This window comes from Nocardioides baekrokdamisoli, from assembly GCF_003945325.1.
Lineage (GTDB): Bacteria > Actinomycetota > Actinomycetes > Propionibacteriales > Nocardioidaceae > Nocardioides > Nocardioides baekrokdamisoli.
Map to the genome: position 1 here is coordinate 1,423,890 of NZ_AP019307.1, position 55,976 is coordinate 1,479,865.

Genomic DNA, 55,976 nt, shown 5'->3' on the forward strand with positions numbered 1-55,976 from the left:
CGTAGAAGTCGCGCGGGAAGTGGATCACGTACGCCCGCTTGCGGCCTTCGTCGATGTGGATCAGCTGGATCACGTCGGCCCGACCGTTGTTGTTGAGGTCGGAGAAGTCGTGCGAGTCCGAGCCGATGAGGAGGATGTTCTCGCCGGGGCTGGTGCCGGGGTCGTACGGCAGCAGGAGCGCCTGGTGGAGGTTGTGGTGGGCCCACCAGAGGATCCAGAACAGGTATGCGATCAGCAGCAGGAACAGCGCCAGCAGGGACATGAGGATCCGCCGGCGCCATCTCGTACGCCCGCTGTTGCGCTTCGCCGCGTGTCCGCCCCCCACAAGTGCAGACTGTAAAGCCTCGAGCATCGACCGCGAGTACCGCAGCATGGCTCGGGGCTGTTGTACGCACGACTCCTCACGCATCGTCTGGCGAACCGCTATGTGATCGCGGCGGACTCCCTCTATCCTTCAACGACCATGCGGACCATCACCGACGTACGCCAGCGCGACCGACTCGAGGCGGCGCGCGAGCGGAAGCGTCTGAGGCGCTACAACCGTGAGCGGCTCGTCCGCAACGCACCTCTCCTTGCCACCTCGGGCACCGTCATCGCCATCGCCTTCTGGATGGCGCTCACTCGCTGATCAGTCGGTGAGCACCTGGGGTGCCCACCGTGGCCACTCAGGCTGCCCCACGAGCGACCCGTGGACCATGGTGGCGCAGGGCCGGTAGGGACGGCTGGCTCTGGCGTTGTCGAAGAAGTGGGCCTCGTCAGCAACCTTCGCGGCCTGAGCCACCAGGTCCCACAGGCGCTCGTATCGTTCGCGGATCTTGGTCTCGGGGACGGCATGGCCGCCGTCGATGACCCTCTCTGCGACGCGCTGTACGGTGACGTCGACCGGCAGCATGATCACGTGAAGCACGACCAGGTAACCCAGCGCCGATGCGTCCGAGACGAGGATGACTTTGGACTGGTGGGAGCACACGGTCTCGGAGATGAACGACTCCCCTGCGGCCATCATCGCCCGCCGCTGCGATTCCGCGATCCGGGCGGCCTCGTAGGCATGTTCGGCCTGCGCTTCGGGCCAGAGCTGCGCTGCGATGTTGTCGGCGTTGATGAACGGGAGCCCAGAGGCGGACAGCACGCGGTTCACGTAGGTGGTCTTGCCGGCGCCGTTGGACCCGACCAGTAGGTGCAGAACCGGCACAGGGTCAGCCGATGGCCGGGCGGATGATCAGGTTGCCATCCTCGTCGGCCTCGGAGTACGAGCGGCCGGCCGCCTTGAACTCGGCCTCAAGATCCAGGCCTTCCCGCAGGGCGGCCCACCGCTCTGCCCAGTTGCCACGGACGACCGCTTGCTCGCGCTCCCCCAGCAAATCGTAGGAACCATTGCCGGCCAGAACTTGCTGAACGGCGCGGTGGTTGACCTGAGGCGACATCTCGAGTTCGCGTCCGATCCGGGCCCAGTGCGCAATTTGCTGAGGGACGGTCCGCGAAGCGCCGGGCGCCTCGGCCGCGGCCGGCTCGTAGACGTCAGCGGGAAGACGGGTCGCGGGGGTTGTACGCACGCAACGAATGTAGCACCGTGCTACATCGATCGAAAGCTTGTTGCTCTAGTGACGGGGTTCGTACTTGGAGTGCAGGGTCCACGTCGTCCCGTCGAACGACTGCCAGACCGACTGCATGTTGTGCGTCCGGTCGGCTCGCTGCTGAGCCAGCGAACTCGCATCGGCGAGCGAACGCGTGGCCGGGGACGGCGTCGGCGGAGTCATGTTCGACGCGCATGCGGTGTAGAAGGTCATGGCTCCACCATGCGCCGACCGGGGCCGATTCTCAAGCGTCGACCATCTAGTCCGAACGGACGAAACATGTCGTCCACATGCAGTTACCTCAACGTGACCTCTATCCCCCAGAATGGGGAGGCGGCGTCAGGGATGGGCGCCGTACGTACGCTGGGGAGCGGTTCGTTCCAGGCGATGGAGGACCCTTGATCTCGGTAGCAGAGGACGCAGGCGCAGCGGTATCGGTGACGCCGAGCCGCGGGACGTCGCTGCTGCCCGCAGTCGCCCTGACGATCGATGTGGTCGTACTGACGGTGGCGATGATCGCCGCGTACATCGGTCGCAACACACCCTTCTTCGGCGCGCTGCGTCAGCAGCACCTCCCCGAGATCACGCCGATCATCGGGATCTCCTGGCTGATCCTGCTGTGGGGGTACGACCTCTACAGCCGTGAGACCTTCGAGCCCGCCAGCGACGAGCTGCGCCGGCTCTGCGAGGCGAGTTTCATCAGCGGTGGCCTGGTCGTGGTCGGGAACTACCTCGCCCACCACCAGCTCTCCCGCGCCTTCTTCATGCTCGCGTACGGCATCGGGCTGGTCGGCCTCGTCCTGGGCCGTCTGGCGCTCCGTACCTTCTTGCATGCCTCTCGCTCGCGCGGTCATTTCATGAAGCGCGTCGTGATCGCCGGCGGGTCCGATCAGGTGGACGAGGTCGCGGCCGTCTTCCGTCGCGAATCCTGGGTGGGGTACGAGGTGCTCGGCGCATTGACGCCTACCGGTGTGGGCGCGACTCGTGGCGGTGTCCGGTCGTTGGGGCGGATCGATGACCTCGTGTCGGCAGTGGTCACGTCGGGTACGGACATCCTGTGCATCGCGGGCGGCGCGGGTGTGTCGGCGACCGCGCTTCGCGAGGTGATGTGGCAGTTGGAGCCGTACGGCGTCCAGATCGCTGTGGCTCCCACGATGACGGACATCGCCGCCGACCGGGTACGGATGCGGCCGATCGGCGGACTGCCACTGGTCCTGATGGACCCCGCTCGGTGGGCGGACTCCTCCAGCGGAGCGAAGCGTGCCTTCGACGTCGTGGTCACCTCGTTGATCCTCTTTGCCATGTCCCCGGTGTTGGCGGTTGCTGCGTGGCGGATCAGACGCTTCGACGGCGGCCCGATCATGTACCGCCAGCGGCGCATCGGCCTGGGTGGTCAGCCGTTCGACTGTCTGAAGTTCCGCACGATGGTCGTCGGTGCGGAGACGATGAAGGCCGCCCTCGAGGCGGAGCACGGCTCGGACGGCATGCTCTTCAAACTCAAGGACGACCCGCGGGTCACGAAACCCGGCGCATGGCTGCGGAAGTACTCGATCGACGAACTCCCACAGTTGTTCAACGTCCTGCGCGGCGACATGAGCCTGGTCGGCCCACGTCCCCAGGTCGATGCCGAAGTCGCGATGTATGACAACGGAATGGCACGACGGCTCAACGTACGCCCCGGCATGACCGGCCTCTGGCAGGTCTCCGGGCGCTCGGATCTGTCGTACGAGGACGCGCGGCGGCTCGACATCTACTACGTCGACAACTGGTCACTGGGCCAGGATCTGTCGATCTTGCGGCGGACTGTCCGTGCCGTCTTCGCCGGTCACGGCGCTTACTAGCCGCAGATGCGAGGCCTAGCGAGCATCCGTTAAGACACTCGCGCGATCACCCATTGTCGCCAAGCGACCCAGGCGTTTCGCGAGCCGATGAGACGGTCGCTCTGCGATCCAGAAGAAGAGCTCCGCGGCGATGGGCGAGGCCAGGAGCGTTAACACCAGGTGCACCAACAGGGGTGTGGTGGATCACCGCCAGGCCCTGTAGCGCGTCAAGGACATGGTTCGACTCACGCCAGCTTCCTACCTACCGGGCCGGTGTGCTCGGTCGCAACCGCCACACAGCTTTGTCACCAACCACGAACGAGCAGAATTTCCGAGACCACCAGAAGTACGAGCGACGCGGCGACGAGTGGGCGGTTACGTAACCCAACACCGCCGACCGTCATGGTCACGGCCTGCGATATCGCAAACGCCGCTAGGTACCCGGTGAAACTTGGATGCGCAAAGAGCACGGCGACCGTACCGGCGGAAACGATCATGTCGGCCGCGGCCTTTGCCATCACAGTGCGTGCCATCCGGCGCGCGTTTACTTCCCGGAGGATCAGTGGAGCTGCCACGAGAGGACAAAGCCACCAGACGATGGCAACGCCGTACGAAGCGCCTCGAAACCCAGACGTGTGCAGAAGCAATGCAATCCCAGCTGCAACGGCTGCTGCCGACGTCAGGATCAGACTCGAGCGTCCCGTTACCCGACGCTCGGAGGCCCAGTTGTAGCGGACCAATAACACCGAGTTGACCGTGATGCCAACGAATGAGCTCCCAACCTTCGTGACAAGGAAGAGAGCTGTTGCCGCACCTGCGCGGATCCCGGAAATCGCCGTGATGTAGAGCGACGGAAAGACACTGCTCGTAATGACGCCGGCGGCCAGTGCGGTGGCTTGCAATCCCTGGCTATCCGCGTCCGGCGCGACGCCATCAGATGCGTCACGAGCACCGGACCGACTTCCGAAAGTTGCCAGCGCTCCGCACGTAGCAGCCCAGGCGATCGCGGGCGCCAAGCTCAGTCCCGATCGATCTACTCGCCAGGCGATCAGGGTCGCGATGAGCATCGACACGTTTGGAGCGATCGTGAGCGAAGCAAGCCACATTGGGCTGCCTTGACACGCCATTCGAACTGCCCCGACCCCAGCAATCGCGAGCGCGGCACCGCCCAATCCGAAGATCAACGCGACCTCGCCTCTGACGAAAAGGGAGTCAGAGGTGTGCCGCGAGACGGCGTTGGCACCGATGACTACTAGCGGCAGGGCGATCGAGAATCCGGCCGCGATGACAGCCCAGCGGCGCCACTGATCGAACCAGGGCCGGCCAACGGCCAGGAGATAGACGACTCCGATCACCACGCCCGCCAACGACGCGTTCCCGATCTGCAGACCGATTGCATACGCATCGGACGTCGAAAGCCCGAGCAACGGCGTGGCAGCTAAAGCGGCGGCCGCGGCGCCTTGCGACGCAAGAGTCGCCGCCATGACGCCGCCCAAGCGCAGGTTGACCCGTCCCAGTCTCTCCCTAAGCACGGGTCAACCAGGTGTCTGCATGTAGCCGTCCATCAATGGCGGGCAACTGGCGAAGGATGCTCGACGCCGGTTCCGTATCGGCTAAGGCAGCACGCACGGCCGCCGTCGTCGACTGGCGGTCCGGCTGACTCAAGACCACATGCCCGTGTTCCAGAAGCCACGGAGCAATGCCTGTCTCCGTGGTCGTCACGATTCGGCAGCCATGGCTCAAAGCCTCCACGATCGGCAAGCCGACCTGCTCTCGCCAGCCTCCATCTCGCTCCGACAAGAGCACTAGGACCTTTGTGTGTCGCAAGACTTCGTGAACTTCGCCTCGTGGAGGGTCAATTCTGAGCGTCACTTCGGTTCGGCTCCGAGCCCACTCCGCGACCACGGCTTCAAGCGGGCCCTTCCCGAGAATGGCCAGTTCGGCATCCGGCTCTGCGGCCAAGACCCCGGGCCAGCACGCCATCAAGTTCTGGAGACCCTTACGGCGTTCGAACGCGCCAAGGAAGGTCACACGCGGGAGCCGCTCGTCGGGCAGATCGCATGCATCACAAACGGCTGACAACGCCGGAATCAGTGTGACTTCTGCTCGCGCCAGCGCCCTTGCATTGACAGCTCGGTAGAGCGCGGCGGCCTGATCAGTCCCGAATGCGATACGAGTACCGGAGGGGATGAGCCACCGGAATGCGAGCGCCGAAACACGTCGCGCGACCCACAGCGGAAGGTGGAGCCTGACGCGCAAGAAGTCGGCGACGTCAAAATTCTCGATTGCGTAATAGAGCACCCGAACTCGGCGGCGACGCACGAGGGACGAGAGGCGTAGAACCGTCACATACAGCACGAGGGACGGCCAGTTTCGGATCGCCGCCGGCTCATTGAGTTCGACTAGCTCGTAGCCTCCTGTTGCCAAAGCCCAGGCCGTCTGGAGGCGAGTAAGCCTTCGGGCGCCGACGTCTACGGCAAGCTGTGCGTCGAAGTCATATCTGCGGAGCCTGTAGATGAACGCGCCATCGGCGCCAGACTGTAGGCGTTCTAAGTGCGCAGTGCGTGCCTCATCAAAGACTCGAACCAACCTACGACGTGAAGGCAAGGCCGCCACCCCCGTCGAACGCAACCGTGGGGGCGCGCTCTCTCGCCCGAACGGTCACCGCCATGCCGAGCAGGAACCAGATCAGGGGACCGAACTGCGTAATGAGCGCCACGGTTCCAAGAACCGGAAGCTCAGCAATGAGGATCAGGTCGAGCGTCGAGGCCCGGCGCCGAGCAACCCGCACGAGCGGCGGCCCAAAAACAAATAGCACGCCGACTGCGATTACCCATCCGTAGTTGGCGGCGATATACAAGAACGTATCGTCGATCGAGGCGGACCCGCGATAGTACGGAGCCCCATTAACGACGAGGGTGTTGTTTGCGAAGCCGAAGGCGTGGAGATCAGGTATCAGCGAGGAGAAGATGTTCGAGCGGTAGTTGGTACTCGCTTGAATATCGGCACTACTCGTAGTCGACACCTGCAACAGGGTCGGCACCAGTCCGACGACAAGTCCGGTTGTCACGAGACCCGCAACGACGCGCGCGCCAGCGCCGAGGTCAGCCTTGACGAAAAGAATGAGCACCAACGCCAGGCCCGCAGCCAGGATAGGTCCGCGGCTGAGAGTCGACGCGACCCCACAAACGACGACCACCGTCATCAACGCCCGCAAGCCAATCCTGCCCTTGCCATGCCAGATCAACGGAATCGCAGCCACCAGCGCGCCACCTAGCGCGATTGGGTGGCCCCACGTGGCGGAACTCCGAGCAGCGCCTCCGCGATAGAAGACCGTCGCCCATTGGTTTTGTGCCGGAACTGGTCCTTGCAAATTGGCAAACGGCTGCCAGCCGGCAACGTATTGGATGACAGCAAAGAGAGCCAACGCCGTGAATAGGACGCACAACAACCTCGCGACCCAATCCGTCCCCGGTACGTCAGCCATCGCGCGACCGAAGACATACGCAGGGAGCCACTGTAAGAGCATCTCCGCCCACATCGACTGCGACCCTTGTCCAAACCAAAAGACGACCGTAGCTAGGACGAACAGCCCGGCAAGTACCGCGTCCGTCCGAGCCGGCACGATCCGTCGTCGCAGGATCGACGGCGCGAAAATGATCGCGGCCAGGGTGACAGGCGGCAAATACGCACCGATCTTGAGGCCAACCCAATGAGGCACTGCTACGAAGATGACGAGCCATGCAGCACTAGCGACGCGCGGATCCAGGACAAGCAGTAACGGAACGAGCACGAGCAGGAACGGGATCGCGAGTAGAGCCGTCGTCATAGCGCGCTCCAGTCGGAGCCCGTGGAGCGCGCCTCACGCCAGCCGCGGATCGCATCGCGCACAGGACCGATTCCGTTTCCACGAAGCAGATTGCTGAGAACGTTTCGAACGATAAGCGCAGGGACACTGAAGGTTCGGCGCAGCCAACCAGCCCACCTGGAATAGAACATCTGAAGGTTGCGCGCCTGGTAATAGGCGGGCGTTCCGTTGGTCGTCTGCGAGGCAACCGCTCCGGGCACCGACAGCACCTCCCACCCTCCAGCGCGAAGACGGACGTGGAATTCCAGTTCCTCGACATACATGAAGAAGGCCTCGCTCATCCCGGCGCCATAAGCGTCAAGGCGATACATCACCGCCGCGCCGTCCAACCAGTCCCTCGCGACGACGTGCGCACCACCCAACGACTGCCGATAGTGTCTCGGGAGGCCGAGAATCCGGGTGAATCCACCCCCTGCCGACCACAAGGGACCATCCAAGGCCCCCTGCCGCAGGATCGGCCCAACTGCGGCAGCGCGCGGCCGCTCCACCAAAGTCCGCGACAACCGGTCGAGCGCCCCATCGGCAAAACGGACCTCATGCGTTGCGACGAGCGCGTACCGAAGGCCCAAGTCCATCAATAGACGTGTCCCTGTGTTGACCGCCGCTCCATACCCGCGGTTAGGAACGGTAACCAATCGGACCGCCGACGGAAGGAGTCTCCTCAGGTCGCTGGCGAGCCCCGCATCCTCGCTGTTGTCGACTAGGACCAAGTGTTCGGGAAGCACACCACTCTCCAGGATGTCCCCGACCGTGTCGAGCACATCTGGGAAATGCCGATGGTGCACGACGACCGCTCCGACCTCACGCATAGGCGCTCCACTGCGAGCGGTGGGCCTTGGCGTGCGCCAAGCCGATCGGATATCCGCACATCTTGGCAACGTCTCCAATGGCGACAACCACAGGCACGAGCGCCAGCGCCAGCATCCATCGGGCACCGAAGACGCCCCGCCGTGCAAACACCCTCGCAGCGAACTTCCGACTGTAGATCGACCCAAGGACAGCAAGCAGGAGCAACCAGTACACCGAAACGGCTACCGAAAGAGCGACGAGCGCAGCCCCGACGGCGTAAGCCGTGTAACGCGCCGCGTGTCGACGGCGCCAAAGACCGGCTTTCCCGTCACCGCGCGCATACCGAAAATACTGTTTGAAGTACGCCGAAAACGTGCCTCTGGCATCCCAACGAGCAATGGCTCCCGGAGCAAATTCGAATCGCGCGCCGACCTTCTTCAGCATGAGATCAAGCACGAGATCTTCACAGTAGTCGAGCCATTCGGGATATCCGCCGACGCTCTTCAGGATCGAGGTCCTGAAGATGACGGAGCGACTCGATGGGAGGAATGATTTTGGATCAATCTCAGCAAGCAGCGGAGTGATCGTTACCCCGATCACCGACTGCTTGAAACTCCCCGGGAGCGGCTCGAAGAAGCCCGCCACAACGTCAACGTCTGGCGCAGTACCGTTCGCTAGTTCCTTGAGCCACGTTGGATCAAGAGAATTCCCGGCGTCCGTGACCGCGACCCACGAAGCTTCGCACTCTGCCAGAGCGATGTTGCGGCCGCGGGATATCGAAGCCCCGTGGGAAACGATCACTTGGACTTCGAGATCGCTAACCTCGGCCCACTCGCGCAACGCCTCGACGGTGCCGTCGTCTGAGCCTGCGTCAACGATAACCACTTGTGAAGGGCGAAACTCCTGCGCATCGATGGAACGCAGAAAGGAATGTATCGAACCCGCTTCGTTGTAGACCGTTGTCAACAGGGCAACCCTCGGGATCTGTTCAACTGACACGGGGGCCTCCACCAACGGCTCGATCAGCCTCACGCATGGTCCGCCCCCGGGGCCCGATCGGAATCAAGCAATAGGGATGGGAGGCGTAGAATTTGACGGCACTCGAGAATTCAATCTTCCAAATCGCGGATGACCGCTCGTGGACGGTGGCCCGGCTCCAGCCGTGAGTCACCTTGACGTCGCCGAGCACCTCGGTTCGAATTCCCTTATTCAACGCTCGCAGGCAAATGTCAGAATCCTCGTAATAGATGAAGAACTGCTCGTTCCAGCCACCGATCTCGTCGAACACTTCGCGCGTAGCAAAGACCGCCGCACCCATAACCCAAACGACATTTTCGATGCCACTACTGATGACACGACTGTACTTTTGGTTGGCTCTGGACGACGGCCTGAACATGTGGGCCAACTTGCGGTGGGGATACGGCGCTCCTCGGCCGTTCTCCTGTGGTGAGCCATCAACGTTGACGAGCTGGGGGGCAACGAGGCGCCTGCCCCCAGCAGCGCGCTCAGCCAGCGCACGTACCGCAGGCTGCTGGATCGCGACGTCTGGATTGACGAAGCCCAATACTGACCCGCTAGCAGCGCGCGCCCCAACATTGTTAGCCCCAGAAAATCCGAGGTTTGTTTCGAGCCTGATCACCCGAGCACCAAGGTCGCGTGCGACCTGAGCCGAGTCGTCGGTCGACGCGTTGTCTACGACGATCCACTCTGCGCTGCCGTCCCAACCGCTCCAGTATTCGAGGAGTGCGGCGCGGCTGTTGAAGGTGACCGTAATGATGCTGACAGTCGGCTCGTCAGCGTCCGCCCAGTTCAACTTTCAGTCCTGCGCCGACGCGTCAGGGGAGTAGCCGTACCCGTAGCCGTATCCATACCCGTAGCCGCCGCCCTTGGCGGGCGCCATGTTGAGGACCACGCCGACCAATTTGCCGTCGACATGCTCAAGGCGCTCCTCCGACGAACGAACCTGATCACGGGTCGTCTTTCCGTGCCGGACGATGAGAATGGCACCGTCAGCTTGAGCGGCGATGAGCGCGGCATCAGTTACCGGAAGCAATGGCGGCGCGTCGATGAGCACTACTTCGTAGCGGTTCCGAACGGTCTCCAAGAGGTCTGCCATTGCCTGAGACTGCAACAGCTCGGCCGGGTTCGGGGGAATCGGACCTGATGCCAGGAAATCGATGCCAGTGGCCGTGTGCCTCTGGATCGCATCCTCGAGCGACACTTTCCCGACCAATGCAGTGGTCACCCCGACCGCGTTGTCCAGGCCGAGGCGGGTCGCTGCGCGAGGCCGCCGCAGGTCTCCCTCGATCAGAAGCGTGCGCACCCCCGCCTGAGCGAGGGAGAGGGCGAGATTGATAGACGTGCTGGTCTTGCCTTCTTCTGGCACTGCGGATGTCAACACGAATACCTTGTGCGCGCTGTCGACGTCGAGGAACTGAAGGTTCGTCCGCAACATCCGGAACGCCTCAGCACGCGGACTGTGGGCCGCGATGTCCGTCAGCAAGGGCTTATCCTTCGTGGCGCTGTCAAAAGCGATCACGCCAAGAACTGGCTTGTCGGCCACGCCGCGGAGGTCTTCCGTGTTGCGGATCCGGGTGTCGAGCGTCTCCCGCAGAACCGCGATGCCGTAGCCCACCAAGAGGCCAACCACGATGCCGAGCGCGACGTTGAGTTTGGTGTTTGGCGATGCCGGCGTGGTTGGAAGAGACGCGTGGTCGAAGATTGTCGCCTTGATCGGAGCACGAGTGGCGCCGGGCGGGGTCGTCAGGACGCGCACCTGATCAAGCAGCGCCTGGGCATAGCCCTCTGCCAGTGTCTGCGCGCGGCGGGGATCCGGATCCGTGACAGTGATGGTGAGATTCGACGTCTGCGGGACGACGGTGGCTTTGACCTCGCCTGCGAGCGTCTTGGCTTCCATCACGATGCCGGTTGAGGAGGTGACCTGCTTAGCGAGATCGAGGCTGTTGACCAGATTGGCGAACGACTGCGAACTCTGCAAGGAGGACTGAACACCTTGAAAGACAGCTGTGGCGTCTCCCTGCGGCGCGGACACAAACAGCCGGACGCTGGAGGCGTACTTCTTGGTCGAGACCAGTGAGTATCCGAGGGCAGCGCCGCCCACCAGCAGGCCGATCAACAAGATCGAGATCCAGCGCCGACGCAGCAGCCGCAGATAGTCCTTCAGTTCCACAATCAACCCTCTCTGAAGGCGTACTAGCAGGCAGGCGCGACGTTGGCGGCCGCGTTGCCGGGGACGATGCTCGGGGTCATTCCGACCACCGGCGAGCCGGTCTGACCATCACCAGACGTCATTGTCCATGTGATGTCGATGGTCTGCCCAGGACCGAGTCCGAGGTAGTTGGACAGCAGCGGTCGGTTGCCGAGACGACCCGTCTGGCTGAAGTCCGGCAGTGCCGTGGTGTTGCCCGGGTCCTTGGTGAGCGGAGCGCCATCGACCAGCATGTTGCTGATGGTGCCGCCGAGCGGGCCGACGATCATGTACTGGACCGACTGACTGCCCGGCTTCACGCCGTACAACCCGCCGCCGGTGATGAACAGCGGCAGGGTCTTGGCCGCGTCCGCGGGGGCCGTCGACCAGATCTTGAGGTGGGCGCTCATCCCCTGCCTGCCGGCATTGCAGCTCGTCGTCGTGATGTCGAGGCTGTAGCGCAGGTAGTAGCTCATCTTCGCGCCAGTGAAGTCGTTGAACAGGACGTTCACCCGCGGGCGGCCCTTGATGTCGGTCTGGAGGTCCCCGGCGACCGGGGTCCCCTGCAGGACGCCGCGCGCCGGCTGGTCGAAGCTCTCGACGTACAGACGGTGCTCGGAACCCGCCCGACCCAAAGCCTTGAGCAGGCTCTGCGCGCTGACGCCGCCGCGGGTGAGCCGTGCGAAGACGGCGTCCGTGGTCGCCGCGAAGACCACTTCCTGCTGCGCGACATCCGGATAGTCGATGTAGACCTGATGCTCCAGGTAGTCGACCACGTTCGCCTGGGTGAGCGTGCGCTGCGGGAAGGTGACCAATCGGCCACCGATCGGCAGCGTGACCGACGGAAGCGTGACCGGACCGGTCGCGCCGATGATGTAGCTCAAGGTCACCGGATCCACCGCGATGACGCCGTCAAGGTTGCCGCCCTCGACCTCCTGCCACCGGGCACGCCACAGGTCGGCCGCGCGCGAGAAGTCGGGAGTCAGGTTCGCGTCGCGCATGTCGACACCGGGCTGGGTCGAGAACAGCTGGGTCTCGAGAGGCGTCAGGGGCAGGACCGGTGTGGCGCGTACGCCCAGGCTGCTGGCGAGCACCTGCTTGCCGAAGGTGAGCTTGCCGTGATCGGCGGTGACCAGCGCCAGCGCGCCGGGCAGGCCTCCGCTCGCACGGAGCTCCGCGTTGTTCTGCATCACCAGCAGGTAGTTCTGCGGACCGCTCTCGCCGAGCATCTGCGGCATCACCTTCAAGGCCAGGTCGGCCGAGGTGAGGCCCGTGCAGGCAGCGTCGATCTCCTGCTGGAGCTTGAGGTACTTGCTGCGCAACGGCTCGATGAAGCCGTTCGCGTTGGTGGCGTCGATCTCGGCGCACGCCGTACTCATCGACTTCTCCGCCGACACCACTGTGGGCTGGAGAGCGCGGATGGCGGCGAGATCAAGCGTGCCGTTGTGCGGAGTGAGCGCATGCAGATTCTTGGCAACGGTCGCCAGATCCTGCACGGGACCGTCGCCGATCCGGTGCGCCACATCAGCGGCAGTGCGTACGCCCTTGGCGTCGGCGCCGATGAACGGCGCATGCGTCAGCACGCCCCAGGTGACGCCGTGGGCGGCGTCGCTCGCCTTCTTGGCGTCGGCACGGAACTGCTCCAACGGGCCTTGCAACTGGTCGAACTTGCCCTCGGCGATCAGCGCCTTGATGTGCTGCCCGTCGTCCGCCGCCTTGGAGAGCAGGCTGGCGACGTGGATCAGCGTCCAGACCAACCAGACGATGACAAGGAGGACGAGGAGCCCGATGGCGGCCAGAATCGACTGGCGACGAGTCAAGTTCTTCATGATTCCTAACGCGCGGCGAGGCCCCACCGGACTACCGGCGGGGCCTCGCTCAAGACGCAGACGACTACTTGATGGTGGTCGAGAACGACGCGCTGCACGCACCGAACCCGGCGCTACCGCTGTAACCGATCTTGACCGTCAACTTACCCTTGCCGGTCGTGACGCGGTTGACGACGGTGCCACCGGCCAACGGCAGCGAGAGCGACCCGCGAGCCGCGCCGGAGTAGGTGACGTGGACCGAACCGTTTGCGACGGCGCCCGGGGCCTTCACGAAGAACTGCGCCGGGTAGGTCTTGGTCCGGCCGAGCTTGAAGGACGAGGCGTTGTGGCCTGCGCCGAGGATCTGACAGAGCGTGGGCTTCATGCCGTACGCCTCAGCGGGCTGCGACATGGCGGTGACGCCTGCAGTCAGTCCGCCGGCGATGACAACAGCAGCAATCTTCTTCATGGGTGTGGGTCTCCCCCCAACAGCGCCGATCCGAGGTTTCGGCTGTGTCCGAGTTGTAGTCTGAGTATCCCCTGAAAGGGGGATGTAGATCACAGTATGCCCCTCATGTTTCGGGAACAAATCATTCAGTGAAATTGTGAGATACAAGATCCAGACGCCAACGCGACTCCCCCGAAAGGGCTAGTTGATCGGGTGCCGAAAGAGTGATCGGCGTCACATCTACGCCACTTGTCGACATCCAGCGGGAACGCAGAAGGGCCCCGGGTCGCCCCGGAGCCCTTCGTACGTCAATCGGAATCAGCCGACGCTGATCTGGACCTCAGCGATCGAACCGACAGCTGCGACGACCTGGCGGTCGACCGGCTCAGCCTTCGGCGCGAGCGTACGCAGCGTCCACTGGCCATCTCCCGCGAAGAAGCGGAAGTGACCGCTCGCCGAGGTCGGGACCTCGGCCGTGAACTCGCCCGACTTGTCGAGCAGGCGTACGTACGCGTTCGGAACCGGCTCACCAGCGCGGGTCACCTGACCCTGGATGATGGCCTCGATCTCGGTGTTGATGCCGTTGAGCGACAGACCGCCCTCAGTTGCGCCGCACATCAGGCGTCAGCCGAACCCGGCTCGTCGCCCAGCGCGATCGGAACACCGACGAGGGAGCCGTACTCGGTCCACGAGCCGTCGTAATTCTTCACGTTCTTCTTGCCGAGCAGCTCCTGCAGGACGAACCAGGTGAGCGAGGAGCGCTCACCGATGCGGCACAGCGCGATGGTGTCCTTGGTCTGGTCGAAACCGACCTCGGCGTACAGCGCCTCCAGGTCGGCGTCCGACTTGAACGTGCCGTCGTCGTTGGCGTTCTTGCTCCACGGGACGTTCACCGACGTCGGGATGTGGCCGGCGCGCTGCGACTGCTCCTGCGGCAGGTGAGCCGGGGCGAGCAGGCGGCCCGCGTACTCGTCAGGCGAACGCACGTCGACGAGGTTCTGGACGCCGATCGAGGCGACGACCTCCTCGCGGAACGCGCGGATGGACTTGTCCTGCTCCTGCGCCGTGTAGGTGGTCGCGGCGCGGGTCGGGATCTCCTGGGTCAGCTCGCGGCTGTCCAGCTCCCACTTCTTGCGACCGCCGTCGAGCAGCTTGACGTCCGCGTGGCCGTAGAGCGTGAAGTACCAGTACGCGTACGCGGCGAACCAGTTGTTGTTGCCGCCGTAGAGCACCACGGTGTCGTCGTTGGCGACGCCACGGCTGCTCAGGAGCGCCTCGAACTGCTGCTTGTTGACGAAGTCACGACGGACCTGGTCCTGCAGGTCGGTGGTCCAGTCGAGCTTGATCGCACCGGTGATGTGCGACTTGTCGTACGCAGTGGTGTCCTCGTCGACCTCGATGAGGACGACCTTCGGGTTGGTGAGGTTCTCCTCCACCCAGTCGGCGGAGACGAGTGCGGATTCGCGGCTCATGGTTCTTCCCTTTCTCGGAAATCTTGGTTGGTGATGGTTGTTCGTGGATGGTCGTGGTTGTCAGTGGACGGGCTGGAAGCGCTTGAGGATGACGTAGAGCTCACAACCCAGACAGAAGTTGAAGACGGCATTGAGCAGGGCAGCGACCAGGGCGAAGCCGGTCGCGATCTCGCCAGCCAGCGTCGCGCCCAGGACGTACGCCAGGAGCGCGACGGCCAGGAAGATGAAGCCGACCAGTTGGCTGAACCGCGGTCCGGCGGCGTCCTCGAGTTCCTTGGGGGCGCTCAGCCTGGGGCGGACGACCGTCTTGAACACGGTGGCGACCGGCGTGTGCTGGATGCCGGCGAAGGCACCCCACGCGAAGAGGCCGGCCTGGATGGCCGCCAGCACGATCTGGGTGGTGCCGTGGGTGGCAAGCGTGGCGATCAGCACCGCGCTCGTGACAGCCGCGTTGAACCGCGGGCCGCGCGGATCGATCTGGGTGGACATGGTGCTCCTGGTGTCGAACGGACTGGTCACTCGCGAGCCGTACAGGCTCCAACGGCGCGAACTGGCGCAACGAGCAGATGCGGCAGTCAGGCGCAAGGACGACACAGCGCCGAGCGCGTGCGGCAGTGATCCACTGCGCGGCGCTTGGTCAACATGGTCGAGAACACGTAGATGAGAGTAGGAGCGGGTCTTGCGCGATGCCAACTCGCGTCTCGTTTGCTGAGACGGCTGTCCATATTTCGGGATGCCCCACAGGGATTCCCCCCGAAACCGTCCCTCAACGGCCGGATCCGGGGTCAGCAGGTGGCTCGCGCGGAGCTACCGGCGGCGCTTCTTGGCCACGAACGCGCCCTCGAAGACGGCCGTGTCGACGCCCGGCGTGGGCAAGCCGGCTGCGTACCGGTAGATCAGCGCGCGGGCGTACGTCGAGACGGCCGCGACCACCGTGGCCAGCGCGAGGAAGCCGACGATGCTCACGGTGAGGAGCAGGATGCCAATGGTCCGGGCCGGTTCGTCGCCGGGGATGACCAGCGCGATGCCGGCGATCACGCCGACCATGAGCGCGAGCATCGCAACGACCTGGATCACGCCGAAACGCAGCGTCGTACGCAAGCTCGTCCCCCACGTGTCGCGCAGCAACTGGGCCGACCGCTTCAACGCCTGCACCGGGCCGAGGCCCTCGGCCACGAGGACCGGCACCACCAGGAACGAGGCGATCGCCCAGGCCAGACCTCCGAGGAAGCCCAGGATCCGACCGAGCCACCCCAGCCGCTCCTCGAACGCGCGGATCGCCATGCCGACCGTGGTTGTCAGCAGGGCCCAGCTCAGCACCTTGCCCTTGACCTTCCACGTCGCCGCCAGGGCCGAACCGACAGTCGGCGTACCACCGTCGGCGCGGTCGTACGCAGCGATGACCAGCGCCGCCTGGAAGTAGATCGCCACCACAGACGCACCGAACGACGCCAGCGCAGCCCCGACATAGAAGCCGAAGTGCGGGGTGCTCTCGACCTGGCGGCCGAGCAGGTAGCCCGGGATGAACAGCGCCGCTGCCGCGAGGAGCGAACCAACTGCGGAGATGACCGGCAGCCAGAACATCTGCTTGTCCTCCAGCAGCATGCTCCAACTGGCCGACAGGATCGCCTTGCCGGTGGGCGCGGCGTCCCTCGGACGCATGTTCTCAGGGGACCGGATCTCGCCGTACGACATCTGCGCAGCCTCTCTCGAGCGGTGGTGGCTACTTAACCGTAGCCTTCGCCCGAGAGGTGCCGCTCAGGATCGACTCGAACCGATCCGTGATCGTGTCGAGGTTGAACTCGCGTACGGCCAGGTCCCGCGACGCCGCACCGATCTTCGCCCCGAGCGAGCGATCAGCCAGCAGATCATGCACCCAGGCGGCCGCGGCCTCGACCGACCCGGACTCCGGAGGCAGTACGCACCCGCCGGACTCCTCGATCAGATGAGCGGCCAGGTTCTCCGCCGGCACGAAGCCCAGGATCGGACGACCAGCACACAAGTACGACAGCGTCTTCGACGGCACCGAGAACGCGCCGGCATCCGCCTCCAGCAGGACCAGCAGCACGTCCGCCGCGCCCAGAACGTCAGGCAGCCGCTCGTACGGCTGGAACGGCAACATCGTCAGGTGTACGCCCTTCGCCGCCGCATCCTCACGCAGGACGGGTTCGGTCACCGTCTCGGAGACCACGACCAGGTCGACCGGGGTGCCGAGTGCTCCGACCGCAGCCGCAAGACCGGTCAGCAGTTCCGGGTTGTGCTTGAACCCGAGCGTGCCCGAGTAGACCAGCCGCGGCCGTTCACCCAGTCCGTGCTCAGTCGACCAGGCGTTGTCCCGCTCGCGCGGAGTGATCTCACCGATCGGGGCCCAGTTCGGGATGACCGTCGTCTTCGCAGCCGTCCCCCACTGCTCGTGCACCGGGACGAACGAGTCCGCGATCACGACGACCGCAGCTGCGCGCCGCGCGCAATAACGCTCGGCCCACCAGAAGATCTTCGCGACCGCATGGAAGTGCGAGCCGAGCTTGCTGCCGGCCAGGTGCTTGAGCGCGATCGCGTACACGTCCTGATGCCAGAGCACCCACGGCCGACGCAGCACCGACATCACGAACGCGAAGATGACCATCGTGGGGATCTGCACGTTCGACAGCACCACGATGTCCGGGTTGACCTGCAGCACGTGCCGTACCAGCGCGAACCCGCGGGTGACCTCGCGGAACAACCGCTGGACGTACCGCCGCTGCTCGACCTTCTTCTCGCCGCCGATGCCGACGAAGGTGATCTGCTCCCCCGGGAGGGCCTCGAGCCGGCCCTTCCCGGAGACATAGCCCGAGACGTACGAGTGCGTGACGTCATGTCCACGGCGGGCGAGCTCCCGGCTGAGTTCAGCCTGGAACGGATGCCCACTGTGGTCGTGGACCAGAACCTTCATCAGGCGCGCGCGGCCTTCACCTGGTCATAGACCCAGGCGTACGTCTTCTCCATGCCCTCGAGCAGCGAGACCGACGGCTCCCAGCCGTAGATCTCCTTGATCAGGGTGTTGTCGGAGTTGCGACCGCGTACGCCCTGGGGCGCGTCGAGCTGGTAGTTCCGCTTGCAGGTGATGCCGGCGAAGCCCTCGACCATCGAGTACAGGTCGTTGATCGAGATCAGCTCGGAGGAGCCGAGGTTGACCGGGAGCGGCGAGTCCCCCTTGAGGAACATCTGCGAACCCTTGACGCAGTCGTCGACGTACATGAACGAACGGGTCTGCTCGCCGTCGCCCCAGATGTCGATCTCGTGCTTGCCGGAGATGACCGCCTCGGCGATCTTGCGGCAGGTCGCTGCCGGCGCCTTCTCGCGGCCACCGGTCCAGGTGCCCTCGGGGCCGTACACGTTGTGGTAGCGGGCGACGCGGGTCTGCAGGCCGTAGTCCTCGAGGAAGTGGCGGGCCATCCGCTCCGAGAAGAGCTTCTCCCAGCCGTAGCCGTCCTCCGGGTCCGCCGGGTAGGCGTCCTCTTCCTTCAGGGCGGTGATGTTCGGGTCGGTCTGCTTCGAGCCGTTGTAGACACAGGCCGAGGAGGAGTAGAAGTACCGCTCGACCTCGGCAGCCTTGGCCGCCTCGAGCATGTGCGTCGAGGTGTTGACCGTGAGCATGCACAGGGCCTTGTTGTTCTCGATGAAGCCCATGCCGCCCATGTCGGCCGCGAGCATGTAGACCTCGCCCGCACCGTCCGTCTGGGCGAACGCGTTCTCACGCAGCGAGAGGTCGGCGACGACGTTCTCCACGCCCTCGTGGACCTGGTACCACTCATCCATCGGCTTGATGTCCACCGAGCGGACCGTGAGGCCCTGCTTCAGGAGATCGGCCACCAGGTGGCCGCCGATGAAGCCGCCGCCACCGGCGACGAGTACGTCAACGTTTCGAGTCACAAGTCAGCCCTTGATCTGAGGTTTGCAGTGGCCCCCCATGCACTGTGTTGCCACAGCAGGAAGAACACTAACCCGCCGACAACAGGTTCTAGTGGCCACCCCCATTTTCGACACAGGGCACGTCGTCCGACGAGGGCCTTCTCGCACGTTTCGGACCGCATGGAAGGATCGTCCGCGGGGAGCCAAACAGGAGGAACGGCGATGAACGACCCGGACGCGGGCCTGAGCGTCATCGAGCGAATCCGGGGGAAACTCCGCTTCATCCCCGCTTGGGCATGGCTCCTCCTGACCCTTCGGGGCCGCACGCCGCGCGAGCTCTGGATCGGCGACTCACACGCCATGTCGTTCAACCAGGCGATCAGCAACGCGATGGTGATGCGCGGTCCTGAGGGAAGCATCGTGCTCCGCGCAGGTGCGCGACTGATGCACTCACTCGGGCGACGAGGTCACCCGCCGCACGTCCTGCGGCCGATCGCCTTGATCAATCGGTTCGGACGCGGGACGTACCTGCCGATCTTCGTCGCCGGAGAGATCGACGTACGGACACAGATGGTGTCGCGGCCCGACGACGACCTGAGCTGGGTCGAGGCGTACGTCCAACGCTCGGTGGGACTGCTGCGCGAAGCCCGTGCGCCCCGGGTCTGGTTCCTTGCTCCGCCACCGCCGGCAGACGTCCAGCCGGCCCAGGCATGGGTGTACGCGACCATCAACGGCACCGTCGAGCAGCGGCTGCTGCAGTTCGACCGGTTGCGGACTGCCCTGCGTACCGCCGTGGAGGCGCAGCCGCGCGCGACCTACCTCGACTTCACCGACCTGATGACGGACGAAACCGGCGCACTCGCCGCCAACCTGACCGCGGACGGCTGCCACAGCACGGTGGCCGTCGCCAGGACGATCCGCGCCCGGCTGCACGAGACCGGCGTCCTCAGCTAACTCAGCGCGGCTCGTACGGTCTGCGCCATCGCGCGCCAAGACAACGAGTCCGTGTGCGTACGCGCCGCAGCCAACTGCTCCGGGGTGCGGGCGATCGCGGCCGCGATGCTGGCCGCCAGCGGACGCGGGGCCAGGTCGGTGGCGACCTCGGCGTGACCGTCCGCCATCTCGAGGAGAGCCGCGTCGGTGGAGATGACCACGGGGATACCGAGCCGCATCGCCTCGACCGGCGGCAGGCCGTACCCCTCGAACTCCGAGGGGAAGATCACCAGGCCAGCACCGGCGAACACCTGGACGAAGGTGTCGTCGTCCAGCCACGGCATCAGTTCGACGCGATCCCCCAGGCCGAGGCGGTCGACTCGCTGCTGAGCCGCCTCCCGGTCCATGCGGCCCATGCCGATCAGGCGCAGGACCCAGCCCTCGGCCTCCGGGCGGCCGAGGAAGGCAGCCCAGGCGTCGAGGACCGCATCAACGTTCTTGTTCGCGAAGTGACCGAACGCCAACGCATACTTCGGGCGATCGGCTGGCGGAGCAGGCCAGCGATCCACGTGATCCGCCCCGAGTCGGGCCGCGATCGCGGTCTCGGCGGCCCTCGGGTGGGTCCGGACCAGGTCGTCACGGGTGCGCTCGGAGATGCAGAAGATGCCGTCAGCGGTCCGGAAGGACCAGCCGTACGAGATCCCGCGGACCAGTCGGCGCTTCTTCGAGAACTGATCGGGGCGGACCTCGTGACGCAGGTCGGTCAGGATCACCCCGCGCGGGCAGTGCGCCCCGAAGAAGGCGCTCGCGGTCACGCCGGACACCAGTGCGTCGGCCTTCAGCGTCCGGGTCAGGCGGCGGATGCCGGCGGTACGGTTCCAGAGGTTGCCGGCCGATCCCCTGAACGGCGGCTCGACGATCCGCAACTCGACACCGTCGGCGACTGCAAAAGCGGGCTCGCCGGAGGCGACCAACGTGAGTCGGTCCTCCGGGGCACACTCCCGCCACCCCCGCAGCAGCCCCTCGAGAATGACCGCGCTGCTCCCGGCGCGGACGGCGAAGGCGTCGAAGACAACGTGCACCTGTGGAGCGTATCGAGGCTGCCCATGGCCCGTTCTCGCGGTTCTGCCGTCGAACCCGACACATGTCATGGATAGGGTGACCGCCGGGGACCACGGACCGAGCAGGCAGGGACATGACCAAGCGCGCATTCATCACCGGCATCACCGGGCAGGACGGCTCGTACCTGACCGAGCTCCTTCTCGCCAAGGGATACGAGGTGCACGGGCTCGTCCGGCGCGCGTCCACCCTCAACCGCAGCCGGATCGACCACATCCAGGACTCGAACCTGCACCTGCACTACGGCGACCTGACCGACGGCGTGTCACTGGTCAACCTGATCCGCGACATCGTCCCGCACGAGGTCTACAACCTCGGCGCGCAGTCGCACGTCAAGGTCTCGTTCGAGGTGCCGGAATACACCGCTGACGCCGACGCCACCGGCACGCTGCGCCTCCTCGAGGCGATCCGCGCCGCCAAGATCGACTGCCGCTTCTACCAGGCCTCGACGTCGGAGATGTTCGGCGCGACCCCGCCGCCGCAGGATGAGACGACGGTCTTCTACCCGCGCTCCCCGTACGGCGCCGCGAAGCTCTACAGCCACTGGGTGACGGTCAACTACCGCGAGGCGTACGACCTGTTCGCGGTCTCCGGCATCCTGTTCAACCACGAGTCCCCGCGTCGCGGCGAGTCCTTCGTGACCCGCAAGATCACACTGGGCGTCGCCGCGATCAAGCTCGGCCTCACCGACACCCTCACCCTCGGCAACCTCGACGCCATTCGCGACTGGGGTTTCGCCAAGGAGTACGTCGAAGGCATGTGGCGGATGCTGCAGCACGACACCCCGCAGGACTACGTGCTCGCCACCGGCATCGGCACGACCGTCCGCGAGTTCTGTGAGTACTCGTTCGCGCACGCCGGCCTCAACTGGGAGGACCACGTCGCGTACGACAAGGGCTACGAGCGACCGACCGAGGTCGACGCCCTGATCGGTGACCCGTCGAAGGCGAAGTCAGTCCTCGGCTGGGAGGCCCAGACGCATGCCAAGGGCCTGGCCGAGCTCATGGTCGACAGCGACATCGAGCTGCTGCGGACCCACGGTTCAGCGCGTTATTGAGCGCGCGAAGAAGGGGCCGAGATCATCGATCTCGGCCCCTTCTTACGTTTCATGACCTGACGCGCGCGGTCGCAAGGCGCGCGAGCGAAGCGGGCCTCAGAGGGCCCGCGAGTCGAGCGGCAACGCCGCGAACGCGCCGTCAGTGGCCCCAGATGCCGCCGGAGTCGACGCCGGAGCGTACTTTCCTTGCCGCCTTGGGGAACTTCTTCTTGAACGCCGCGACCTCCTCCGGGAGGACGAGCCGGGCACCCTTGACGCTCGAGCCGACGACGTCCTTCACGATCGGCTTCCACGCCGCCTTGCGCCAGGCCGCGAAGGCCTCGGCGTCCTCGGCCCGGAACGGTGACGGCGGCTCCTGGCCAGCCAGGGCCTGCTGACGGTAGATCCGACGCAGGTGGCGGGTGAGCGGCTTGCCGGCTTGGTCGTGGGTGAACGGGTACGGCCTCGCCGGAGGCAGTTCCTTCTCCCACTTGACCACCAGCGCGCCGTACCGGCGGACGATCTCGGCGACTGCTTCGTCCGACAGCATGTGGGCTGTCGTCCGCTCATACCGGGTCGACAGCTCCTGCGGCCGCTTGGAGTCGTACGCGTGGAAATGGAAGAGGCGCAACGGTTCGCCGGTCGTACGCATCACGAAGCCGTCGCCGTCAATCTCGATCGGTCGCTCGTGCAGGTTGGCAACCGAGACGTTGTAGCCATAGTGGTACCAGGCGCCGGCCTTGAACAGCACCGACCCGATGTCGCAGAACTTCTGGTCGACGAACAAGCCGTTCATCGGGTCCCAGAGGCACTCGTTCTTGAGGTGACCCCACCACCAGTCGAGGAAGCCGACAGCGCGGCGGTCGACGGCACAGAAGCCGAGGTTGTAGACGCCTACGTGCAGCAGGTGACCTTCGCTGAGCCCCGAGTCCGCCGGGACCGGCTCCAGGAAGTGCGGCGTGAGCAGGATGCCGCCGGCTGTGGCGGCGAGGTCCGGGCCGAGCTCGAGCATCGGCGCGGTGAGGAAGGTGTCGGGATCGAGATAGACGGCGTTCTCCGCCTCCTCGAGCAGCCGACGGAACACCATCGGCTTGATCGCCGTTGCGAACTCGATGAGCTCGTAGATCATCGTCAGTCGCAGCACCTCGGCCTCACCGAGACCCAGGAAGGCGGTGGACAGCAGGTCGACCGATGGAATCGTGGGCAGTTCGTCGTCGGAGAGAGCGTCGATCAGGACGACCTTGAGGCGTGCGCCGGGGTGGTGCGCGGCCAGGCTCTCGGCGAGGGACATCGCCTTCGGCATGTAGTTCGAGGACAGAATGGTGAAGTACGCGGTGGGGACCGTTTCAACCGTGGTGGGGGGCACGGCAGAACCCTAGCGCCGGACACGTGGCGAGATACCCCGACCAGTGAGCCATGTCACCGCATTCGCTTGCTACCGTTCGCGCGTGACGAACTCCCCCAACTCGGCCACCGACGCCCGCTCCCTCTACCTCGACCTCCTCAAGGGCACCCTCACGGGCGCCATCAGCGAGGACAACGACTCGATCCTGGGAGGCGTACGCACCCAGGGTTCGGTCACCCTCAAGCGCAAGATCGCCAACGCGGTCGGCGTCCAGGCCAACAAACTCGGCCTCGAGATCGCCGTCAAGAAGCCGTACGACGCGTCAGCCCGGGCCCAGGGCCTGGACTGGCCGGTCCGCTCGGAGTCGATGATCGGTCTCGCCCGGATGAACAACATCCAGATGGCGATCGAGTCGGTCATCGCCGACGGCGTCGAGGGCGACATCATCGAGACCGGCGTGTGGCGCGGTGGCGCCACGATCTTCATGCGCGGCGTGCTCAAGGCGTACGGAGTCACCGACCGCAAGGTGTGGGTCGCTGACTCCTTCGAGGGCCTCCCAGCCCCGGACGCGGCTCGCTACCCGGCCGACGCCGGCGACAAGCTCTTCACCCAGACCGGCCTCGCGGTCGGCCTGCAGACGGTGAAGCACAACTTCGAGCGCTACGGCCTGCTCGACGACCAGGTCGAGTTCCTCGTCGGTTGGTTCAAGGACACGTTGCCGACCGCGCCGATCGAGAAGATCGCCGTGGCCCGCCTCGACGGCGACATGTACGAGTCGACGATCGACGCGATCGCGGCTCTGTACCCCAAGCTCCAGCCGGGTGGCTTCCTGCTGATCGACGACTACGGCAGCCACGCCTCGCAGTGCGGCGCCGCGATCCACGACTACCGCAAGGAGCACGGCATCACCGAGGAGATCGTCCAGATCGACCCCTTCGGTGCGTACTGGCGCAAGTCCCTCTGATCCTGCTGAGACGGGGCCGCTTCCACATCGGAAGCGGCCCCGTCGTCGTTCTCAGGCGGTGCGCTGTTTCGCGTAGGTGATGAAGGCGTCGATGTCGTCACCGGCGAGCAACGGCGTCGCGGCGCGTACGTCCTCCTCGGGCCAGTCCCACCACTTGACCTGGAGGAGCGCCTCGATCTGTTCGGGGCTGTGTCGGTACCGGATCACCTTCGCCGGCACGCCGCCGACGATCGCGTACGGCGGAACGTCACGGGTGACGACGGCCCCAGCGGTGACTACAGCCCCGTCGCCCACGGTGACCCCGGCGAGGATCGTGGCTGCCTGACAGAGCCAGACGTCGTTACCGATGACGGTGTCCTCGACCGGCAACGGGATGCCGTCCTCGCAGGCACCCTCCATGTCGAACATGATCCGGTGCGGGTACGTCGTCACGCGGTCCACCGGGTGGTTGCCGCCGATCATCAGCACGGCGGTCGCGGTGATCGAGCAATAGTCGCCGATGACCAGCTTCGTCTGGGGCCGGTCGGTGTGGAAGTCCCGGATGACCGCGGCGCCGTACGAGTGCGGGCCCATCACGACCTTGCCGCTCTTGCGCAGCCTGTGCAGGTGGTAGTTGTTCTCACCGCCGTGCCAGGCGATGACGAACACGCGCAGCACCGACCGCACTCTCCACAGCAGGGTTCTCATCTCAGTCCACTCCTCAGGCGGTCTCGGGCTCGACGACGACCGGTTCCAGGGCTCCCACAGCGGATCGCCAGGCCAGCAACCGCCACCACATCAACACCGCCACGCCCTGGACGATCGTGGCCCCCCAGACGGCGCCGAGGGCTCCGTTCTGCCAGGCACCGACGAACACCGCGATCATCATCAGGACCGTCGTGACGATGTCGAGCGAGACCGTGTACTGGGTCTGCTTGCGACCCATCAGCGCTGCGCGCAGACCGGTGGTCATGCCCAGGAAGACGATCTGCACGCCGGTGGCGAGGAGCAGCGGCTTCGCAGCGTCCCAGGTGTTGCTGAGGACGGCTCTGCCCAGGAAGGTCGGGAGCGCAAGCATGACGATGGTGTTCGCCAGTGCGACCAGGGTGGCGAGACGCGAGGTCCGGAACGCATGCGCGCGCACCTCCGCCGCGCCGGCGTCGGACCGAGCCACCTCGCTGACGGCCGAGGCGTTCATCGCGGCTTGCACCAGACCGTACGGACGGGTCAGCACGATCGAGCCCTGGAGTCCGCCCAGCTGCCGAGCGCCAGCAATTGCGTTGACACCCACGAGGGCGGCCAGCCCGGCGGTCTGGGTGGTGAGGTACGAGGCGAGATAGCGCCACGCGAACCACCACGTGTATGCCAGCCAGCGATGGCCTGGGCGTACGAACGGGTGCCGGTAGTAGAACGGCACGAGCAAGCCGGCCAGAGCCCCGGAACCGGCCCAGGCGAGGATGAAGACCGGCAACGTACGCTCGCTGCTCAGGAACACGAACGGCAGGAAGATGGCCAGCAGAGCCAGCCAGAGCCCGTCGAGCACGATCGCGCGGCCGGGACGTTGGTTGATGATGCCGAGGTAGCGGCCGAGGTCCTGGAGCCCGAGCAAGGGCAGGCAGGCACCCAGGATCATCAGCGCCTCACCGAGGTCCGGGGACCTCAGCCGCGCCAGCGCGCCAGTACCGACGACCAGCAAGCCGACCCCGAGTCCCAGCATGAGGTTTGCGCCGACGACCTCGGGGCGCCGACCGGTCGCCTCCTCGGGATGGACGAGAGCGGGGTCGTTGACCAGCGCCCGGATCACGCCCGCGGACAGGATGTAGACCATCGCCACAATCCCGTACCGACCGAAACTCTCCGTAGGGAGGACGTGCGCCGCCACAATGGCGACGAGCAGGTTCGAGCCGCCGGAGAGCAGCTGGTCAAACGTGATGAGGCGCATCCGCCGACGCGTTGCCGCGCCGCCCAGAACCTCAGCCTCATGCGACTCGGCAGTCACGCGCAAGGCCGCCGTCTCGCCCGGCTCCTCGGGAAGCAGGTCGGACCAGTCGGGCACACGCACGAGCCTCATCCTCCCAGCGGGCACTCCGGACATTCGCGGCACACGCTAGCAACGAGCACGCACTTCCCGGCATCCGCTCTGGATCTGCGTCAGCTGGCCCCGAATCACGCTCAGCAAAACCTCAGTCACTTACCATGATCGAGGTCCGGCGACACTCGGGAGGTGCCAGGGATGGGCCTGCGTTCCCTCGCAAGCAGCACGGTGCAGTGGCAACCTGCGCGCAACGCGATCAAGGTCGGCGTGCGCGGCTATGCCCACGCCCTGGGCACCGTCAGGACCGTGACCGGCACCCTGCCGGCGGTGGTCAATCTCTACACCGCCAGCTCACCCAAGGGCGGCAGTCAGTTCATGAAGGAGCTGTTCAGCCACCCGATCGTCGAGGCTCACACCAGCCTCTTCACGCTCCCCCAACGGCTGTACCAGGAGCACCTCGACCGCCCGGTCCCCGCCGGGACGTACGTGCCCGGTGTGCACATGAGCTGGGACGAGTTCCTGACCTGGCCGAAGCGCGGCACCTGGCGGGTGATCTACATGCACCGCGACCCGCGCGAACTGTTCGTCTCGGGCTATTTCTCCGCGGTGGGCGTCCACCGGCCGATGCCGCACGTGGAGGAGTTCCGGGCGCATCTGCGTACGCTCCCCCAGGCCGAAGGCCTGTTGGAGTCGATCAGATTCGGCGCCCATCGGGTGGCAGAGATGGGCACGTGGGTCGACGTCCAGCACCCCGACGTGCTGCAGGTGCGGCTCGAGGACGTTGAGGCCGACCCGGAGACCTGGCTGCCGAAGATGCTCGAGCACGCCGGCGTATCCCTCTCGTCGCAGGAGATGGCCGCTGTGATGGCCGATGTCTCGCGCGAATCCATGCAGGCTCGCGATCTGGCGCTGCGTCCTGCGGGCTCTGAATCGCACTACCGAGTCAACCGGCTGAGTTACCGCGACCTGTTCGGGCCCGAGCACTTCGCGGCGTGCGAAGCCGCCTCGTCGGGCCTCGCCCAGCGCCTGGGCTACCCGGACTGATCAGAGCGCGGCCAGCGCCGCGATGACCTGATCCTTCGTCGGCGCACCGACCGCGCGGCCTGCCTCGCGACCGGATCGGTCGAGGATGATCGTGGTCGGCGTACGCGTCACGCCGAGCGTCCTCACCAACTCCAGGTGGTGTTCGGCGTCCACGTCGAGGTGGCGTACGCCGGGGGCGCTGGCCGCAACGTCCTCCAGGATCCGCCGCGTCACCCGACACGGGGCGCAGAAGGCGCTCGAGAACTGGAGCAGGGTCCCGCGATCCCCCGGCTCTCCGACGGCCACCTCGCCCAGGGCGGCCCATACGTCCAAGCGATCGTCATGCTCTGGGCTGTCAGCGCCGGCGACCTTGTGGGTGCCGCGGAACCGCCCGTCGGTCGCGGCGCGGTAGATCCCGAACGCGAGCGCGACAGCCACGGCTGCGACAGCGATCCACACTCCGGTCATGACGGACGAACGTACGCCGTCGGCGACAAATTCCGGGTCTCGGGGTGACGGATGTCGGGTTTCGAGGTGACGGATGCCGGGTCTCGGCGGATGCGGCGGTCAGCCGCCCGCGAACGGGGGCAGGAACTCGACGCGCTGGCCGGGTTCGACGATCACCGGCATGGCGTCCTCGTACAGATACGTCTCGCGGCCGAGGAGCACCCGGCAGACCGGCATGATCTTCGCCAGGGCCGGGTGCTGAGCCACTGCCCAGGAGGCCACGACCGAGATCGGCACCGGACCCTCGACCACCATCTCGTCACGATCGACAGCCGTCGCGGCGCGCGCCCCCGCCCAGTAGCGGAGCGTGATCTGAGCCATGGAACCTTTCCTTACGTTGCCGAGGTACCGGTAGTATTGCGCGCACATCAACTCACCGAGGCTCAACGTTGCGTCCCGGTGCTCCTGATTCTTGGGTCGTTTCGACCAGATGGGAGCCACTCGTGAGCACTCTCTTGATGCTGACAAGTTCGCTGCAGGCCTCCACCGAGGTGCTGCCTGCGCTGTCGCTGCTGGGCCACACGGTCAAGGTCCTGCCCGCCGAGGGTTCAGCTCTGCTCGAGGCGCCTGACAACGATCTGCTGCTGGTCGACGGTCGCACCGATCTCGCCCACGCCCGCGACCTGTGCCGGCTGATCCGTACGACCGGCACCGACGTGCCGGTGATCCTGATCGTCACCGAGGGCGGACTCGCCGTGGTGGCACAGGACTGGGGCATGCACGACGTCGTCCTCACGGCTTGCGGTCCCGCCGAACTGGAGGCACGCATCCGGCTCGCGATCGGACGCCTCAACGCCGAGCGCAACGCCGCCGACCCGGATGCGCACGTGATCCGCTCCGGCGAGGTCGTCGTGGACGAGGCGACGTACACCGCCAAGATCGGCGGCCGAGCGCTCGACCTCACGTTCAAGGAGTTCGAGTTGCTCAAGTACCTCGCGCAGCACCCGGGCCGGGTCTTCACCCGCCAGCAGTTGCTGCAGGAGGTCTGGGGTTACGACTACTTCGGCGGCACGCGTACGGTCGACGTGCACGTACGCCGCCTGCGCGCCAAGCTCGGGCCCGAGAACGAGACCCTGATCGGCACGGTACGCAACGTCGGCTACCGCTTCGTGCTGCAGAAGCAGATCGACGCCGACACGCGGGTCCCCGCGAGCAGCTGAGTTTCAGCAGCTCGTCGGACCGACCGAGCCACGCCCGTCGCCGAACGCCGCCGGAGTCGTACGCAGCAGCGGGTCCCCGGTCTCGCCCTTCATCGCCTGGAACGAGTACCTGAGCGTCTTGGACTCCCCGGGCTTGATCAGCACCGTGCGTGAGACCACCGGATGTCCGTCGTGCACGAACTTGCCGGGCGAACCCGCCTGGCCATCGAGAGTGGTGTCCAGCAACGTGCCGTTCAACGGCCCGTACGCGTACACGCTCAGCAGCAGATCACCCGGTGAGTCGTCGACCAACGGCCCCACCAGGAGCGCGCGCAGCGCGAGGTTGCTGAGGATGTCCGACGGCACGTACGAATGCAGGGTCGTGGTCACGTTCAGCACCTGACGGCCGCCACCGCAGCTGACGCTGGTCACGCTCGTCCTGCTGGTGACGTAGTAGTCGAGCTTCGTGGACGTCGAGTCGTTGAGATAGACGCCGATGTCCGGCGAGTGTGCAGCCACAGTGCTCAACTGCTTGGTGGCCGGGGCATCCAGCAGAGCGGACTGCTCGGTCGGAGCCGCCATCCAGACCATGGCCCGACCCTCGTCGATCCCGTCGAAAACACCCTTCAGGGCGACCCCAGCGTCGCCCTGGCCATGGACCAGCGCGTCGAACACGTTGTGCACAGCCGACGCGAAGTAGTCCTGCTGCTCGGCGTACGCGCCCAGGACCACGTACGGGGCGTTGAGCAGCTGACCCACCGCGTTCTGGGCCGTGAGCATCACGCCGTTGTTCGCCGCGACCGGACCCGTGCCGCGCAGGACGTAGCTGAGCGCCACCGGGTCGATCGAAAAGACACCGTCGATGTGGTGTCCGGAGTGCTGCTTCCACATCGCCGCCAGCAACTGCGCCGACCGCGGGAAGTCAGGCGTCAGATTGACGTCCTGGGTGTACTGCGCCGGGCGGCTGCCGTAGAGCGCCGTCTCCTCCGCCGTCAACGGCAGCACCGGTGCATCGAACTTCGGGACCGTCGAGGCCGACTGCTTCGGGCCGAGCTTCATGTGCCCGTCGGTCACGGTGAGTTCGGAGAACGCACCCACGATGCCGCCGGTCGACCGGAACTCGGCGTTGTTCTGGAAGGCGATCAGGTAGCGCCGGGTGCCGTGGGTGCCGAGCGCGGCCGGGACCATCTTGACCACGTTGTTGGTGAGTTGCGCCGCGAACCCGATCTTGTCGATCTCGTTGCGGAATTCCGCCCACTTCGCGCCCAGACCCGGCAGCAGACCCCCAGTCGGAACCGCATCGGTCCGGCTCTGGACCGGCGCCATCCGACCCGCCAGATCCTGTGCGGCACTCTGGGCACCAGCGAAGAAGTCCGGGTTGATGTAGGAGTTGACCGGCCTGATCCGCTTCGGCGCCAACTGCTGCTGCAAGGTGAGCAGATCGTCGGCGACCGGACCGGTCACATCGCGCGCAGCCGTACTCATCGTTCGGACAGCCCGGACGTTGTCACCGACCCACGGCAACTGCTCGACCAGCCAGAACTGCGGGCCCCACGTACCCCACGAGGCTCGGGTCGCCTCGTCATGGGCCTCCGCGATGTACGCGCGAGCTGCAGCCGTGTCGCCCGAACGGGTCGCCTGCAACGCGAGGCGGAACTTGTCCGGGAGGCCATGCAGGTTGAACAGGGCCCAGATCAACTGCAACGCCGTGACGACGAGGAGGATGCCGACCGCCCAGAGGATCCGGCGGGTCAGCCGCTGCTTCTTGAACCGCCGACTCCGGCGACGTACGAGGACCCGCTCGCGCTGGACCTCGGCGGACTGCTCATGTGGGAGGCCCTCAGGTTGCCCCTGCGGGTCGTCGTGAAGCTCGGACATGGGGCTCCGACTAGCTGGTCGCCGGAGCCAGGACGGTACGAGTCGGCGTCGCCCACACGAACACGTTGGTGAGGTAGCCGTGGCCGGTCCAGTCACCGCAGGTGATGAGCACCAGACGGTTGGTGGGGCTGGACTGGCCGAACAGCTCCGGAGACCTCAGGTCGACGTCGCGCTTGCTGAGCTTGAAGACCTTGGTCACGGTGTAGTAGACCGTGAAACCCTGATCGACGATCTCGACCTGGGAGCCGACCTTGACCGTGGCGAGGTGATCCATCTGGCCGCCGCCGGTGTGAACGGTGTGGCCGGTGACGACGGTCTGTCCGTACGAGGCGCCCGGAGGTGCACTCGCGGTCCAGTAGCCGACCTCACGAGGGTTCGCGGGCGGGTCGAGTACGCCCCCGCGCGTCGTCTGGATCCCCCTCATCGGAGCATCAATGTGCAGGGAGGAGACCAGCAGCCGGTAACCCGTCGGCGTTCCGGTGGTCGGCTCCGCCTTGGGCGTGCTCTTCGGGCCGGCGATCAGCCAGGGAATGAGAGCAATCAGCAACAGCGCCAGAACCACCGCGACGACAGCCGCGAACAGGCGACGACGCCGACGCTCCTGACCGGCGTCGACGTCCTCAGTCGTCATCGAGTGGCGCGGCGACGGTAGACGGCGACGACTCCGAGAGCCAGCGCCATCGCGGCGCCGCTGATCGCAGCGCGCAGGTCAGAGCCGTTGCCGGCACCCGCCTGGTTGAAGGTCGTCAGACCGGCGTCAACGCCAGTCGGAAGGCCGCCCGTATTGCCCCCGGTGGTGGGGGCGTAGATCAGGATGCTGGTCGACGCCGACGCCGCCTGCCAGTTGCCGGTCGGGACGTACGCAGCCTTGAGAAGGTGGGTGCCCACGGAGAGGCCCGGAGTGGTCGCCGCGGTGCTCACGAAGGCCACGTCCTGGACGGTGTCGCTGCTGGTCGTGCCGTGCAGCTCGCGACCGATCGTGCCGACGGCGCCGCAGTTGATGGCTTCAGTGAAGGAACCGCTGCTCGGAACAGCGCGCGTGTCGAGGATGTGGCCGTCGATCGAGAAGTTCACGGTCCCGACCGGCGTACCCGCGTCCGAGGAGACGGAGATGTGTACGTCGACGCACGTGCTCTGCAACTGGCGCGGAATCACACTGATCTTGATGATGGTGGTGATCCCACCCTGGTACGCGGCAGGCGCGACCGACGCGGCGCCGGCAACCGAGCTGCCGAGGACAACAGCACTGGAAGCAGCGACTGCCAGCGTGGCGTTGGCGATGACGGACATTGCCGAAGACCTACGAAGCATGGGGGACTCCAAAGTACCGAGTTGAGTCGGGGACGTGGATGTTGATCCACTACGTGCGCAGCGCGAGCGTAGCATCTGAGCGCAGAAGTTGTCCTCAGGACGAGGCGATGTCCCCAATGGCGCGGCCTCTCCGCTACCGGTGGATGTCACCGCTAGGGTGGGCGGGCATCGACTCGCCTCACAACCAGGAAGTTCAACGGTGGAACTTGACGACCTGATCGGGATCGCACGAGCGCGCTGGCGCATCATCGTCGCGGTCTTCCTCAGCGCACTGGCACTGGCGAGCGCTTATGTGTTCCTCACGCCTGCTCAGTACAAGTCGACGGCGACGGTGTTCTTGAGCATCAACCTCGACCAGAACAACCTGTCGAGCGGCTCGTACGCCCTCAGTCAGAATGTCGCGTCCTACGCCAGCCTCGTGACGACGGACCTCGTCGCGAAGCAGGTGGCGGCCGACCTGCCCGACCTGAACCTCTCCCCGCAGGCGCTCGTCGGCAAGTTGAGCTCGCAGGTCCAGCAGGGCACCACGTTCGTGGACGTCTCCGCACAGGACCACGACCCGGTCAAGGCGCAGCGGATCGCGCAGGCGGCTGCCGACGAGTTCCGCAAGGAGGTCCAGAGCCTCCAGACCGGATTGCACGCCGCAGCGACCGACGCGGCCAGCCTGCCGATCAAGCCGACGTCCCCGAAGACGACGCTGGATCTGCTGGTCGCGGCCATCATCGGCCTGCTCCTGGGCATCGCCGGCGCCGCGATCCGCGACCGCCTCGACAAGACGATCCGCACCGACAAGCAGGTCGAGAGCGCGACCGGAGCGGCCGTTCTGGCCAAGGTCATCCACGACTCGCAGGCTTCCACGAAGCCGTTGCTCACCGACATCGGCGAGTTCGCGTCCCGCGCGGAGGCGTTCCGCCTGCTGCGTACGAACCTCCAGTTCGTCGACCTCGACCACCCGCCTCGGGTCTTCGTGGTCACCTCGTCTGTCCCGGCCGAAGGCAAGACGCAGACGGCGACGAACCTCGCGATCTCGATGGCCAAGGCCGGCCACCGCACGCTGCTCGTCGACGGCGACCTTCGCCGGCCGACCGCCGCCGGACTGCTCGGCCTGGACTCGTCCGTGGGCCTCACCACCGTGCTCACCGGCCAGATCGATCTGTCGAAGGCGATCCAGGTGCACCCGGAGTCCGGCCTGCACCTGCTCGCCGCCGGCAAGCGCCCGCCGAACCCGACCGAGGTGCTCCAGACCCAAGCGACCCGCGACCTGATCGGCGCGCTTCGCGAGGCGTACGACGCGGTCATCATCGATGCCCCGCCGCTGCTTCCGGTCGCCGACCCGGCCGTTCTGGCTTCGGCCGCGGACGGCGCGATCCTGGTCACCCGTCACGGTGCCACGACGGCGGCACAGCTCGAGGTCGCCGCCGCGCGCCTGCACAGCGTCGGTGCGCGGATCTTCGGCTCCGTCGTCAACATGGTCCCGCGGCCGGACCCGGGTGCCTACGCGTACTACATGGAGTACGCGCCGGTCGCGAACAAGCAGTAGAGCGAGGCTCAGCGCACGTAGTGCGCGTGCACCTCAGCGATCACGAAGCCCGCTGACTCATAGAGTCGGCGGGCTTTCGTGTTGTCGGCCTCGACGTACAGCTGCACCGCGAAACCTTCGAGTCGCTTGAGGCCAGCCTCCAGAACGACCGTACCGAGGCCCTTGCCTGCGTACGCGGGATCGACAGCGAGGACGTACACCTCTGCCGGACCATCGGGCTGGCGCTTGACCCAGTGGAAGGCCGCGAGACGGTCGCCGTCCCAGAGCTCGATCAGGTCGTCCAGATCGAACCACGACTCAGCCATCCGCTCCTCGAGGCTGCCGAGCGTCAGGCCGCCCTGCTCAGGGTGGTGCGCAAACGCAGCGGCGTTGACGCGAAGGAGCTCGCCTTCGTCGCCGGGGGCAAAGGCGCGCAATCTTCCGAACGTTCGGAAGGTCCCGGCCTCATCGTCCGAACGTTCGGAAGATCGGTCGAGGCGGTCGGGCTGTCGGACCATCCGCAGAAGTTCACGATCCCGGCGCCAGCCGTACTCCTCGGCGAGGTGTCTGGCTGCTGGGTGATCGCTGTGGGACCAGGCAGACGTCACGCCGCCCGGCACCCTGGCCAGCAGTGCGCGCGCCCGCTCGTGACCGCGCCGATCCGGGCGTACGACCATCGCCAGCACCGACCCGGTGACCAGCACGAAACCGTTCTCGTTGACGACGCCCGTCACGCCCTCGGGGCGATGCTCCAGCTCGAGGCGTGCCGCCTCATCGAGGTGGTCAACTCCATCGACCGCCGCAGCCGCAGCCGCGATGGCGAGTACCCGGTCGACCTCGGCCGGATTCATCCGCAGGTCATCCGCGCAACTGCGGGCGTACGTGCAGCCCGACCTCGGGATCGACAACGACCTCCTGAGAGGCCGGCATGCCGTCGACGGTCAGAGCCGCCGTGACGGACACCGAGCGCTTCACCAGGCCGAGGGCGATCGGACCGAGTTCGAAGTGCCGGGCCGAGGAGCCGACGAAGCCCACCTGGGTGCCGTCCAGCAGCAGCGGCGTACCGGCCGGCGGCAACCGATTCTCCGACCCGTCGAGGTGCAGCAGCACGAGCCGTCGAGGCGGCCGACCCAGCGTGTGCACCCGCGCGACCGTCTCCTGACCGCGGTAGCAACCCTTGTCGAGATGAACCGCCGGCCCGATCCATCCGACCTCGTTCGGAATCGTTCGATGATCGGTGTCGATACCGAAGCGCGGCTCGCCACGGGCGATGCGGAGGGCGTCGTACGCCCAGCGCCCGCAGGCGGGCCCGACGGCCTCCGCGTACGCCGTCAGCTGATCAGGTGCGATGAAGGCGAAACCGGTCGGCGGTCGCCAGACGGTCGCCAGGGGCTCGGCCGTGATCGTGACCTCGGACCAGAACTTCATCCTTTCGACGAACGCGATCAGATCCGCGCCGCGGCCGGGTTCGGTCCAGGCGGTGAAGGCGGCACCATCGTCGAGACCGCAGAAATAGTGCTCGACATGACCCTGCGGCGACAGCAGCAGCGCCGAGGTCCACACGCCGGGTTCGAGTTCGAGGAAGAACTGGGACGTCAGATCATGGAGCCACTTCAAGCGGTCCGGGCCGGCGATGCGGACGACGTCGTAGGACGACAGGTCGACGAACCCGTCCCCGGAGACGAGGGTGCGTTGCTCGCCGTTGAACGAGCCGTAATGGGCCGCGACCGAGCCATCGGGCGCGTCGGCCGCGACCGCATCCGGAAGATCCAGCCCCGCACTCCTGAACTCCGCGCTCATTCACACACCTCACAGTCACCGAAGATCGTCAAGTGGTCGACATCGATCACGAACCCGAGATCCGCACGCACGCGCTCTGCGAAAGCAGCCGCCACATCCACGTCAACGCTACGGACCCGCTCACACTTCCGGCAGATCGCATGGAAATGAGCGGGACCACCCACGGAGTGGTACGTCGCACCCCGATCCGACAGGTGCGCGTGCCGCACCAGACCGACCTGCTCCAGCACGTCCAGCGTCCTGTAGACGGTCGAAAGGTTGAGCGAGACCGACGACTGGCGGACCTCGGCGAGCACGTCCTCCGGCGTTGCGTGCCCGAGTCGGTCGACCGCCGCCAGCACGAGCTCGCGCTGGGGGGTGAGGCGCAGACCCTCGGCCTTCAGCCGTGCCCTGAGGCCATCGGTGGTCATGCGCGTTGGAGCCGTGCCCACAGGTGCGGCTGGAGTTCCTGCCCCATCGCGGCCATGTCGTACGCGTACAGCAGGTCGCCCTCGACGTTGCCGTACAAGCGCTTGCCTCCCTGCACCGCCTTCGCCGTCGCGGTCACGCCGATCGCGTCCGTGACGATCTCGAGCTTCCCTCCCGAGGCGTTGCCGACGTACACCTCGACGATGCCGAAGTTGTGGGCAAGCACGAACTCCACGCTGCCCACGCCCATGCCCGTCTGCTTGCAACGCAGGAACCCGGTCTCCTGATGCGCGTCGCGGACCTTCTCCCCGGTCTCGGCGTTGATGATCTCGGCGCGCGCCATGTAGTGGAAGAACGGCCGTCCGTCCTGCTGGAAGAGGATCTCCTCGCGGTACTCGAACCCGTCGATCGTCGGGTAGTCACCGTGGCCGTTGCCGCGCCAGGTGCCGAGCATCCAGGCCACCGGGCCCATGTCAGGGTGCAAGTTGGAAGGGAGCTCGAACGCCATGGTGCGTGAGTCTAATGTGGTCGCATGCCCCGCCCCCTCGTCGTGAAGGTCACCGTCGGCGCGGACCAACCCGAACGCAGCAACCAGGGTCTGATGGTGGCCGCGACCGCTACGAGCAGCGGAGCCGAGGTCAGCCTCTGGTTGGCCGGCGAGGCGGTGTTGTACGCCACGCCCGACGGACCCACGCCCGACCTCGAGCTCGCGACTCCGGTGGGCGACCTGATCGACGTGGTTCTCGACTCCGGAACGGTCACTGTCTGCGCCCAGTGCGCCGCGCGTCGAGCGCTGACACAGGCCGATCTGCTCGAGGGCGTACGCATCGCCGGGGCCGCCGCATTCGTCGAGGAGATTCTTCGGCCGGACACACAAGTCGTCGTGTACTGATCCGAACCCCAGTGGTGGGTCGCGCCGACTACGATCTTGATCCATGAACGCCTCGCAAGACTCCCGTCGCTGGTTCCGTCGCGCGGAGGCCGAGGATGACACCCCCAAGGTGACCACTCCGATCGACCCGGAGCGCGCTTCGATGGACCCGTTGCGCATCGCTGCGGAGCGTGATCTGGATGCCGAACTTGCCGCGCAGGCGGCTGCTCAGGTGGAGAAGCGGAGTCGTCCGACGAACCGCAACGCACCCGAGAGCGCACCTGAGCCGGTCGCGCCCGCCGAGCCCACGGCGACGGTCGACGCACCAGCGCAGGGCGACTCCGACGAGGCCGCAGCCGAGCGGGCCGAGGCCGAGCGCGCCGCAGCAGAGCAGGCGCGCCAGCGCGCCGACGCCGAGGGACAGGCGGCCGTACTCGCCAACCAGCGCTCAGCGATCGAGCGCGCCGCAGCAGAGCAGGCGCGCGAGCGCCTCAACGCCGAGGAACACCTGACGGCACGAGCCCACGACGCAGCCGAGGCACAGAACAACGTGGTCGCCGCGCTCGCTCAGGCCGAGCAGGCCCACAACGAGCGCGTTGCAGCGGAGCAGGCGGCAGCGCGCAGCGCCGAGGACGCCGCGGCGGCGCATCAGGAGCGCGTACGCGTCGAGGAACTGATCAAGTCGCTCAGCGACGAGGCCAAGCAGGCACACCTGTCGGTCATCGACATGCACAAGTCGACCAGCGACCTGGTCACCGCTCGCGACGAAGCAGACCGCGCCGTCCAGGACCAGCTCGACCGCGCCCACGCGGCCCTCAAGGACCACGCGGCGGCCTCGGAGTTGGCTGCGGCAACCGCCGCCGCGGCCAACGAGGCGCAGGCTGCTCGCGAAGCCGCCGAGGAGCGTGCCCAGAAGGCAATCGAGGAACGCGCCGAGTTGGCACGTCAGGCCGACGAGCACCGCGCTGCCGCCGACCGCGTCACCGCCGAGCGCCTCGATGCGTTGTCTGCGGAGTACACCGCCCGGCTCACCGCGGTGGACGATGCGATCGCGGCCGCGAAGCAGCAGGCCTTGGCCCGTCTCGACGAGCTCGGTGCGGCTCACGCCGACCAGATCAAGTCGATCCGCGAGGAGCAGGTGGCGGCCGAGCAGACCGCGACCGCGCACGCCTTGCAGATCGTTGACGACAGCGCCGAGTACGCGCGTCAGGCCGAGGCGAACCTTCAGGCTGCCGCCCGTGCCACCGACGAGCGCCTCGCCGCGCTTGCCAGCGAGCACGAGGCCCATCTCGCGTCGGTCAACCAGGCACTGCAGGCAGCCGAGCTGGCCGCGGTCGCCAAGGTCGACGATCTGACCGCTGCCCATGCCGAGCGGGTACGCGCCCTCCACGACGACCAGCTCAAGGCCGAGGCCGCGGCCGCTGCTCGCGCGAAGGAGGCCGCCGACCGGCACGCCGAGCAGCTCGCGCAGGCGCAGGCGGACCGGGTCGCGGTGGAGCAGGCGGCCAGCGCCCAGATCGTCGAGGCGATCCAGGCCCAGGGGGCCGTCGTACGCCAGGCCCACTCCGAGCGTCTGGCGGCCGAGGAGGCCGCCGGTCAGCAGGCCCAGCTCGTCGCGCACGCCCACCAGGCACGCCTCACCGCCGAGGAGATGGCCCAGCAGGCGCACGAGGCACGTGCCGCCGCCGAAGAGGCCGCCCGCGAAGCCTCCGAGCAGCGCCTCGCCGCCGAGGAGTCCGCGCAGGCCCAGATGGCTCAGGCCCGAGACGCCCTCGCCTCGCGGCTCGAGGCCGAGATGAAGATGCAGCACCTCGTCTCCGAGGCGAACGCCGCCCACGCCGCCCGCCGGGACAGCGAGACCGTGGCAGCCAACGCTGCCGCCGAGGCAGCTCGCGCGCACCTCGCCCGTAAGGACGTCGAGGAAGCCACCACCAAGGCGATCGCCGAGCGCGTCGCCGTCGAGGAGAAGGCCCAGGCCGCGATCGCGGCCCGCGAGGAAGCCGACGCCCAAGTCACCGTGCACGCCGAAGCGCGCGCCGCCGCAGAGGCTTCCGCGGCGAACGCGATCCAGAGCGCGCAGGAGTCCGCCGAGGCACACGTACGCGCCGCCGAGCATGCACACCGGGCACGCCTCGCAGCTGAGGAGATCGCTGAGAAGGCACACGCCGTCGCCGAACGTGCGCACCAGGAACGGCGCGAGGCCGAGGACGCCGCCCGCGCTCAGGCCGAGCTGACCGCAGCAGCCTCAGGTCGTGAGCAGGAGGCGCTCGGGAAGATCGAGACCGCTGCCGTGGCCGCGGCGGCAGTGCACGAAGCCGCAGCCGCGTCGGCCGCAGCCGCGCACGCGGCAGCGGAGCAGGCTCACCAGGCCCGTCAGGCTGCGGACGTACGCGCCAGCAACCACGCCGACTCGGCCTCCGAAGCGCATCAGGCGCGTCTGGCCGCCGAATCGACCGCCACCGACGCTCTCGAGGCTCGTCTGGGAGCCGAGCGAGCCGCCGAGCAGGCCCACCATGCCGCAGCCCAGGCCGCACAGCAGCGCGCCGAGGCCGAGCAGCGCGCCGCCGACGTCGTTGCCGGGATCGAGGCGGCCTCGCAGGTCGCCGCTGCCCGGGCGGACGAAGCACAAGCCGCGCGACAGGCAGCCGAGAAGTTGGCCGAGGATGCCGTCCGCCAGCGGATCGCCGCTGAGGAGCGGGTCGCCAACGTCGCGATCGACCGCCAGGCGATCGAGTCCTCGATCCGGCACCACACGTTGCTCGTCGAGCAGGCGTACAAGGAGCGTCGCGCTGCCGAGGAGCGCGCACAAGAGCTCGCCGAGGAACTCGCCGACCTGCGCGCGGCCGTCGTGGACGCGCTCAAGTCCCGCAACCCGCGTCAGGTCGTGAAGTCACTCGAGGCCCAGCTCGCGGAGTCGGACGAGTTGCCGGAGAGTCCCGCATCGGCTCCGGTACGCGGCGCTCACGCGGGGCCGTCGGCCTCGACGCTGTCGATGCGTACGCGCGCGGCCCAGGCTGCCGGTGCTCCGGCGGCGGGCGCCGACGTCGCAGCGACCATCCGGGCTCAGCTCGAACTCCCCGGCGCGGAGCCAGCAGCGTCGACCAACCCGGTCGCCATCCCGGCCGTCGACCTGCCCACCTCGACCGGCACCCTGTCAGCCCTGGACCCGGCGGTTCTGGCGGCGATGGACGGCGGCGTGGACGACGTACGCAGCTTCAACCCGACCGGACGCGTCGGCATCGGCCCGAGCAGCAGCGTCACCGTGAGCGCGCACGGCGTGGTGACGGTGCGACGGGGTTCGCGGACGTACGCCTTCGACCTGTATGACCGCGACACGAAGGTGACCGTGACCGGTGAGCCGGCGACCCGGAGCTGGAAGGCCACGCTGTCGAACCAGACCGAATCGGTGTCGTTGGACAACAAGCAGGTCGACGCCGAGCCGTTCTCGACCGAACTGCTGCGCTGGCGTCCCGAACTCGCTGACTGACCGGGTCCCGTTGGTTCTGTAGGGCCGAAGACCCGTATCGAGACCTACCCGAGGCGCAGCGCCACGACGCCAGCGAGTTCGCGAACGGCGGCACGGGCCGTGTGACCCGAGCCGACGATGTTGAAGAAGCCGTGGATCAGGCCTTCGTACCGTTCGAGGTCGACATCGATGCCTGCGGCAGCAAGCTTGGCGGCGTACGCCTCTCCCTCGTCGCGCAGTGGGTCAAAACCGGCCGTGGCGACGAACGCTGGTGCCGTCGTCTTCCTCACGGTCGCGAACAGCGGCGACAGCCGTGGGTCGTTCGAGGCGACCAGGTCCGCCGGCGCGTACGTGTCGTGAGCCAGGTCCATGAACTTCTTGGTCAGGTAGAAGCCTTCACCGAACATCGCCCTGCTCGCCGTGGTCGACCCGAAGTCGACCACCGGGTAGATCAGCAACTGGAAGGCACACTTGCGTCCGACCGCCAGGGCGACTCCTGCGGCCAGGTTGCCGCCCGCCGAGTCGCCGCCGACACCGATCCGCTTCGGGTCGGCGCCGTACTCGTCGGCATGCTCGACGATGTGCTTGAAGGCCACGATCGCGTCGTCGTACGCCGCCGGGAAAGTGTGCTCGGGTGCGAGGCGGTAACTCACCGACAGGATCCGTACGCCCGACTCCTCGGCCAGGAACCGACATGCAGGGTCGTGGCTCTGCACGTCGCCGTACACGAAACCACCGCCGTGGAAGAAGACCAGGAGTCCGCCGTTGCCACTCTCGTTGGTCGGCACGTACAACCGCGCCTTCTGACCGTTGATCCAGTGGTCCGTCGTGCTGCCGATCGGCTGTACGCCGCCGGCGATCTCGGCCTGTCGGGCCATCCCGATGCGGCCGGCCGGGATCGGCAGGTCCTCGACCGACGGCTCGCCACTGATCTTCTTCAGCATCAACATCAGCTGCGTGTCGGCGGCCAGGACCTGGCCATCGCCTTCGATGACGGGTCCGGAGATCCGACGCTGGACGCTCAGCGGGAGGCTCATCGTGGCCTGGAACGCGAGGCTCTTGGCGATCACGGCGGCTGGACCGATGACCGGCACGTAACGTCCGATCGCGGAGATGCTTGGCATGCTCGCGACGGTATCGCGTGCCTGACAGAATTGGGCCATGACCCTCGACGACACCACCTCCCTTGAGGCAATCCGCGACACGGAGTACGACGTCGAGCCGGTGTACGTCCCCGATCACGAGGCGTTGGCCGCTGTCGAGAAGTTCGAGGACCGCTTCCTCGACCGCGAACTGAGCTGGCTGCACTTCAACCAACGCGTGCTCGAGCTTGCGGCCGACGAGAACATCCCGCTGCTGGAGCGAGTGCGCTACCTCGCGATCTTCACCAGCAACCTCGACGAGTTCTTCATGGTCCGGGTGGCCGGCCTGAAGCGCCGCATCGCGGCAGGGCTGGCCGTACGCGCCGCCTCCGGTCTGATGCCGCGCGAGGTGCTCGAACAGATCTGGCTCACCGCGCGAGACCTCTCGGAGCGTCAGGCCGTCCTGTTCCGCGACCAGATCGCACCGGAGCTGGCCAACCGTGGCATCGAGCTGCTCCGGTGGGAGGACCTCGACGTCGACGAGCAGAAGTACTGCAAGAAGCTCTTCAAGGAGCGGGTGTTCCCGGTGGCGACGCCGCTGGCGGTCGACCCGGCGCACCCGTTCCCGTACATCTCGGGGCTGAGCCTCAACCTGGCCGTGCTGCTGCGCGACCCGCAGAACAACAAGCAGCACTTCGCCCGCGTCAAGGTGCCACCGATCTTCAGCCGCTTCGTGCCCCTGGGGAACCAGCGGTTCGTGCCGCTCGAGGACATCATGCGCGAGCGGCTGCAGAAGTTGTTCTCCGGCATGCAGGTCCTCGAGGTGCACGCGTTCCGGGTCACTCGCAACGAGGATCTCGAGGTCGAGGAGGACGACGCCGAGAACCTGCTCGCGGCGCTCGAGAAGGAGCTGTTGCGACGACGTTTCGGCCCGCCGGTGCGGCTCGAGGTCGAGGAGACGATGTCGGACTCGGTCCTCTCCCTGCTGGTGTCCGAGCTCGGGATCTCCGACCAGGAGGTCTTCCGGCTTCCCGGCCCGCTGGACCTGCGCGGCCTGCACGGGATCGCGGATCTTCCGCTCGACGAGTTCAAGTACCCGGCGTTCGTACCGACCACGCATCACCGGCTCGCCCCGGTCGAGTCCGCCGCACCGGTCGACGTCTTCAAGGCCGCGCGTCGGCGCGACATCCTGCTGCATCACCCGTACGACTCGTTCGCAACCTCCGTGCAGCGGTTCATCGAGCAGGCGGCCGCGGATCCGCACGTGCTCGCCATCAAGCAGACCCTCTACCGAGCGGGCGGCAACAGCCCGATCGTCGACGCCCTCATCGAGGCTGCCGAGGCCGGCAAGCAGGTCCTCGTCCTCGTCGAGATCAAGGCGCGCTTCGACGAAGAGGCAAACATCCGATGGGCTCGCAAGCTGGAGCAGGCCGGCTGCCACGTCGTGTACGGCCTGATCGGCCTCAAGACGCACTGCAAGCTCACCATGGTCGTCCGCGACGAGCCCGACGGCATCCGTCGCTACACCCACATCGGCACCGGCAACTACAACAGCAAGACCGCCCGGATGTACGAGGACATCGGCCTGATCACCACCAACGAGGCGATCGGCGAGGACGCCGCCCACCTGTTCAACAATCTGTCGGGATGGTCGAGCGAGCCACGGTACGAGGGCCTGCTGGTGGCTCCGGGCACGGTGCGCTCCGGCCTCATCGAACACATCCACGCCGAGATCGCGCATCATGAGGCCGGGCGAGGCGGGCACATCCGACTCAAGGCCAATTCGCTGGTCGACGAGGCCGTCATCGACGCCCTCTATCTCGCCTCGCAAGCGGGCGTACGCGTCGAACTGCTGATTCGCGGCATCTGCGCGCTGCGTCCGGGCGTCCCGGGGTTGTCCGAGCTGATCACCGTCCGAAGCATCCTCGGGCGTTTCCTGGAGCACTCGCGGGTCACATGGTTCGCCAACGGCGGTGACCCCATCGTCTACATCGGCTCGGCCGACATGATGCACCGCAACCTCGACCGTCGGGTCGAGGTGCTCGTACGCATCCCGCGGCCCACGGCCGGCACGGAGACCGACAACATCGCGGATCTCACCGCGTTCCTCGACACCGCGTTCGACGAAGCCACCGACGCCTGGATCCTCGACGACGAGGGCAACTGGCTGCGCAACGGCGGCGAGACCGACCTGCAGGCGTACCTGATCGAACGCCAGCGGCGCCGTCGTCGCTCGGGGAACTGAGCCTCGCTCGAGCGCTGGGGTTGCACGCGAGAAGCGCTACTCGCCTAGCATGTGACCCGTTCGCATCCCCGACGCCAGGAGTTCTCCGTGCGTTTGCGCCTCCGTCCGGTCGACAGCTCTTTCTATGATCTGTTCACCGAACTCGCCCGCCACCTCGTGGAGGGTGCGGACCTGCTGGCCGAGATGCTCAGCGAGGATGCCGATCACGCCTCGGTCGCCGAGCGGATGCGCGAGGCCGAGCACAAGGCCGACGAGGCGACCCACGCCATCGTGCGGCGGGTGAACTCCTCGTTCGTCACGCCGTTCGACCGCGAGGACATCTACGCCCTCGGCTCGGGTCTCGACGACATCATGGACGCGATGGACGAGGTCGTCGACCAGATCCTCGTCTACGAGGTCAAGGTGCTCCCGGCCGAACTGTCGGACCAGGTCGCGGTGCTCCAGCGCTGCGCCGAACTGACCGCGAGCGCCATGCCGAGGCTCAAGGCGATGCACTCGCTCGACGAGTACTGGATCGAGATCAACCGTCTTGAGAACCAGGGCGACAAGAACCACCGACGTACCCTCGCCAAGCTGTTCTCCGGTGATTTCAAGGCGATGGAGGTCCTGAAGCTCAAGGACATCGTCGAGTCGCTCGAGGAAGCCGTCGACGGCTTCGAGCGCGTCGCCAACATCGTGGAGCAGATCGCCGTCAAGGAATCCTGACTTGACGCTCGCCATCCTGATCACGGTCATCGTGATCGCGCTCGCGTTCGACTACACGAACGGGTTCCACGACGCGGCGAATGCGATCGCCACGGCGGTGTCCACGCGTGCATTGACGCCGCGGATCGCGCTGCTGATGGCCGCCGTCATGAACTTCGTCGGGGCTCTCCTCGGTCAAGCGGTCGCCAAGACCGTGCAGGGCATCCTCGGGCTGACAGCCAATGATGTGCACCACTCGCTGGTGATCGTGCTCGCCGCACTGATCGGCGCCATCGTCTGGAACGTCATCACCTGGTACTTCGGCCTGCCCTCGTCGTCCTCGCACGCACTGATCGGCGCCCTGGTCGGTGCCGGCATCGCTGCTGGCGGGTCGCACGCCGTCGTGCACTGGTCGAAGATCACCGACAAGGTCCTGCTCCCGATGGTGCTGTCGCCGGTGGTCGGCTTCCTCCTCGCGTACGCGCTGATGATGGCGTTCCTCTGGATCTTCCGGCGGAGCAACCCGCACAAGACCTTCCGCGGCTTCCGGATGGGCCAGTCGCTGTCCGCCGCCGCGCTGGCCCTCGGGCACGGCCTGCAGGACGCGCAGAAGACGATGGGCGTCATCTTCCTGGCCCTCGGCGTTGCCTACCCGCTGACGTACGGCAAGCAGCACAACCTGCCGCTGTGGGTCGTCCTGCTGGCGGCGTCAGCGATCTCGCTGGGCACCTACTCGGGTGGATGGCGCGTGATGAAGACCCTGGGCCGCAAGATCATCAAGGTCGATCCAGCTCGCGGCTTCGCCGCGGAGTCCGTCGGCGCCACCGTGCTCTACGCAACGGCGTACATCTTCCAGGCGCCGATCTCCACGACCCACGTGATCACCTCCGCGGTCATGGGCGCCGGAGCGACGCAGCGGTTCAACTCGGTCCGCTGGAACGTCGCGCTCAACATCGTCGGCGGCTGGATCCTGACCTTCCCCGCGGCAGGCCTCGTCGCGGCGGGGATGTACGAGCTGCTGAAGCTCGTCCTGCTCTGAACCAATCCTCAGCAATCAATCGCCTTGGGATCGCCGGTCTGGCCGTGCTCCGGCAAGGCGGGAGCCCGAAGGCGTGCTGGAGCACGTCGAGGGCGACCAACGCAGTCCGGTGCGTGGCCAGGGCGGTGAGGCCGAGGCGATTTAGCCGAAGCGGCCGGAGATGTAGTCCTCCGTGGCCTTCTGCTCCGGGTTGGTGAACACCTTCTTGGTCGGGTTGAACTCGACGAGGTGACCCGGCTGACCAGCACCCTTGAGGTTGAAGAAGCCGGTGTCGTCGGAGACGCGCGCGGCCTGCTGCATGTTGTGGGTGACGATCGCGATCGTGTAGTTCTGCTTGAGCTCGTGGATCAGGTCCTCGACCGCAGCGGTCGAGATCGGGTCCAGGGCCGAGCAGGGCTCGTCCATGAGGAGTACGTCCGGCTCGACCGCGATCGCGCGAGCGATGCACAGTCGCTGCTGCTGACCGCCGGAGAGGCCCATACCGGGCTTGCCGAGGCGGTCCTTCACCTCGTTCCAGAGGTTGGCGCCACGTAGCGACTTCTCGACGATGACGTCCGCGTCGGCCTTCTTGATCCTCTTGGCGTTGAGCTTGTTGCCGGCCAGCACGTTGTCGTAGATCGACATCGTCGGGAACGGGTTGGGGCGCTGGAAGACCATGCCGATCCGACGACGCACCTCGACCGGGTCGACGTTCGGCTCGTACAGCGACTGCCCGTCGACCATCACGGTGCCCCGGACGTGCGCCCCGGGGATGACCTCATGCATGCGGTTGAGCGAGCGCAGGAAGGTCGACTTGCCACAACCGGACGGGCCGATGAACGCCGTGACCGCCTTGGCCCGGATCGTCATGGTGACGTCCTGCACAGCGTGGAACTTGCCGTAGTAGATGTTGAGGTCTGAAACTTCGATCGCCTTGGCCATCTCGGTCACCTTCCAGTCTTGGGAGCGAAGATCTTCCCGATCAATCGGGCGATGAGATTGAGGATCATGACGAGCAGGATCAGCGTCAGCGCGGCCGCCCACATGCGGTCGTCGCTGGGTGCGCTGACGTTGTTCTTCTGATCAAGGATGAACGTCGGCAGGGTCTGCATGTGGCCGTGGAACGGATCCAGGTTCATCTTCGGCGCCACAGTGCCGAGGACGACCAGGATGGGAGCGGTCTCACCGATCACACGCGCCGTGGCGAGGGTGACACCGGTCAGGATGCCGCCGACGGACGTGCGCAGGACGACCTTGGTGATCGTGCGCCACTTCGGCACACCCAGTGCGTACGAGGCCTCGCGGAGGTCGTCCGGCACCAACCGCAGCATCTCCTCGGTGGCGCGCACGATGGTCGGCGTCATCAGGATCGAGAGCGCGACCGAGGCCGCGAACGCGATCGCCATCACCTGACCGAAGATCAGCGTGAACATCGCGACCGCGAACAGACCGGCGACGATCGAGGGGATGCCGGTCATGACGTCGACCAGGATCGTGACGACCCGGGACAGGCGGCTGCCACGGCCGTACTCGACGAGGTAGATCGCGCACATGATGCCCAGCGGCACCGCGATGATCGCAGCACCCGCGGTCACGATGAGCGAGCCGACGAGGGCATGCGCGACGCCGCCACCGACGCCTTCGGTGCTGACCTTGCGCATTGTCCTGGTGAGGAAGTCGAGGTCGAAGACCTTGAGGCCGTCGTGCAGCACGGTCCAGATCAGCCAGCCGAGCGGGATGCAGACGACGGCGAAGGCCAACCAGATGAGCGCGGTCATCAGACGGTTCTTGGCGGCACGCGAACCCTCCACGAACCGCGACCAGATGTAGAGACTGGCGACGAAGACGACGGCTCCGATCGATGCCGCACCGACGAGGTTCACGCTGGTCAGCAGCACGAGACCGGCGATCGCGATCGCGCCCACGCCCACCAGGGCCGGGCCGAACTGCGGGAGCCTCGCCGAGGTGAGCCCGCGCTGAGCGGTCGGGATCGAGGTGAGTTCGGTCATCAGCGGGCCGCCTTCTCGCTACGGGCGATGACCCAGCGGGCCACGAAGTTCACCGCGAAGGTGAGGGCGAAGAGCATGAGGCCTGCGGCGATCAGTACGGCGCGTCCGTCAGCGGTGTCGGTCTCACGGGCGAACGCCGTGGCGATGTACGCCGCGATCGTCGTCGGATCCGTCTGGCCGAGCAGGTCCCAACTGACCACCGGCGCGGCAGCCTTGTTGACCATGTAGACCGCCATGGTCTCGCCGAGCGCGCGACCCAGACCGAGCATGACACCGGCGACGATGCCGGACTTGGCGTGCGGAAGGACCGCGAGCTTGATGACCTCCCAGCGAGTGGCACCGAGCCCGAGGGCGGCCTCCTGCTGCAGCGTGGGGGTCTGTGCGAACACCTCGCGGCTGATCGCGGTGATGATCGGGAGCACCATGATCGCGAGCACGATCACAGCGGTGAAGGCCACCTGGCCGCCGTTGGCCGCAAGGCCGGTGATGCCGTTGCCGCCGCCCTTGAAGAACGGGATCCAGCCGAGGTGCTTGGTCAACCACTCGTACCCGGGGAACAGCGCCTTGGACAGCACGATGCCGCCCCAGAGGCCGTAGACGATCGAGGGGATCGCAGCGAGCAGGTCGATGACGTACGCGACGGGGCCCGCCAGGCGCTTCGGCGCGTAGTAGGTGATGAAGAGGGCGATCGCGATCGCGAACGGAACCGCGATCAGCAGCGCAAGGGACGCGATCAGGACCGTGCCGAACAACAACGGCAGGACGAAGCCCCAGAAGGTCGAGTGGCCTTCGTACAACGTGGCCTTGTCAGCGACGTTGAAGCCGGGGAGGCCCTGGACCAGCAGGAAGACGAAGACCGCACCGAGCGCGAGCAGGATGGTGAGGCCGGCCGCCCGAGCAAGCCCGGCGAAGACCTTGTCACCGATCGGTGGACGGCTCCGGCCGGCCGGCACTGACTGAGTGGACACCAGGGCTCCTGATGAGAATTTGTTGTGCACGAGAGACGTACGGCGGCCTGCCGAAGCAAGCCGCCGTACGGACTGTCGAAAGGTTATACGGTCACTTGATGGTCGCGACGACAGCCGCAACCTGCTTCTGGATCGCGGCCGGGAGCGGAGCCGACTTGGCGGCGTCCGAACCGACCGTCTGACCGTCGGTCGAGGTGATGTACGTCAGGTACGCCTTGACCGCAGCACCGGTGCCGGAAGCAGCGGCCGGGGAGGTCTTGGAGTAGTCCTGGCACGCGATCACGTACGAGACGAGGGTGATCGGGTAGGCAGCCTTGTTGGTCGGCGTGCGGTCGACCGAGTAGATGAGTTCGGTCGCCTTGGTCGCGTCCTTCAGCTTCGAGTCGGCGAAGTCAGCAGCCGCGCCAGCAGCCGACGGAGCGGTGTAACCGCCGCCCACGGCGACCGAGACGATGCCCATGCCAGCGTCCTTCGACGCGTCGATGTAGCCGATCGCACCCGAGGTGCCGGTCACGGCCTGCTTCATGTCGCTGGTGGCAGCGGCCTTGAGGCCCTTGTCGGCCAGCGCCGTCGGCCAGTCAGAGCTGGCGGCGGTGGCCCACGCAGCCGGAGCAGCCTTGTACAGGTAGTCCGTGAAGTTGTTGGTCGTGCCCGAGGAGGTCGAACGGTGCGCGACCTGGATCGGCAGGTTCGGCAGGGTGGCCGACGGGTTGAGGGCCTTGATCGCCGGGGCGTTCCAGTTGACGATCTTGAGCGAGAAGATCTTCGCGATCGTGGCGGCGTCGAGGTTGAGGCTCGTCACGCCGGGCACGTTGAAGACAACCGCGATCGGGGAGATGTAGACCGGGACCTCGATCGGGGCGATGCCACCACAGTGGGCCGTCGCCTTCGAGAGCTCGTGGGTGTTGGTGGCCAGGTCTTCCTTCAGCGCCGAGTCCGAGCCGCCGAAGGCGTACTCACCCGAGCTGAACTTGCTCTTGCCGATGCCCGAGGACTGGCTGCCGTCGTAGGTCACGGTGCCGCCGTTGAAGGCGTTGGTCCAGGCGCCCTGGGCGTCCTTCTGGGCCGACGAACCACCAGCGGTGAGGTCGGTTCCCGAACCCGAGCCACCGTTGCCGGAGCTCGAGGAACCACAGGCGGTGAGCGTCGCGGCCATGGCGGCTGCGGCGATACCCGGGACGACGATGCGGAGGGTCTTGTTCACGTCAAACTCCTGACGAGGCGGACTCCGCCCCATGCATTGAGATCATTTGCTCGGCAACCAAAACACGTGTTGGTAGACGAACGGCTGGCCGAAGGTGAACTGGGGGCAAACTCAGCGTGTCGAATCAGTGGCCCGTAGTCGCACGTAGTGCAGATCACAGGTGAACAAGGTCAAGTCAGGCCAGATGTCGCTCGATCGCGAGGACAGCACCCCGACGCAGATGGACGACGGCCATCTCCCCCTTCGCCAACTTCTGGTCGGCCACCCCGAGGGCGGCGAAGACGTCCGGAAGGACCGGCCGGTGGCTGCAGATGACGGTCGGACCCTGCCGCTTGGCCTGCCGTACGAGCTTGGTGACCAGCGCGGCGACACCGCCTGGCGCGAAGCCCTCCTCGCTCAACATGCCGATCGCCTCGAGGGGGTGCCCGGCACGTTCGGCGTATGGCACGACCGTCTCCAGGCACCGCGTACTCGACGAACTGACCACGCGTGCGGTGCCGTACGCCTCCAACACCGGGGCCACCCGTTCGGCCTGCCGACGTCCGGCCACCAGGAGCGGGCGCAGTTGGTCGTCAGTACGCCAGGCGCCGCGCGAGCGGGATTCGCCGTGGCGCAGCACGATCACGGTCCGGGTCGCGAGGCGCGTACGCAGTGCCTCGCGGAGCGTCTTGCGGTCGTAGCGATAGGTGAGCATGCGGGCGGCCTTGTCGATCGGCCACCAGGTGGCTTCATCGATCTCGTCGTTGGGGACGTACGCCTCGGCGCCGGGCGCGTCCGGATCGATCACGATGCCGGACCAGTAGTGGACCGTCTTCACCCCGCCCTTGACCGGATAGCGCTGCGACCGCAGCGGGACACTGAGGCGGATCCGGACGCCGGTCTCCTCCTCGACCTCGCGGATCGCGCACGCCGTGACGTGCTCACCCCGGTCGACCTTGCCCTTCGGGAACGACCAGTCGTCGTAGGTCGGACGGTGCACGAGCAGCACCTCACGACCACCGATGCCGTCACGAAGAACGACCGCACCTGCCGCCTCGATCTGGCGAGCCCGGATCACCATGGACGGTAGGTTGCCACAGATCCCGCCTCGGCGCAGGCCCGCCGACGACCCCCTTTGCGGGGGATCACACGCTCCGGCGGCGAGCCGACTCAGCTGACCTCAGGCGGCGCGATGGTGAGGTCCTCCCCGGGTGTGAGATTGAGGCCCAGGTAAGCGACGTCGTGCCATGCGTCGTGCTTCCAGCCGATGTTGCGCATGACACCCATCTCGGCGAAGCCGAAGGCGCGGTGCAGCCGCATACTGGGCTCGTTCGGCAGGGCCACTACGCCGACGAACCGGCGGTAGCCGCGGTCGCGCAGGCGTTCGATGAGGGCGGCGTACAGCGCTCGCCCTCGACCAGCGCCGCGCCGGTTCATGTCGAGGTACACGCTGCCCTCCGTCGCCCACCGGTACGCCGCTCGCTGCGCGAACTTGCCGCCGTACGCGTAGCCGACGATCTCGCCGTCCACTTCCATCACCAGCCAGACGTGCTGCTCGTTCGCGGCCGCGATCCGACGAGCCATCTCCTCCACCGAGGGCGGGTCCGTCTCGAACGTGATCGCGGTCTCACGCACGTACGGCGCATAGATGGCCGCGCACGCGGCTGCGTCATCCGTCGTCGCGGTTCGGATCGTGTAGTCGTTGCTCATCGCACTGCCAATCTCGTCGTCGTGAACAAGGGTCGTGGGCAGAGGCGCCCGGGTTCCACGTGATGTCATGCGCCGACCGCACCGTGCAGCAGCATGAAGGATCCAAGAGCCACCATCACGCCACCCGACAGACGGCTGACGACCCGCGCGGCTCGTGGTCGGCCGGTGAGGGCAGCCTGCGAGCCGGCCGACACCAGCGAGTAGATGATCGCGCAGTTGACCACGTGGGCTGCCCCGAGCGCGAGGATCTGCACCGACTCCGGCCAGGCAGCCTGCGTGTCAGTGAAGCGGGGTAGCAACCCGACGAACAACAGCATGGCCTTGGGGTTGAGCGCGCTCACACCGAACCCGGTGAGCCATTGCCGACGCGCCGACCGTGGAGCCTGAACTGTGTGATCCGCGGCGGCCGTGCTGGCCAGGGCGCGGTATCCGAGCAGGATCAGGTAGCCAGCGCCGACGGCGGTCAGGGCGCTGAGCAGGAAGGGCACCCGGCCGATGATCGCTGCCAGTCCGGCCGCTGCGACCAACGTGGTCGTCGCATGGCCGGAGAGCAGACCACCGACGCCGGCAATGCCAGCGCGTCGTCCTCGCTGGCCACACGTGATCGCGTACGCCCAGTCCGGACCAGGGACGACGACCAGCATCAGCGACAGCAGCCAGAAGGCTCCTACGAGCTCGATGTTCATGAGGTCGACGCTAAAACAGAATCAGCGAAAAGTGTTCCCAACTATTGCTCGCAAACCACTCATCAGTGGCAAACTCTGAGTCATGGACGCCACTGATCGACAGATTCTTGCCGAGTTGCAGTCCGACGGGCGTCTGACCGTCACCGAACTGGCCGACCGGGTGCAGCTCAGCATCTCGCCGTGCCACCGCCGCGTACGCACGCTTGAGAAGTCCGGAGCCATCGCCGGATACCGCGCCTACCTCGACGCCGAGGCCCTCGGCCTGGGCTTCGAGGCGCTGGTGTTCGTGACAATGGCGTCCGCCGACCGGGACACCGTCGAAGCGTTCGAGCAGGCGGTCGTCGACCTGCCCAACGTGCTGGAAGGCCACCGCCTGTTCGGCGATCCTGACTACCTGCTCCGTGTCATCGCAGCAGACCTCGGCGCGTTCCAGATGCTCTATGACGAGCGCCTGACCACCCTCCCCGGCGTCCAGCGGCTGAGCTCGACGCTGGTGATGAAGACCATCGCAGCCAACCGCCCCCTGCCGCTGCCCTGACCCAGCCCGCAGAACTGGCCAGGCGCAGCCGCACTCGTAGGACGGTGGCTAGGCTCAACGGATCGTCCCGGTCAGCGCGGATGATCGGATGCAACAGCCCCGACTCAGGTGAGGCATCCAGACCCGCAGTAGTCCGGCGAAAGTAGGTGCCATGTATCGAGGCGGGCGGTCGCCCTACATGCAGAGATCGGTCATCGCAGTGGCGGCCATTGCGCTCGTCGGGGCGCTTGCCTGGTGGCTGATCCCGCTGCACGAGCCCAGCCGCTGGCGTACCGCCATCGCGGAGGCGCCGGCCGGTGCCGACAGGTATTCGTGGACGGACTGGGCAGCGGTCCGATCGGCCCTGCACCACCCCACGGCGGACGCGATCGAGAACGCCGCGTACGGCGCGGACCTGCTGGAGACGACCGCACTACGCAACTCATCCACTGATCTGACTCAACTGGGCTTCACGCTGAATTCGATCGACTCCGAACTGTTCGTGCAGAGCAAGGCCGGCGACGCCGACATCCTCCGACTGAACACCCCGGTCGACCCCTCGACCTGGAAGGGCTGGACGAAGACCGGGGGGTACTGGACGGCGCCGAACACCATCGTGAACCAGGTGCTGGCGTACGCGCAGGTGGTCGACGGCGGGCGCATCCTGATCACCTCGAACCTTCCCACCTACCTCACCCAGGCTGTCGCAGCGCTCGGCCAGTCGAACGCGGTGCCCGACACCGTGTCCGGCTCGCCGCTGTCGGCGTTCACCTACTCCGGCAGTTATGCCTGCTCGGCCTTGGCGATGGCTCATGCGGGTGCGGATGACCAGGCCTCCGGACAGGACCTTGTGGCTCGTGCGGGGATGCTGAACCCGATCCTGAGCTACACGCTCGCCCGGAACTCCGCGACCGACGTGTCCGTCTCGATGGGCTTCGACAGCGGCGACCAGGCGCGTACCAATGCGATCACCCGACAGAACCTGGCGGTCGGGCAGGCGCCCGGCATCGGTGGGAGCTTCACCGACATCTTCAAGCTCAACCGAGCCAGTTGGAGCGGCAAGGTGGCGACCCTGGACCTCACCCCTGTCGCCGGCAAGCCGCTGATGGGCATGCTGGCGACCAACGCCGTCCTCTTCGCGACCTGCTGATGTTCGACGCGATCGTGCTCGTCGGCGGTCGGGCCACCCGATTCGGGGGCTTGGACAAGACCGCGATCGAGATCGATGGCGTACGCGTCGTCGACCGGGTCCTGGCCGGTGTCGCGGCGGCTGCTCGGGTGATCGTTGTGGGTCCCGAGGTGTCGGGCGGACCCGTTGCTGCCGTGGCCTCTGCGCTGGACTCGGTGACGTCGCCGATCGTCGTCACGCTCGCAGGCGACCAGCCGTGGATCGCGCCGGCGGTGCCGCTGTTGGTCGCCGCGGTGGCCGACTACGACGTAGCCGTACTCGTCGCCGACGATCGCCGGCACTATCTGGCGGCGGCCTGGCGTACGTCCTCGCTGCGCGCTGCAATCACCGAACTGGACTCCCCCGTCGACGCCGCCGTCCGGTCGCTCTTCGAGGGCCGATCGGTCGTGGACGTACCCGACACCGGCGGCTGGTCGCGCGACATCGACTCCCCGGCCGACCTACCGGAGTAGCGCCGAAACCCGACATCCGTCAGTGCGAGACCCGGCGTTTGTCAGTCCGAGACCCGGCGTTTGTCAGGCCACGCATGGCACTTGTCGGGTCTCGACGTGGCAGATGTCGGGTCTCGGCTGTCATTCGTCGGGTCTCGACCGGAAACGGTCGCAGATGAGATCGACGATGGTCGGGTGGGTACCGAGGACGTCGGACACGACGGCGGCGCCAGCCGTACGCGCCTCGTCGGCGAGCGTGCGCGAGAAGTGACCGGGCGCGAGGAGATAGACCGAGACCGCATCACCGGGGCGTACGACCTCGCCGATGTCCCCGGCGGCCATCGTCGCCATCCGACACTCACTCCCCCACAACGCACCAACCAACACGGCCGCCGCTCGCAGATCATCGGCGGCGGTCGGGTCCTGTGACCCGGCGGCAGCCAGGACGACCGGTTGACCGGGCGTCGCGCCGGCCTCGATCAGACGGTCGACCTGCACCCTGGCCAGTGCGGTGGACGGACCCAAGGGGTCGGTGATGACAGCCGGTCCCCCGGCCGAGTCCAATGCAGCCGGAAGGTCGACGCGGGTGTGATAGCCGCGCGACAACAGCAGCGGCACCACCACGGTCGATTCGGTCGAAGCACCCAGTGCGTCGGCGAGCAACGGCTCCTGGAGTTCCACGTACGAGGTGACCGATTCGACGCCGAGTGCGAGACCGGCCAATCGGGTGAGTTCGATCGCGACCGCGTTGCCCTCACCGGAGCGAGTGCCGTGCGCCACGGTGACCAGGCGCGTCATCAGCCGGCGACGGCCAAGCGGTAGCCGCGCTTCACCACGGTCTGGATCGCCCGCGTACCCAGAGCGGCGCGGAGGCGCGCGACGGCCATCTCGACCGCGTGTTCGGATCCGGCGTTGCCCGACGGCAACATCGCCAGGAGCGCGCGCCGCGAGACTACGTTGCCGGGGTTCGCGATCAACGCCTGGAGTACGGCCGCCGGCGCCGGCGAGAGCTTCACGACGGCACCGTCGAGCAGGACCTCGTCGCCGTGCAGCAACAGTTGATGCTCACCGACCAGTTCGATCGTGAGACCGGCACGGCGCGAGGGCAGCTCCGTCTCCAACAACGTGATCATCGGCAACAGGCGGGAGCGCTCGGGGAAGATCGTAGGCACACCCCACATCTCGAAGGCTGCGGCCGTGACCGGTCCGACCGACGCCGCGACCACGTCGGCCTGGAAGGCTGCGATCACCTCGTCGCGACGCCCGACCGAGCCGGCCGCCTGCATGAAGGAGGCGACGGCTGGCGCCGAGGTGAAGGTCACTGCGTCGACAGTTCCGTCGGCCACCTGCTCGACCAGACCGAACATCGGCTCGGGGTCGATCGCCGGATCCACGCGGTAGACCGCGACGGAGACGACCTCAGCACCCATCCGACGCAACGCATGGCCGACCATCGACAGCGACTGGCCGTGCTCCTGCACCACGATCCGCTTCCCGGCGAGATCGCGCCCGCGCAGGTGCGCCATCACGTCGTCGAACTCCTCCGACTCCGGCGCCCACAGCTCCCGCAGCCCGCGAGCTCGCAACGCACCGACCGACTTCGGACCGCGGGCGAGGATCTCGGCGCCCTTGAGCCGCTCCAGCAGCGGGTCCAGCAGACCCCAGCCCTCCGCGGCGTCGAACCAGCCGCGCAGACCGATACCCGTGGTCACCAGGAAGACATCGACCGGTGAGCCGATGACCTCCTCGGTGGAGGCGCGCAGCGTGGCCGGGTCGATCCGGTTCGGATCCAGCGACAGCGCCGGCGCGTACACCACCTCGGCACCGCGGCGCTCCAGGAGCGCGCCCTGTTCGTCGGCCTTCCGGGTGGCCGTCACGCCGATCCGAAAGCCCGCAAGCGGATGACCTTCGGACACATTCACTCCTCGACGACGGCCTTGACCGAACCCACGTACACGACACCTTCGCGCACCACGACCTCGTACGCCGCGATCGACACCTCCGGCTTGTCCAGGCAGATGCCGGTACGCAGGTCGAAGGCTT

59 protein-coding genes (2 of these 59 cut by a window edge) are annotated in these 55,976 nt (G+C 66.7%); 16 read left to right on the plus strand and 43 right to left on the minus strand.

All coding sequences use genetic code 11. From position 1 onward, the window contains the following. Positions 1-325 carry the 5' portion of an LCP family protein gene (locus KCTC_RS06890; protein ID WP_164512513.1) on the minus strand. The gene continues 782 nt to the left of window position 1, outside the view, so only the first 325 of its 1,107 coding nucleotides appear in the window; it begins with the start codon at positions 323-325; its stop codon lies beyond the left edge, outside the window. A gap of 138 nt (positions 326-463) precedes the next feature. Here KCTC_RS06890 and KCTC_RS14685 point away from each other — a divergent pair, with 138 nt between their 5' ends. Further along, a complete protein-coding gene (locus KCTC_RS14685) occupies positions 464-628 on the plus strand; it encodes a hypothetical protein (RefSeq protein ID WP_164512514.1) in 165 nt (54 codons plus the stop codon). On the opposite strand, the gene KCTC_RS06895 is transcribed toward KCTC_RS14685, so the two are convergent. Genes KCTC_RS06895 through KCTC_RS06905 form a run of 3 tightly spaced genes read right to left on the minus strand, consistent with a single transcriptional unit; the run spans position 629 to position 1,787 of the window. Then, positions 629-1,192 (minus strand): AAA family ATPase, encoded by a 564-nt coding sequence (locus tag KCTC_RS06895; protein ID WP_125568005.1) that lies wholly within the window; start codon positions 1,190-1,192, stop codon positions 629-631. It lies immediately after the preceding gene. Between the two features lie 4 nt (positions 1,193-1,196). Beyond that, on the minus strand, positions 1,197-1,553 hold the full coding sequence (locus KCTC_RS06900) for a TA system antitoxin ParD family protein (RefSeq protein ID WP_125568007.1): 357 nt from the start codon (positions 1,551-1,553) through the stop codon (positions 1,197-1,199). 45 nt (positions 1,554-1,598) lie between these two features. Next, entirely contained in the window at positions 1,599-1,787 is a 189-nt protein-coding gene (locus KCTC_RS06905) for a hypothetical protein (protein ID WP_125568009.1), read from the minus strand. A gap of 185 nt (positions 1,788-1,972) precedes the next feature. Between KCTC_RS06905 and KCTC_RS06910 the strand changes: the two genes are divergently transcribed. Then, on the plus strand, positions 1,973-3,415 hold the full coding sequence (locus tag KCTC_RS06910) for a sugar transferase (RefSeq protein ID WP_164512515.1): 1,443 nt from the start codon (positions 1,973-1,975) through the stop codon (positions 3,413-3,415). A 284-nt stretch (positions 3,416-3,699) separates the two neighbouring features. On the opposite strand, the gene KCTC_RS06915 is transcribed toward KCTC_RS06910, so the two are convergent. The 15 genes from KCTC_RS06915 to KCTC_RS06985 form a co-directional block, all read right to left on the minus strand. Continuing rightward, a complete protein-coding gene (locus KCTC_RS06915) occupies positions 3,700-4,878 on the minus strand; it encodes a hypothetical protein (RefSeq protein ID WP_125568014.1) in 1,179 nt (392 codons plus the stop codon). Positions 4,879-4,918: 40 nt separating this feature from the next. Next, positions 4,919-6,010: a glycosyltransferase family 4 protein gene (locus KCTC_RS15250; RefSeq protein ID WP_408636113.1), complete on the minus strand. Its 1,092-nt coding sequence runs from the start codon at positions 6,008-6,010 to the stop codon at positions 4,919-4,921. After that, positions 5,985-7,223 (minus strand): hypothetical protein, encoded by a 1,239-nt coding sequence (locus KCTC_RS06925; RefSeq protein ID WP_125568018.1) that lies wholly within the window; start codon positions 7,221-7,223, stop codon positions 5,985-5,987. Before KCTC_RS06925 ends, KCTC_RS15250 begins: the two co-directional genes overlap by 26 nt. Then, entirely contained in the window at positions 7,220-8,071 is an 852-nt protein-coding gene (locus KCTC_RS06930; RefSeq protein ID WP_125568020.1) for a glycosyltransferase family protein, read from the minus strand. Before KCTC_RS06930 ends, KCTC_RS06925 begins: the two co-directional genes overlap by 4 nt. Next, entirely contained in the window at positions 8,064-9,083 is a 1,020-nt protein-coding gene (locus tag KCTC_RS06935; protein WP_125568022.1) for a glycosyltransferase, read from the minus strand. Before KCTC_RS06935 ends, KCTC_RS06930 begins: the two co-directional genes overlap by 8 nt. Continuing rightward, positions 9,040-9,864 carry a glycosyltransferase family 2 protein gene (locus KCTC_RS06940; protein ID WP_125568024.1) on the minus strand — a complete coding sequence of 275 codons (825 nt, stop codon included), beginning with the start codon at positions 9,862-9,864 and terminating at the stop codon, positions 9,040-9,042. The genes KCTC_RS06935 and KCTC_RS06940 overlap by 44 nt, the downstream gene beginning before the upstream one ends. A 3-nt stretch (positions 9,865-9,867) precedes the next feature. Beyond that, a complete protein-coding gene (locus tag KCTC_RS06945; protein WP_125568026.1) occupies positions 9,868-11,241 on the minus strand; it encodes a polysaccharide biosynthesis tyrosine autokinase in 1,374 nt (457 codons plus the stop codon). 23 nt (positions 11,242-11,264) lie between these two features. Then, positions 11,265-13,088 carry a DUF4012 domain-containing protein gene (locus KCTC_RS06950; protein WP_125568028.1) on the minus strand — a complete coding sequence of 608 codons (1,824 nt, stop codon included), beginning with the start codon at positions 13,086-13,088 and terminating at the stop codon, positions 11,265-11,267. A 64-nt stretch (positions 13,089-13,152) separates the two neighbouring features. After that, positions 13,153-13,536 (minus strand): hypothetical protein, encoded by a 384-nt coding sequence (locus KCTC_RS06955; RefSeq protein WP_125568030.1) that lies wholly within the window; start codon positions 13,534-13,536, stop codon positions 13,153-13,155. Positions 13,537-13,833: 297 nt separating this feature from the next. Then, on the minus strand, positions 13,834-14,133 hold the full coding sequence (locus KCTC_RS06960; RefSeq protein ID WP_125568032.1) for a DUF1416 domain-containing protein: 300 nt from the start codon (positions 14,131-14,133) through the stop codon (positions 13,834-13,836). After that, on the minus strand, positions 14,133-14,987 hold the full coding sequence (locus KCTC_RS06965) for a sulfurtransferase (protein ID WP_125568034.1): 855 nt from the start codon (positions 14,985-14,987) through the stop codon (positions 14,133-14,135). The genes KCTC_RS06960 and KCTC_RS06965 overlap by 1 nt, the downstream gene beginning before the upstream one ends. Before the next feature lie 60 nt (positions 14,988-15,047). After that, positions 15,048-15,476, minus strand: a complete 429-nt coding sequence (locus tag KCTC_RS06970) for a DUF4395 domain-containing protein (protein WP_125568036.1) — start codon at positions 15,474-15,476, stop codon at positions 15,048-15,050. A 318-nt stretch (positions 15,477-15,794) separates the two neighbouring features. Further along, positions 15,795-16,682: a DUF6159 family protein gene (locus KCTC_RS06975; RefSeq protein ID WP_125568038.1), complete on the minus strand. Its 888-nt coding sequence runs from the start codon at positions 16,680-16,682 to the stop codon at positions 15,795-15,797. Positions 16,683-16,710: 28 nt separating this feature from the next. Then, positions 16,711-17,919 (minus strand): glycosyltransferase family 4 protein, encoded by a 1,209-nt coding sequence (locus KCTC_RS06980; RefSeq protein ID WP_125568040.1) that lies wholly within the window; start codon positions 17,917-17,919, stop codon positions 16,711-16,713. Then, complete coding sequence (locus tag KCTC_RS06985; RefSeq protein ID WP_125568043.1) at positions 17,919-18,899, minus strand: NAD-dependent epimerase/dehydratase family protein; 981 nt, start codon at positions 18,897-18,899, stop codon at positions 17,919-17,921. Before KCTC_RS06985 ends, KCTC_RS06980 begins: the two co-directional genes overlap by 1 nt. Positions 18,900-19,100: 201 nt before the next feature. Between KCTC_RS06985 and KCTC_RS06990 the strand changes: the two genes are divergently transcribed. Beyond that, positions 19,101-19,832, plus strand: a complete 732-nt coding sequence (locus tag KCTC_RS06990) for a hypothetical protein (protein WP_125568045.1) — start codon at positions 19,101-19,103, stop codon at positions 19,830-19,832. Here the strand turns inward: KCTC_RS06990 and KCTC_RS06995 are convergent. Then, positions 19,829-20,893, minus strand: a complete 1,065-nt coding sequence (locus KCTC_RS06995) for a glycosyltransferase (protein ID WP_164512517.1) — start codon at positions 20,891-20,893, stop codon at positions 19,829-19,831. The genes KCTC_RS06990 and KCTC_RS06995 overlap by 4 nt on opposite strands. Positions 20,894-21,006: 113 nt before the next feature. On the opposite strand from KCTC_RS06995, the gene gmd reads away from it, so the two are divergent. Continuing rightward, on the plus strand, positions 21,007-21,987 hold the full coding sequence (gene gmd, locus KCTC_RS07000; RefSeq protein WP_125568049.1) for a GDP-mannose 4,6-dehydratase: 981 nt from the start codon (positions 21,007-21,009) through the stop codon (positions 21,985-21,987). 139 nt (positions 21,988-22,126) lie between these two features. On the opposite strand, the gene KCTC_RS07005 is transcribed toward gmd, so the two are convergent. Beyond that, complete coding sequence (locus KCTC_RS07005; RefSeq protein ID WP_125568052.1) at positions 22,127-23,332, minus strand: hypothetical protein; 1,206 nt, start codon at positions 23,330-23,332, stop codon at positions 22,127-22,129. 82 nt (positions 23,333-23,414) lie between these two features. Here KCTC_RS07005 and KCTC_RS07010 point away from each other — a divergent pair, with 82 nt between their 5' ends. Then, a complete protein-coding gene (locus KCTC_RS07010) occupies positions 23,415-24,275 on the plus strand; it encodes a TylF/MycF family methyltransferase (RefSeq protein WP_125568054.1) in 861 nt (286 codons plus the stop codon). A gap of 51 nt (positions 24,276-24,326) precedes the next feature. On the opposite strand, the gene KCTC_RS15155 is transcribed toward KCTC_RS07010, so the two are convergent. Beyond that, positions 24,327-24,962: a CatB-related O-acetyltransferase gene (locus KCTC_RS15155; RefSeq protein WP_125568056.1), complete on the minus strand. Its 636-nt coding sequence runs from the start codon at positions 24,960-24,962 to the stop codon at positions 24,327-24,329. A 13-nt stretch (positions 24,963-24,975) separates the two neighbouring features. Then, positions 24,976-26,316: an MATE family efflux transporter gene (locus KCTC_RS07020; RefSeq protein ID WP_125568058.1), complete on the minus strand. Its 1,341-nt coding sequence runs from the start codon at positions 26,314-26,316 to the stop codon at positions 24,976-24,978. 171 nt (positions 26,317-26,487) lie between these two features. Here KCTC_RS07020 and KCTC_RS07025 point away from each other — a divergent pair, with 171 nt between their 5' ends. Further along, on the plus strand, positions 26,488-27,333 hold the full coding sequence (locus KCTC_RS07025; protein WP_125568060.1) for a sulfotransferase domain-containing protein: 846 nt from the start codon (positions 26,488-26,490) through the stop codon (positions 27,331-27,333). Here KCTC_RS07025 and KCTC_RS07030 read toward each other — a convergent pair whose 3' ends face one another. Both KCTC_RS07030 and KCTC_RS07035 read right to left on the minus strand, forming a co-directional pair. Further along, positions 27,334-27,780 (minus strand): thioredoxin family protein, encoded by a 447-nt coding sequence (locus KCTC_RS07030; RefSeq protein WP_125568062.1) that lies wholly within the window; start codon positions 27,778-27,780, stop codon positions 27,334-27,336. Positions 27,781-27,879: 99 nt separating this feature from the next. After that, positions 27,880-28,140: a MoaD/ThiS family protein gene (locus KCTC_RS07035; protein WP_125568064.1), complete on the minus strand. Its 261-nt coding sequence runs from the start codon at positions 28,138-28,140 to the stop codon at positions 27,880-27,882. A 122-nt stretch (positions 28,141-28,262) separates the two neighbouring features. Between KCTC_RS07035 and KCTC_RS07040 the strand changes: the two genes are divergently transcribed. Continuing rightward, complete coding sequence (locus KCTC_RS07040) at positions 28,263-28,979, plus strand: response regulator transcription factor (protein WP_125568066.1); 717 nt, start codon at positions 28,263-28,265, stop codon at positions 28,977-28,979. 3 nt (positions 28,980-28,982) lie between these two features. Here KCTC_RS07040 and KCTC_RS07045 read toward each other — a convergent pair whose 3' ends face one another. Genes KCTC_RS07045 through KCTC_RS07055 form a run of 3 tightly spaced genes read right to left on the minus strand, consistent with a single transcriptional unit; the run spans position 28,983 to position 32,147 of the window. Beyond that, positions 28,983-30,836, minus strand: coding sequence for a DUF4012 domain-containing protein (locus tag KCTC_RS07045; protein ID WP_125568068.1), 1,854 nt, complete (start codon positions 30,834-30,836; stop codon positions 28,983-28,985). A gap of 10 nt (positions 30,837-30,846) precedes the next feature. Further along, positions 30,847-31,467, minus strand: coding sequence for a class F sortase (locus KCTC_RS07050; protein WP_125568070.1), 621 nt, complete (start codon positions 31,465-31,467; stop codon positions 30,847-30,849). Further along, positions 31,464-32,147 carry a hypothetical protein gene (locus KCTC_RS07055; protein ID WP_125568072.1) on the minus strand — a complete coding sequence of 228 codons (684 nt, stop codon included), beginning with the start codon at positions 32,145-32,147 and terminating at the stop codon, positions 31,464-31,466. The genes KCTC_RS07050 and KCTC_RS07055 overlap by 4 nt, the downstream gene beginning before the upstream one ends. A 199-nt stretch (positions 32,148-32,346) precedes the next feature. Between KCTC_RS07055 and KCTC_RS07060 the strand changes: the two genes are divergently transcribed. Further along, positions 32,347-33,687: a polysaccharide biosynthesis tyrosine autokinase gene (locus KCTC_RS07060; protein ID WP_164512518.1), complete on the plus strand. Its 1,341-nt coding sequence runs from the start codon at positions 32,347-32,349 to the stop codon at positions 33,685-33,687. A gap of 8 nt (positions 33,688-33,695) precedes the next feature. On the opposite strand, the gene mshD is transcribed toward KCTC_RS07060, so the two are convergent. From mshD to KCTC_RS07080, 4 genes are read right to left on the minus strand one after another with little or no spacing between them, the layout of a single operon-like run. Next, complete coding sequence (gene mshD / locus KCTC_RS07065; protein WP_231998870.1) at positions 33,696-34,574, minus strand: mycothiol synthase; 879 nt, start codon at positions 34,572-34,574, stop codon at positions 33,696-33,698. Next, on the minus strand, positions 34,525-35,466 hold the full coding sequence (gene ygfZ, locus KCTC_RS07070) for a CAF17-like 4Fe-4S cluster assembly/insertion protein YgfZ (protein WP_125568076.1): 942 nt from the start codon (positions 35,464-35,466) through the stop codon (positions 34,525-34,527). Before ygfZ ends, mshD begins: the two co-directional genes overlap by 50 nt. Beyond that, positions 35,463-35,876, minus strand: coding sequence for a Fur family transcriptional regulator (locus KCTC_RS07075; RefSeq protein WP_125568078.1), 414 nt, complete (start codon positions 35,874-35,876; stop codon positions 35,463-35,465). Before KCTC_RS07075 ends, ygfZ begins: the two co-directional genes overlap by 4 nt. Continuing rightward, entirely contained in the window at positions 35,873-36,382 is a 510-nt protein-coding gene (locus KCTC_RS07080) for an FABP family protein (protein WP_125568081.1), read from the minus strand. The genes KCTC_RS07075 and KCTC_RS07080 overlap by 4 nt, the downstream gene beginning before the upstream one ends. A gap of 24 nt (positions 36,383-36,406) precedes the next feature. On the opposite strand from KCTC_RS07080, the gene KCTC_RS07085 reads away from it, so the two are divergent. Together KCTC_RS07085 and KCTC_RS07090 are read left to right on the plus strand one after the other, a co-directional pair. Continuing rightward, positions 36,407-36,766: a DsrE family protein gene (locus KCTC_RS07085; protein WP_125568083.1), complete on the plus strand. Its 360-nt coding sequence runs from the start codon at positions 36,407-36,409 to the stop codon at positions 36,764-36,766. Between the two features lie 43 nt (positions 36,767-36,809). Continuing rightward, on the plus strand, positions 36,810-40,232 hold the full coding sequence (locus tag KCTC_RS07090; protein ID WP_125568085.1) for a coiled-coil domain-containing protein: 3,423 nt from the start codon (positions 36,810-36,812) through the stop codon (positions 40,230-40,232). A gap of 44 nt (positions 40,233-40,276) precedes the next feature. Here the strand turns inward: KCTC_RS07090 and KCTC_RS07095 are convergent, their stop codons facing one another. Beyond that, positions 40,277-41,335 carry an alpha/beta hydrolase gene (locus tag KCTC_RS07095; protein ID WP_125568088.1) on the minus strand — a complete coding sequence of 353 codons (1,059 nt, stop codon included), beginning with the start codon at positions 41,333-41,335 and terminating at the stop codon, positions 40,277-40,279. Positions 41,336-41,372: 37 nt separating this feature from the next. Here KCTC_RS07095 and KCTC_RS07100 point away from each other — a divergent pair, with 37 nt between their 5' ends. From KCTC_RS07100 to KCTC_RS07110, 3 genes are all read left to right on the plus strand, one after another. Continuing rightward, positions 41,373-43,538: an RNA degradosome polyphosphate kinase gene (locus KCTC_RS07100; protein ID WP_125568090.1), complete on the plus strand. Its 2,166-nt coding sequence runs from the start codon at positions 41,373-41,375 to the stop codon at positions 43,536-43,538. A gap of 87 nt (positions 43,539-43,625) precedes the next feature. Beyond that, positions 43,626-44,243 (plus strand): DUF47 domain-containing protein, encoded by a 618-nt coding sequence (locus KCTC_RS07105; protein WP_125568092.1) that lies wholly within the window; start codon positions 43,626-43,628, stop codon positions 44,241-44,243. Between the two features lies 1 nt (position 44,244). Beyond that, the gene (locus KCTC_RS07110; RefSeq protein ID WP_125568094.1) at positions 44,245-45,261 is read left to right on the plus strand and encodes an inorganic phosphate transporter; all 1,017 of its coding nucleotides are present in this window, start codon (positions 44,245-44,247) and stop codon (positions 45,259-45,261) included. 141 nt (positions 45,262-45,402) lie between these two features. Here the strand turns inward: KCTC_RS07110 and pstB are convergent, their stop codons facing one another. The 7 genes from pstB to KCTC_RS07145 form a co-directional block, all read right to left on the minus strand. Then, a complete protein-coding gene (gene pstB, locus KCTC_RS07115) occupies positions 45,403-46,182 on the minus strand; it encodes a phosphate ABC transporter ATP-binding protein PstB (protein ID WP_125568096.1) in 780 nt (259 codons plus the stop codon). 5 nt (positions 46,183-46,187) lie between these two features. Then, a complete protein-coding gene (gene pstA, locus KCTC_RS07120; RefSeq protein ID WP_125568098.1) occupies positions 46,188-47,249 on the minus strand; it encodes a phosphate ABC transporter permease PstA in 1,062 nt (353 codons plus the stop codon). Then, a complete protein-coding gene (pstC, locus tag KCTC_RS07125) occupies positions 47,249-48,217 on the minus strand; it encodes a phosphate ABC transporter permease subunit PstC (protein ID WP_125568100.1) in 969 nt (322 codons plus the stop codon). The genes pstA and pstC overlap by 1 nt, the downstream gene beginning before the upstream one ends. A 91-nt stretch (positions 48,218-48,308) precedes the next feature. Beyond that, a complete protein-coding gene (locus KCTC_RS07130; RefSeq protein WP_231998871.1) occupies positions 48,309-49,421 on the minus strand; it encodes a substrate-binding domain-containing protein in 1,113 nt (370 codons plus the stop codon). Between the two features lie 175 nt (positions 49,422-49,596). Beyond that, positions 49,597-50,481, minus strand: a complete 885-nt coding sequence (locus KCTC_RS07135; protein WP_125568104.1) for an NUDIX hydrolase — start codon at positions 50,479-50,481, stop codon at positions 49,597-49,599. Between the two features lie 89 nt (positions 50,482-50,570). Beyond that, positions 50,571-51,110 (minus strand): GNAT family N-acetyltransferase, encoded by a 540-nt coding sequence (locus KCTC_RS07140; RefSeq protein WP_125568106.1) that lies wholly within the window; start codon positions 51,108-51,110, stop codon positions 50,571-50,573. Positions 51,111-51,175: 65 nt separating this feature from the next. Next, a complete protein-coding gene (locus KCTC_RS07145; RefSeq protein WP_125568108.1) occupies positions 51,176-51,796 on the minus strand; it encodes a LysE family translocator in 621 nt (206 codons plus the stop codon). Positions 51,797-51,878: 82 nt separating this feature from the next. On the opposite strand from KCTC_RS07145, the gene KCTC_RS07150 reads away from it, so the two are divergent. The 3 genes from KCTC_RS07150 (at position 51,879) to mobA (ending at position 53,954) form a co-directional block, all read left to right on the plus strand. Further along, positions 51,879-52,334: an Lrp/AsnC family transcriptional regulator gene (locus KCTC_RS07150; RefSeq protein ID WP_125568110.1), complete on the plus strand. Its 456-nt coding sequence runs from the start codon at positions 51,879-51,881 to the stop codon at positions 52,332-52,334. A gap of 178 nt (positions 52,335-52,512) precedes the next feature. Next, positions 52,513-53,463, plus strand: a complete 951-nt coding sequence (locus KCTC_RS07155; protein WP_125568112.1) for a hypothetical protein — start codon at positions 52,513-52,515, stop codon at positions 53,461-53,463. Continuing rightward, a complete protein-coding gene (mobA, locus tag KCTC_RS07160) occupies positions 53,463-53,954 on the plus strand; it encodes a molybdenum cofactor guanylyltransferase (RefSeq protein WP_125568114.1) in 492 nt (163 codons plus the stop codon). Before KCTC_RS07155 ends, mobA begins: the two co-directional genes overlap by 1 nt. A gap of 120 nt (positions 53,955-54,074) precedes the next feature. On the opposite strand, the gene KCTC_RS07165 is transcribed toward mobA, so the two are convergent. The 3 genes in view from KCTC_RS07165 to nirD are tightly spaced (each overlapping or abutting the next) and all read right to left on the minus strand, a layout consistent with a single transcriptional unit that may run on beyond the window. Next, positions 54,075-54,731 (minus strand): sirohydrochlorin chelatase, encoded by a 657-nt coding sequence (locus KCTC_RS07165; protein ID WP_125568116.1) that lies wholly within the window; start codon positions 54,729-54,731, stop codon positions 54,075-54,077. Next, a complete protein-coding gene (locus KCTC_RS07170; RefSeq protein WP_331852199.1) occupies positions 54,731-55,855 on the minus strand; it encodes a uroporphyrinogen-III synthase in 1,125 nt (374 codons plus the stop codon). The genes KCTC_RS07165 and KCTC_RS07170 overlap by 1 nt, the downstream gene beginning before the upstream one ends. Next, positions 55,852-55,976, minus strand: the end of a protein-coding gene (gene nirD, locus KCTC_RS07175; protein WP_125568121.1) for a nitrite reductase small subunit NirD. The gene runs 247 nt beyond the window's last position; only the last 125 of its 372 coding nucleotides appear in the window; its start codon lies off the right edge, out of view; the stop codon is at positions 55,852-55,854. Before nirD ends, KCTC_RS07170 begins: the two co-directional genes overlap by 4 nt.

What these genes read in the sequence shown, in the direction of transcription:
- KCTC_RS14685 (WP_164512514.1), top strand. Translation starts at nt 464, where the DNA reads ATGCGGACCATCACCGACGTACGCCAGCGCGACCGACTCGAGGCGGCG.
- KCTC_RS06905 (WP_125568009.1), bottom strand. Translation starts at nt 1,787, where the DNA reads ATGACCTTCTACACCGCATGCGCGTCGAACATGACTCCGCCGACGCCG.
- KCTC_RS06915 (WP_125568014.1), bottom strand. Translation starts at nt 4,878, where the DNA reads ATGGCGGCGACTCTTGCGTCGCAAGGCGCCGCGGCCGCCGCTTTAGCT.
- KCTC_RS06925 (WP_125568018.1), bottom strand. Translation starts at nt 7,223, where the DNA reads ATGACGACGGCTCTACTCGCGATCCCGTTCCTGCTCGTGCTCGTTCCG.
- KCTC_RS06930 (WP_125568020.1), bottom strand. Translation starts at nt 8,071, where the DNA reads ATGCGTGAGGTCGGAGCGGTCGTCGTGCACCATCGGCATTTCCCAGAT.
- KCTC_RS06950 (WP_125568028.1), bottom strand. Translation starts at nt 13,088, where the DNA reads ATGAAGAACTTGACTCGTCGCCAGTCGATTCTGGCCGCCATCGGGCTC.
- KCTC_RS06955 (WP_125568030.1), bottom strand. Translation starts at nt 13,536, where the DNA reads ATGAAGAAGATTGCTGCTGTTGTCATCGCCGGCGGACTGACTGCAGGC.
- KCTC_RS06960 (WP_125568032.1), bottom strand. Translation starts at nt 14,133, where the DNA reads ATGTGCGGCGCAACTGAGGGCGGTCTGTCGCTCAACGGCATCAACACC.
- KCTC_RS06965 (WP_125568034.1), bottom strand. Translation starts at nt 14,987, where the DNA reads ATGAGCCGCGAATCCGCACTCGTCTCCGCCGACTGGGTGGAGGAGAAC.
- KCTC_RS06970 (WP_125568036.1), bottom strand. Translation starts at nt 15,476, where the DNA reads ATGTCCACCCAGATCGATCCGCGCGGCCCGCGGTTCAACGCGGCTGTC.
- KCTC_RS06975 (WP_125568038.1), bottom strand. Translation starts at nt 16,682, where the DNA reads ATGTCGTACGGCGAGATCCGGTCCCCTGAGAACATGCGTCCGAGGGAC.
- KCTC_RS06980 (WP_125568040.1), bottom strand. Translation starts at nt 17,919, where the DNA reads ATGAAGGTTCTGGTCCACGACCACAGTGGGCATCCGTTCCAGGCTGAA.
- KCTC_RS06990 (WP_125568045.1), top strand. Translation starts at nt 19,101, where the DNA reads ATGAACGACCCGGACGCGGGCCTGAGCGTCATCGAGCGAATCCGGGGG.
- gmd (WP_125568049.1), top strand. Translation starts at nt 21,007, where the DNA reads ATGACCAAGCGCGCATTCATCACCGGCATCACCGGGCAGGACGGCTCG.
- KCTC_RS15155 (WP_125568056.1), bottom strand. Translation starts at nt 24,962, where the DNA reads ATGAGAACCCTGCTGTGGAGAGTGCGGTCGGTGCTGCGCGTGTTCGTC.
- KCTC_RS07025 (WP_125568060.1), top strand. Translation starts at nt 26,488, where the DNA reads ATGGGCCTGCGTTCCCTCGCAAGCAGCACGGTGCAGTGGCAACCTGCG.
- KCTC_RS07030 (WP_125568062.1), bottom strand. Translation starts at nt 27,780, where the DNA reads ATGACCGGAGTGTGGATCGCTGTCGCAGCCGTGGCTGTCGCGCTCGCG.
- KCTC_RS07035 (WP_125568064.1), bottom strand. Translation starts at nt 28,140, where the DNA reads ATGGCTCAGATCACGCTCCGCTACTGGGCGGGGGCGCGCGCCGCGACG.
- KCTC_RS07045 (WP_125568068.1), bottom strand. Translation starts at nt 30,836, where the DNA reads ATGTCCGAGCTTCACGACGACCCGCAGGGGCAACCTGAGGGCCTCCCA.
- KCTC_RS07050 (WP_125568070.1), bottom strand. Translation starts at nt 31,467, where the DNA reads ATGACGACTGAGGACGTCGACGCCGGTCAGGAGCGTCGGCGTCGTCGC.
- KCTC_RS07055 (WP_125568072.1), bottom strand. Translation starts at nt 32,147, where the DNA reads ATGCTTCGTAGGTCTTCGGCAATGTCCGTCATCGCCAACGCCACGCTG.
- ygfZ (WP_125568076.1), bottom strand. Translation starts at nt 35,466, where the DNA reads ATGAGCGCGGAGTTCAGGAGTGCGGGGCTGGATCTTCCGGATGCGGTC.
- KCTC_RS07075 (WP_125568078.1), bottom strand. Translation starts at nt 35,876, where the DNA reads ATGACCACCGATGGCCTCAGGGCACGGCTGAAGGCCGAGGGTCTGCGC.
- KCTC_RS07080 (WP_125568081.1), bottom strand. Translation starts at nt 36,382, where the DNA reads ATGGCGTTCGAGCTCCCTTCCAACTTGCACCCTGACATGGGCCCGGTG.
- KCTC_RS07085 (WP_125568083.1), top strand. Translation starts at nt 36,407, where the DNA reads ATGCCCCGCCCCCTCGTCGTGAAGGTCACCGTCGGCGCGGACCAACCC.
- KCTC_RS07090 (WP_125568085.1), top strand. Translation starts at nt 36,810, where the DNA reads ATGAACGCCTCGCAAGACTCCCGTCGCTGGTTCCGTCGCGCGGAGGCC.
- KCTC_RS07095 (WP_125568088.1), bottom strand. Translation starts at nt 41,335, where the DNA reads ATGCCAAGCATCTCCGCGATCGGACGTTACGTGCCGGTCATCGGTCCA.
- KCTC_RS07100 (WP_125568090.1), top strand. Translation starts at nt 41,373, where the DNA reads ATGACCCTCGACGACACCACCTCCCTTGAGGCAATCCGCGACACGGAG.
- pstB (WP_125568096.1), bottom strand. Translation starts at nt 46,182, where the DNA reads ATGGCCAAGGCGATCGAAGTTTCAGACCTCAACATCTACTACGGCAAG.
- pstA (WP_125568098.1), bottom strand. Translation starts at nt 47,249, where the DNA reads ATGACCGAACTCACCTCGATCCCGACCGCTCAGCGCGGGCTCACCTCG.
- KCTC_RS07135 (WP_125568104.1), bottom strand. Translation starts at nt 50,481, where the DNA reads ATGGTGATCCGGGCTCGCCAGATCGAGGCGGCAGGTGCGGTCGTTCTT.
- KCTC_RS07140 (WP_125568106.1), bottom strand. Translation starts at nt 51,110, where the DNA reads ATGAGCAACGACTACACGATCCGAACCGCGACGACGGATGACGCAGCC.
- KCTC_RS07145 (WP_125568108.1), bottom strand. Translation starts at nt 51,796, where the DNA reads ATGAACATCGAGCTCGTAGGAGCCTTCTGGCTGCTGTCGCTGATGCTG.
- KCTC_RS07150 (WP_125568110.1), top strand. Translation starts at nt 51,879, where the DNA reads ATGGACGCCACTGATCGACAGATTCTTGCCGAGTTGCAGTCCGACGGG.
- KCTC_RS07155 (WP_125568112.1), top strand. Translation starts at nt 52,513, where the DNA reads ATGCAGAGATCGGTCATCGCAGTGGCGGCCATTGCGCTCGTCGGGGCG.
- mobA (WP_125568114.1), top strand. Translation starts at nt 53,463, where the DNA reads ATGTTCGACGCGATCGTGCTCGTCGGCGGTCGGGCCACCCGATTCGGG.
- KCTC_RS07165 (WP_125568116.1), bottom strand. Translation starts at nt 54,731, where the DNA reads ATGACGCGCCTGGTCACCGTGGCGCACGGCACTCGCTCCGGTGAGGGC.